Here is a 57671-nt window from a genome sequence, read left to right as displayed (position 1 = left end):
CCTGCGCTTGGCGCAGGGCCGCCTGGGCCGACGCCACGGTGGGACTGTGGCTCAGCGCCGTGTTCACCCGGCGGGTCAGCTCGGCATTCCCGAACGTCGTCCACCAGCGCGCCGGCACGTCGCGGCCTTGCAGAAAACGCTGGGCGTCGCCGCCGGCAACCTTCGTTGCCGCGGTGCCGGCCGGCAGTGGCTGTGCCGTGAAGCGGTCCACCGATGGGGCGTCGGGGCGCCGGTAGTCGGGGCCCACCGCGCAACCGGCAAGCGCCAGACCGGCCAGCAGCGTGAAAGCGCAGCCGACGAACGAGACAGGTTTCGCATCAGACAGAAGAAGGGACAAGGGGATAGCCTGGGCAAGGGAGCACCGGGCCGGCAAAATAGCAGACTGGAGAGTTCAGATATATAGGGCGATCGTCATAAATTGCGAATTTGTCGAACGGATCGGCCCGGAGCTGGCAAGCCGGTACAGCAAACCCGCACGCTCACCCAGCCGATCGCGGCCCCAAGCACTACGCCCACGGCGGCCTCCCTGCCATCCCGATCATCGGCCGACCACGCAGCCACAACACCAGATGAAGGCTAGCCAGATGCCGTCGCGAGGGGCGTCACCCGGCCAGCAAGGCACGCGCCCGCGCCACCACGTTGGCGACCGTGAAGCCGAATTCGCGCAGCAGCACATCGGCCGGGGCGGAGGCGCCGAAGTGATCGATGCCGAGCATGTCGCCGTGCGCGCCGGTGTAGCGGTCCCAGCCTTGCGATACACCCAGCTCCACCGCCAGCCGCGCAGTCACGCCAGGCGGGAGCACTTCGTCGCGGTAGCTTTGCGGCTGCGCATCGAACAGTTCCCAGCTCGGCATCGACACGCAGCGTACGGCGATGCCATCGGCCTGCAGCTGGTCCGCGGCTTCGAGGATCAGTCCGACTTCCGAGCCGCTGGCGATCAGGATCAATGACGGCTTTCCGTCCCTCGCGTCGCTCAGCACATAGGCGCCTTTGCGCAAACCGTCGGCGCTGGCGTAACGGGTGCGGTCGAGCGTGGGCACGTCCTGCCGGGTCAGCGCCAGCAGCACTGGATGCTTGGTCGATTCCAGCGCCACCTTCCACGCCACCGCGGTCTCGTTCGCGTCGGCGGGGCGGATCACGCTGAGGTTGGGGATCGCGCGCAGGCTGGCCAGCTGTTCCACCGGCTGGTGGGTGGGGCCGTCCTCGCCCAGTGCCACGCTGTCGTGGGTGAACACGTGCACCACGTGGATGCCCATCAGCGCGGCCAGGCGGATTGCCGGGCGCATGTAGTCGGAGAAGATCAGGAAGGTCGAGCCGTACGGCACGAAGCCGCCGTGCACGGCCAGTCCGTTCGCGATCGCGCCCATCGCATGCTCGCGCACGCCGAAGTGCAGGTTGCGCCCGGCATGGCTCCAGCCGCCGCCGTCGGAGCCCTGGCTGTCTTCGCCCGGCACCAGCGGCGGATTAAAGTCGCCCAGGCCCTTCAGCGCGGTGTGGGTGGACGGATCGAGGTCGGCCGAGCCGCCGCCCAGCGCGGGCAGTTTCGGCGCGATCGCGTTCATTACCTTGCCGCCGGCGACGCGGGTGGCGAGGCCCTTGGCGTCGGCGGGGAACACCGGGATGTCCGCATCCCAACCCAGCGGCAGTTCGCCATCCAGGCGGCCTTGCAACTCGGTCGCCAGCTCGGGGAAGGTTTTCGTATAGACGTCCATACGGCTGTTCCAGGCACGCTCGGCCGCCACGCCACGATCCAGTGCCTCGCGGAAATGCGCCAGCGCCGGCGGCGGCAGCAGGAAGTCCGGTTCGACCGGCCAGCCCAGCTTCTCCTTGGTCTTCCTGACGTCCTCGACGCCCAGCGGCGAGCCGTGCGCCTTGAACGTGTCCTGCTCGGGCGAGCCGTAGCCGATATGCGTACGTACCAGGATCAGCGAGGGCCGGGTGGTGTCGGCGCGGGCCGCATCCAGCGCGGCATGGATCGCGACCAGGTCGTTGCCGTCGGCCACGTGGATGGTCTGCCAGCCATACGCCTCGAAGCGTTTCGCGCGGTCCTCGGAGAAGGTGATGTCGGTGCCGCCGGCCAGCGTCACGTAGTTGTCGTCGTACAGGCAGACCAGCTTGCCCAGCTTGAGATGGCCGGCCAGCGAGGCGGCCTCGCTGGCCACGCCTTCCATCAGGTCACCGTCGCTGACGATGGCCCAGGTGTGGTGGTCGATCACGCGGTGGCCGTCGCGGTTGTAGCGCGCGGCCAGGTGCGCCTCGCCGATCGCCATGCCCACCGCGTTCGCCAGGCCCTGGCCCAGTGGGCCGGTGGTGATCTCGACGCCTGGCGTGTGGCCGTACTCGGGGTGCCCGGGGGCCTTGCCGCCCCACTGGCGGAACTGCTTGATGTCGTCCAGGGTGAGGTCGTAGCCGGTGGCGAACAGCAGGCTGTACAGCAGCGCCGAGCCGTGGCCGGCGGACAGCACGAAGCGATCGCGGTCGGGCCAGTGCGGATTGGCGGGGTTGTGCTTCAGCTGCCGCGTCCACAGCGCGTAGGCCATCGGCGCGGCGCCCAGTGGCAGGCCGGGGTGGCCGCTATTGGCCTTCTGCACCATGTCCACCGACAGGAAGCGCAGCAGGTCGATGCATTGCTGGTCGAGGGCGTTGGACATGGCGGTATCTCCGGTGATGGATGAGGTTACGCGAGCGCGCTGTCGACGATGCCCTGGGCTTCCTTCAGCAGCGCTTGCAGGTGTTCTTCGCTCTTGAAGCTTTCGGCGTAGATCTTGTAGATCGCCTCGGTGCCGGACGGTCGCGCAGCGAACCAGCCGCTGGCGGCGATGGCCTTGATGCCGCCGATCGCCGCGCCGTTGCCGGGCGCCTTGTCCAGCACCTGCTCGATCTTCTCGCCGGCGAGCTGGTCGCTCTTCAATTGATCGGGCGACAGTTTCGCCAGCTTCGCCTTCTGCGCCGGCGTGGCGGCGGCATCGACGCGGCTGGCAAACGGCTTGCCGAGTTCGCGGGTCAGCTGCGCATACAGCTCGCCCGGGTCCTTGCCCTCGCGCGCGGTGATCTCGGCCGACAGCAACGCCGGCACCAGGCCGTCCTTGTCGGTGACCCACGCCGTGCCGTCGCGGCGCAGCAGCGAGGCGCCGGCGCTTTCCTCGCAGCCGAAGCCGAGCGAGCCGTCGAACAGGCCCGGTGCGAACCATTTGAAACCGACCGGCACCTCGTACAGCTGCCGTCCGAGCCGTTTGGCCACGCGGTCGATCAGCGCGGTGCTGACCACGGTCTTGCCCACCGCGGCATGCGCGCCCCACTGCGGCCGATGGCGGAACAGGTAGTCAATCATCACCGACAGATAATGATTCGGCTCCATCAGCCCGCTGCTGCGGGTGACGATGCCGTGGCGGTCGTGGTCGGTGTCGCAGGCGAACGCCACGTCGTACTGGTCCTTCAGCCCGATCAGCCGCTGCATCGCGTACTTCGACGACGGGTCCATGCGGATCTTGCCGTCCCAGTCCACGCTCATGAAGGCGAACTGCGGGTCGACCACCGCGCTGACCACGGTGAGGTCGAGCTGGTAGCGATCGGCGATCGGCGCCCAGTAGTGCACGCCGGCGCCACCCAGCGGATCGACGCCCATGTGCACGCCGGCACTGCGGATGAGATCGAAGTCGACGATGCTGGCGAGGTCGGCGACGTAGTTGTTGAGATAGTCGCGTTCGTGCGTGGTGGCCGCCTTGCGCGCCAGCGCGTAAGGCATGCACTTGACGTCCTTCAGGCCGCTCTCAAGCAATGCGTTCGCCCGCTGCTGCACCCAATTGGTGATGTCGCTGTCGGCCGGGCCGCCGTTGGTCGGGTTGTACTTGAAGCCGCCGTTGTCCGGCGGGTTGTGCGACGGCGTGATCACGATACCGTCGGCGAGACCGCTCGTGCGCCCCCTGTTGTAGACCAGGATCGCGTGCGATACCGCCGGCGTCGGCGTGTATTCGCCGCCGCTGGAAATCATCGTCTCGACGCCGTTGGCGGCCAGCACTTCCAGCGCGTTCTCGAACGCCGGTTGCGACAGGGCGTGGGTGTCCGCACCGATGAACAGCGGGCCGTCGATGCCTTTCGAACGCCGGTACTCGCAGATCGCCTGGCTGATCGCCAGGATGTGCGTCTCGTTGAAGCTGCGCTCGAACGAACTGCCGCGATGGCCGGAGGTGCCGAACGCCACGCGCTGTGCCGGCACCGAGGGGTCGGGCTTGAGGTCGACGTAGGCGGCCAGCAGTTTCGGCACATCGACCAGGATCGACGCTGGCGCCGGCTTGCCGGCGAGGGGGCTGATCTGCTGGGTCATGGACGTTCCGTTGTCTGGCCATCGCGCAGCTGGCGATAGCGGCGTATCAGGTGGTTGGTCGAGCTGTCGTGGGCAAGCTTCGGTTCGTCCGGCGCGGTCAGTTCGGCGATAGTGGTTTTCGCCAGCTGCTTGCCCAGCTCCACGCCCCACTGGTCGAACGAGTCGATGTCCCAGATCACACCTTGCACGAATACGCTGTGCTCATACAGCGCGATCAGTGTGCCCAGCACGTGGGGGGTCAGCTTCGCGGCGAGGATGGTGCTGCTGGGCCGGTTGCCTTCGAACGTGCGATGCGGCACCAGTGCCTCGGGCGTGCCGTCGGCACGCACCTCATCGGCGGTCTTGCCGAACGCCAGTGCCTCGCCCTGGGCGATCAGGTTCGCCATCAACAGGTCGTGCTGGTCGCCGCCGCCCTGTGCCGGCAGCGGGTTCAGGGTCTGGCCGAAGCCGATGAAATCGCATGGCACCAGCCGCGTGCCCTGGTGGATCAGCTGGTAGAACGAGTGCTGGCCATTGGTGCCCGGCTCGCCCCAGTAGATCGGCCCAGTGGCGTAATCGACCGCCGCACCGTCGAGCGTCACGTGCTTGCCGTTGCTCTCCATCGTCAGCTGCTGCAGGTAAGCCGGAAAGCGTTTCAAGTATTGCTCGTACGGCAGCACCGCCACCGTGGCTGCGTCGAGAAAATTGGTGTTCCAGATCGCCAGCAGGCCCATCAACGCGGGCAGGTTGCGTTCCAGCGGCGTGTGCCGGAAATGCTCGTCCATCGCATGGAAGCCGGCGAGCATCTCGCGGAACTGCGCCGGGCCGATCGCCAGCATGGTCGACAGGCCGATCGCCGAATCCATCGAGTAGCGTCCGCCGACCCAGTCCCAGAAGCCGAACATGTTGGCGGTGTCGATGCCGAACTTCGCCACCTCGTCGGCGTTGGTGGAGACCGCCACGAAGTGCTTCGCCACCGCGGACTCGTCGCCCAGCGCAGCGAGGCACCAGCGTCGTGCGGCGTGCGCGTTGCTCAGCGTCTCCAGCGTTGTGAAGGTCTTGGAGCACACGATGAACAGCGTTTCGGCGGCATCGAGATCGCGTGTCGCCTCGGCGAAATCGGTGCCATCCACGTTCGAGACGAATCGGAATGTCATGTCGCGCCGGCTGTAATCGCGCAACGCCTCGTACGCCATCACCGGGCCGAGGTCGGAGCCGCCGATGCCGATGCTGACCACGTTGCGGATGCGCTTGCCGCCGTGGCCCAGCCACGCGCCGCTGCGCACCTGTTCGGCAAACGCGGCCATGCGATCGAGTACCGCGTGGACGTCCGGCACCACGTCATGGCCGTCGACCAGGATCTTCTCGGTGGCCGGTGCGCGCAGCGCCACGTGCAGTACCGCGCGGTTCTCGGTGGTATTGATCCTGTCGCCGCGGAACATCGCCTCGATCCGCTGCGGCAACGCGCAGGCTGCGGCGAGCTCGCGCAGCAGCTGCAAGGTGTCGGCATCGACGCGTTGCTTGGAGTAGTCCAGGTACAGCCCGACGTCCTCGACGGTCAGCCGTTCGCCGCGCTGCGGACTGGCAGCAAACAGTTCGCGCAGATGTTTCGGACCGATCGTGGCGAAGTGCTGCTGCAGCGCCCGCCACTGCGGCAAGGTAGTGAGTTTCGGGTGGCTCATCGCAGCGCGGGTCCTTTTGACTTGTCGGCCAGCGCTGCGGCCTTGTCGGCGATCCGTTGCAGCAGCTGGTGCCACGATTTGACGAACGCGTCGGCGCCGTCCTGCTGCAGCTTGAGCGCCAGCGCATCGATGTCCACGCCGGCCTTGCTGATCTGCGCCAGCGTGTCGTCGGCGTCGCCGCCGTCAATCGCCATAACGCCATGCAGCTGACCGTGGTCGGCGAACGCATGCAGGGTTTTCTCGGGCATCGTGTCGATGGTGTCGGGCGCGGCGAACGCGCTGATGTACAGCGTGTCGGGCGCGGACGGGTCCTTGGTGCCGGTGCTGGCCCAAAGCAGGCGCTGCGGCAGCGCGCCGGCGTCGGCGAGTTTCTGCCAGCGCGACGAGGCGAGCAGTTCGCGGTAGGCGCGATAGGTCTGCTGGCCCACCGCGATGCCGAGCTTGTTGTGCAGTTCGTCCGGCAGCTGCTTGTTGGCAGCCACGTCCCAGCGACTGATGAACAGCGAGGCGACCGAACCGACTTTCGGATCGAGGCCCGCGGCGAGGCGGCGCTCGATGCCGCGCATGTACGCTTCGGCCACGGCCTGGTAGTGCGCGCACGAAAACAGCAAGGTCACGTTGATCGGGATGCCGAGGAAGATCGCCTCCTCGATCGCCGGCACACCCTCGGGGGTGCCGGGAATCTTCACGAACAAATTGTCGCGCCGACCCTGCGCGTGAATCTTCTTCGCTGCCGCGATCGAGCCGGCGGTATCGGCGGCCAGCAAGGGCGACACTTCCATCGAGACCCAGCCGTCGACCTGATGGGTGGCGTCGAATACCGGCTTGAACAGGTCGGCGGCGCGGCGCAGGTCTTCCAGCGCCAGCTCGGTGAACAGCGCCTCACCGGACAGACCGGCCAGCGTCTTGGCGTGCACGCCGGCGTCGTAGGCGTCGCCATCGCCGATTGCGGCATCGAAGATGCTCGGGTTCGAAGTCAGCCCGGTGATCGAATCTTCCGCGATGTAGCGCGCCAGCGTGCCGTCGTCGAGCAGGCTGCGGGTGATGTTGTCCAGCCACAGGCTCTGGCCGAGTTCGTGCAGTTGACGGGTCGCTTTCATGCTTGCTCCATGACTCCAGTTCGATACGGGTGGGGGTTTCAGTCTGCCGGAAGGTTGATGACGGGAGCGTCGGGCAGGAAATCGACAAGCTTACGCTCGCGCAGATCGCCGATGCACGCGATATGGATATCGGCCGCCGCACGCACATCTGCGGGTGCCTGCGCTGCATAGTGGCCCTGCTCCACGAACACCGTGGTGAGCCGGTGGCCAAGGTGTTGCTTCATCTCGGCCAGGATCTGCGGCTTGTCGTCCACCATCACGTAGTGCGCGGCCGGGTAGCGCTGCTGCATCGCCACCAGCATGCGTTGCTTGTGCAGGTAGATCAGCACCTCGCCACGCAGCGCGTCCCATAGGCCAGCGCGCTGGATCTTGCGCGGCTGGAACACCACGTCGCCGTCGGACAGGATGGCCGTGGGTCCCAACGTGCGCAGGTGCGCGACGGTGGCCAGTGCGTGCGGGTACAACCGCTCGGCGAACGGATATTCCAGCAGGTACTTCGACATCTGCAGCAACGAGGGATCGTTGTCCAGGCCGCTGCGAAAGCGCTGCAGCGTGCCCAGGTAGTCGGCATAGCCGAGCTCGTCGCGCAGCTGCGCATAGATCGCCCAGTAGCGTTCGCGCGCGGCGGCGCCGAATGCCTGCTGCAGCGTGTCGCCGAGGTCGGCGGCGAAACGGTCGTTGTCGAGCAGGGTGTTGTCGACGTCGAGCAGGAAGACCACCGACGCGGTGGCGGGGACGTCATTGCTCAGCATGGTTCGCTCGCCTCGGCTTGCGGGTCGTGCCAGCCTTCGGCACTGCTGACGATCTTCGCGGCATCGGCCGGTCCCCAGCTGCCGGGCTCGTAGAAGCTCACGCTGCCCGGGTGGTGCAATACCCGGTCGACCACCGCCCACGCGGCCTCGACGCATTCGTCGCTGGTGAACAACGCATTATCGCCGCGGATCGCGTCGGCGAGCAGCCGTTCGTACGGCGGTTTCTCCGGCTCTGAATGGTGGCGTGCCACCAGCTCCACCGGCTCGCCCTGCATCGTCTCGCCGGGCCGCTTGACGCGCATGCCTTCGGCAATGATCACCTCGGGGCTGAGCCGGAAGCGGAAGTAATTCGATTGCGGTGGCGTGATCTCGTCGAATACCGACAACGGCGGCGTCTTCATGTCCACCATCACCTCGGTGGTGGTGAGCGGAAGGTTCTTGCCGGCGCGGATGTAGAACGGCACCCCGGCCCAGCGCCAGGTGTCGATGTGCAGACACAGCGCCACGAAGGTCTCCACGTTGGAATCCGGCGCCACGCCCTCGACCCCGCGATAGCCGTTGAACTGGCCGCGCACCACTTCGGCCGGATCGAGTGGGCGCATCGCGCGGAACAGCCGCAGCTTTTCCGCATTCAGCGAGACCGGGTCGTTGCCGATCGGCGCATCCATCGCCAGCAACGAAGTCACCTGCAGCAGGTGGTTCTGCAGCACGTCGCGGATCGCGCCGACGCCCTCATAGAAACTGCCGCGGCCATCCACGCCGAACTGCTCGGCCATGGTGATCTGCACGCTGTCGACATAACGGTTGTTCCACACCGGTTCCAGCACGGTGTTGGCGAAGCGGAAGTACAGCAGGTTCTGCACCGGCTCCTTGCCCAGGTAGTGGTCGATGCGGAAGATCGCCGACTCCGGAAACACCCGGTGCAACGTGCGGTTGAGCGCCTGCGCCGAGGCCAGGTCGCGGCCAAAGGGCTTCTCCACCACTACCCGCGCGTTGTCCGCACAGCCGGCCTGCTGCAGGTTCTTCACCACCACGCCGAACAGGCTCGGTGGTATCGCCAGGTAATGCAGCGGCGCACTGGCGCTGCCCAGCACCTGCTTCAACTGCGTGAACGTGGCCGGATCGTTGTAGTCGCCATCGACGTACTGCAGGCGTGCCGAGAACTTCGCAAACGCGGCCTCGTCGACGTCGCCGCCCCGATGCTTCGCCGCCTGCGCCAGGCTGTCATGCGCGCGCTGGCGTAGCTTCTCCACGTTCCAGCCGGAATGCGCCACGCCAATGATCGGCACGTCCAGCCCGTCGCGCAGCATCATCGCCTGCAGCGCGGGGAAGATCTGCTTGTAGGCCAGGTCGCCAGTGGCGCCGAAAAAAACCAAGGCATCCGAGCGTTGTGTCGGCATAGCGGGCGTTCTCTCCATGAGGGCAAGGCCGGTAGCGCTGTTGATTCGGCGCCCGAGCCACACGATGCGGCATGTCGGATGTTGCCTCAACCATGCCGCATCTCGGGTTTACCTTCCAGCCTGCATGTCGGCAGGTTAAACCGATGCATAAGTCCAACCATGACGAGGTCGACGCGAGCGGCGCAGGAAACTGCGCGGGTAGTGGAGCAGCATGGCTCGTTATCGCTTTGCAGGGCGCCCACCGGTGTCGGGATCGGTAGGCGATGCCGGGACAGGATCGTTCAATTCTCCGGGAGACCCACAAACGCACGTGAGGCGCACCGATGTTGCGGCCTGGATGATTCTCTATGTGCCACTACTGCCGCAGCACGAGCCGTCCTGTTGCATCGGCGGGCATTTGACGCTGCCAAATGAACAGTAGACGCAGCAGTTACCCGGTAGCGGCATCAACAGTGCATGGCACGCAGCGCACTCCCTGAAGATGCCTGTGCAGGCGTCAGGCGACCCGGCTTTTGCTGCGCGGCCTTCGAATGAGCCCGAACCAGAACCCGAGTTCCAGCAGCAGGCCGATGCCCACAAGAACTACGGCGCCGGTTGCGCTGCCTGCGATATAGAACGCCGCCGCAGCCAGAAGTAAAACCATGAGCACAAGCGCGTGTTTCATTTGCTTCTCCAAGGGTGGGTATCACCGGCCTATGCCGAGCGACCGTCGTGGTTCTGCACTGGAATAGTCGCAAGGTCGACGCCTTCGAGACAACGGATATTGATAGCCGTCATCGCGTTGCCTTTCGGATCGGTGCCCTCGCTGTACGGCTGCATGCCGCAATCGGGGCAGAAACGGCGCTTGATGACGTGCTTGTTGAAGGTGTACGTACTGGCCGCATTCTCGGGCGTGAGCAGATGGAATTTTTCCTGCGGCACGAACCAGAGCAGCGAACCCTTTCTCTGGCAGATTGAACAGTTGCAGGCCAATGCCCCGTCGATCTGGCCTTCGACTTCGAACGAGATCCTGCCGCAGTGGCAGCTGCCCTTGTAGTTCATGCGTACTCTCCTTGCCTGCTGCACGATGAGGCCCTACGCCGGAGTCAAGTGCAGTCTAATCCCGCCGCCTGATCTTGCAGTGTTGCATGGGACGAAAGGCGGCGCGGCCTCTCGCCTCACCGACGATGTGGATCACGCAGTGCGCGGATGGTTGAGCTCGACGCTGTGCTCGGTCCCGTCATCGACCAGCGGAATACAGCCATCCGCCTGCACCGCGCCATCCAGCCATACGGTGCTCAGCGTGCCGGGCTCGCTCTGGCGCAGGTTGATGCGGTATTGCGTGTCGCGATAACGATAGTCCAGCGAGAAACCTTCCCACTGCGCCGGCAGCACCGGCGTGAAGCGTAGCTTGCCGGCTTCCAGGCGCAGGCCGAGTAGCGACTCGATGATCAGCCGGTACATCCAGCCGGCGGAGCCGGTGTACCAGCTCCAGCCGCCGCGGCCGACGTGCGGTTCGACCGCGTAGACGTCGGCGCTGACCACGTACGGCTCGACCTTGTAGACGTCCATTTGCGCGTCGCCGATGCCATGGCTGACCGGGTTGATCATGCGCAGCAGTTCCCACGCGCGGGCGCTGTCGCCCAGTTCGGCGAATGCCATCGTGGCCCAGATCGCGGCATGCGTGTACTGGCCGCCGTTCTCGCGCACGCCGGGGACGTAGCCCTTGATATAGCCGGGGTCGAGTTTGGACTTGTCGAACGGCGGATCGAGCAGCTGCACCAGGCCGGCATCGCGGCGCACCAGATGCTGGTCCAGCGAGTTCATCGCCTGCAGCCGGCGCTCGGGCGAGGCGATGCCGGACAGTACCGACCAGCTCTGCGCGATCGAGTCGATGCGGCATTCGTCGTTGCTGCTGGAACCCAGCGGGGTGCCGTCGTCGAAGTATGCGCGGCGGTACCAGGCGCCATCCCACGCGTGCTGCTCCAGCGCCACGCGCAGCTGGCTCACCTCGCCTTCGCAGCGCAGTGCAAAGGCCTCGTCGCCATGCAGGCGGGCCACTTCGGCGAAGCGCGAAAGCACCTCGCAGGCGAAGAAACCCAGCCACACGCTTTCGCCGCGGCCGGCTTCGCCGACCCGATTCATGCCGTCGTTCCAGTCGCCGGCGCCGATCAGTGGCAGGCCGTGCGCGCCGCGCGGCCGGCTGTGCTCGATCGCGCGCACGCAGTGCTGGTACAGCGTCTCGTTGAGGCCCGATGGCTGCGGCAGGTCGTAGTAGGACTCCTCGCCCGGATGCAGCGGCCGCCCTTCGATATAGCCCACGCGCTGTTCCAGCACGCCGGTATCGGCCGTGGCCAGCACGTAGCGGCTGGTGGCCAGCGGCAGCCACAGGTAGTCGTCGGAACAGGCGGTGCGCACGCCGCGGTCCAGCGGCGGGTGCCACCAGTGCTGCACGTCGCCTTCGGGAAACTGATGCGCCGCACACAGCAGCAATTGCGCGCGCGACAGTTCTGGGGCGGCGTGCAGGGTCGCCATCGAATCCTGCAGTTGATCACGGAAACCGAATGCGCCGCCGGACTGGTAGTAACCGCTGCGCGCCCAGATCCGGCAGGCAATGGTCTGATACAGCAACCAGCCGTTGGCCAGCACGTCGAGCGCCGGCTCGGGCGTGCGAACCTGCACGGCACCCAGCGTGCGGGCCCAGTGCGCGCGAACTTTCTCCAGCGCCTGCGCGGCGGTGCCGCTGCCGCGGAAGCGCTGCACCAGCGCGCTGGCGTCGGCGGCATCGCGGCCCAGGCCGAGCCGGAAGATCACCTGGCGCTGCTCGCCGTCGTCCAGCGCCACGCTCATCTGCAAGGTCGCGCAGGGGTCCAGCCCTGCGCCGAGGCGGCCGGACAGATGCGCGCGGGCCAACCCGGCGGGCGCCGCGGTGCTGCCGTTGCGGCCGATAAATTCGCGGCGGTCGCCGTCGATGCCGCGGGCGGGGTCGTCCACGTCGAAGAACGCCACGCGGTTCGGGAACTCGGTGTTGTAGGCATTGCGGGCGAACAGCGCGCCGCTGGCCGGATCCGACTCGGTGACCACGTGCATCGACGTGCGCTCGCGCAGATCGCCGAGCAGCCATTCGACGTAGCCGGTGACGCTGAGCTGGCGCGGCTGGCCAGAGGCGTTGCGCAGTTTCAGCACCGAGAATTTCACCGAGGCATCCAGCGCCACGTAGATCCACAGTTCGGAGTGGATGCCGTCCTCGACGTGCTCGAACACGCTGTAGCCGAAGCCGTGGCGGGTGATGTAGTCGCCGCTGCCGCGCGCGGGCAGCGGCGTGGGCGACCAGACCTGGCCGGTTTCCTCATCACGCAGATACAGCGCCTCGCCGCTGCCGTCGCTGACCGGGTCGTTGTGCCACGGCGTGAGCCGGAACTCGTGCGCGTTCTCGCCCCAGGTGTATGCACTGCCGCTCTCGGAGATCACCGTGCCGAAGTGCGGGTTGGCCAGCACGTTGGCCCATGGCGCCGGCGTGGCATCGCCCGGCGCCAGCGTGATCACATACTCGCGGCCGTCCGCGCTGAAGCCGCCATGCGGGTTGGCCAGCTGCAGCGCCGATGGCGCCGAGGGTGGCATCGGCGACACCGACGGGATGCGTCGCGGCTTGCTCGGTTCGAAGCGCGGCGCATGTGTTTCCGCGCGGCGTCGGCTGATCTGTTCGGCCAGGTTGCCGCGATTGTCGGCCAGGATGATGCGCGCACTGGCCTGCATCACCATGCGGTCTTCGCCGGACAGCTGCTGCGCCGGGCGCACGAAGATGCCGCCGGGGTGATCGAGCAGGCTCGCCTCGCTGCCCGAGGCGATCAGGCCCATGATCTGGTCCTGCAGCTCCTGCCGATAGCCGGCGCGGTCCTCGTTCCAGATCACCAGATCCACCGCCAGCCCTTTCAGCCGCCAGTACGCGTGCGCCTGCACCAGCTGGCGCACCAGTTCGATGCGCGCCGGGTCGGCAATCTGCAGCAGCACGATCGGCAGGTCGCCGGAGATCGACTGCCCCCACAGGCCCGACTGCCCGCGCCGGTTGCCGCGCAGGATGCCGGACTCGGCGCGCAGGTTCGCGTTTGGGTAGATGATCGAGGTGGCCATGTGTTCGTACAGCTGTGCATCGGCGAGGCTGGCGTTGAGCTGGCGCAGCAGCACCTGGCTGTGCGTCCAGGCCAGGTCGAACACGCGGTCGGCAAGGTGGCGATCGCGGTACTTGCCGATCAGCCGCAGGCAGCCGTCGCGGTGCTCGGCCATGCCGGTGACAAAGTCGATCGTGGCCGATTGTTCCGGTTCCAGCGTGATGCGGCAGCGGATCGCCACGATCGGATCGAGCACCGAACCATCGCTGTTGGACAGTTGCGCCTGCTCGCGATCGAGCATCTGCGGTTGCGCCACGTTGCGGCCGCGGCCGATGAAACGTGCGCGGTCGGTCTCGTACGAGATCGCGTCGATGTGGGCGTCGTGCACGGCCAGCAGGTGGCACATCCACGGCACGTGTTCGTCGGCCGCGCGCGGCCGGCGCGTGCACACGATCGCCTGCAGCTCGGGCACCAGCTCGGTCTGCACGAACAGCTTGCTGAAGGCCGGATGCAGCGCATCGGCGAGCGATGGTGCCAGCACCACCTCGGCATAGCTGGTCAGCTCGATCGTGCGCCGCGTGCGGCTGCGGTTGGTGATGCGGGTGCGGCGCAGCTCGATGTCGTCTTCGGGCGACACCACGATCTCGGTGTGCGCGTCGAACTCGCGCTCGCGCACGCGGAACTCGGCGCGCGCGTCGGAGAAGATCGCCTCGAACTGCTCGGTCTTCTTCAGCGTGGGCTGGTACGCAGTGGACCAGTACTCGCCGCTGGCCACGTCGCGCAGGTAGCAGAACATGCCCCAGTGATCGCGCGTGCTGTCCTCGCGCCAGCGGGTCAGCGCCAGCTCGCCGCAACGGCTGTAGCCGCCGCCGGCGCTGCTGATCATCGCGTGGTAGCGGCCGTTCGACAGCAGCTGAACCGCTGGTCGCGCGCGATCCGGATCGGCGAACACGCGCAGCCGCGCTTCGGCCACGCGCGGGTTGCCGTCCAGTTCCGGGAAGCCGGACGCATGCAGGTATTCCGCCGCGGTCTTGGGCACGCGTTCCTGCAGCAGCAGGCTGGTGGCCTGGAACTGCGGATCGGATTCGAAGCGCCGCTGCATCGGCCGGTCCAGTAGTGCATAGGCCAGCGCCAGCAGGCTCATGCCCTGGTGGTGCGCCATGAACGACTGCACCAGCGCGGAGGCCTGCCCCAGCGGCAGCCGGGCCGGGGTGTAGTCGATCGCCTCGTACAGGCCGAAGCGTCCCGCGGCACCGGCGTCGGCCAGCCGCTGCAGGTTCTTGGTGGCTGCCGCCGGCGCAACCATCATGGCCAGCGCGGTAGCGTATGGCGCGATCACCACATCGTCGCCGAGCCCGCGCTTGAGGCCGAGGCCGGGTACGCCGAACGCGCGGTACTGATAGGTGAAGTGCGCGTCCATCGTGTTGTAGCCGGATTCGGAAACGCCCCACGGCACACCGAGCTGGCTGCCGTATTCGATCTGGCGCGCCACCGCGGCGCGGCAGGTCTGCTCGAGCAAGGTGCCTTCGTAGCTCGGCATCACCAGCGTCGGCATCAGGTATTCGAACATCGAGCCGGTCCACGACAGCAGCACCGGTTCACCGCCACTGGTGGTCAGCAGGCGGCCCAGCGAGAACCAGTTGTCCTGCGGCAGCTGGCCCTGCGCGATGCCGACGAAACTGGCCAGCCGCGCCTCCGAGGCGAGCAGGTCGTAGTAACCCGCGTCGAGCCGACGCTCGTCCACGTTGTAGCCGATGGCCAGCAGGTCGCGCGCGCTGTCATACAGGAATCGATAGTCCATCAGCGCCAGTTCGCCGGCCTGCTGCGCCAGCCGCTCGATCGCCACAATGCGTTCGCGCGCCCGTTCGCGCATGCCCTCGGCGCCGGCGCCGGATGGCCAGCACAGCGGCTCGGCCCGCGCCAGCTGCAGCAGGGTGGGAATGCCGCTGAAGCCGGCGTCGTCGTCGGGCGGTGGATCGAGGTTGAAGAGGGTGGCCTCGTCGCACAGGTCGCTGCATTGCTCCAGCAACGCGCTGAGCCAGAACTCGGCGTCGCTGCCGGGTTCGGGCGCCAGTGTCTGCGCCAGTGCGTGGGCATGATCCAGTTGCCGTTGCAGCAGGGTCAGCGCCGCGCCGGTGGTGGTCGGCGGCACGAGCAGTGCGGCCTGCAGTTCCTGCCGCATCGGATCCAGTGCGCGGCTGCCATTGCTGTCGAGCGTGTCATCCAGCACATGCACGGTGTCGAGCAGGCCCTGCAGCACGCGCGACTGGAACACCGGCTCGCCGATCACGGCCAGCAGGCCCGGCCGCAAGGTCAGCAGGTGGCCGGCGAGGTTGCCGCTATCCACCGCCGAGATGTACAGCGGCGCCAGTGGCTGCAGGCTCTGCGTGTCGTACCAGTTGTAGAAATGGCCGCGATGGCGCGGCAGCTGCTGCATGGTCGCCAGCGTGTCGTTCGTGCGATCGAGCAGGCGGCAGGCGCTGAGAAAGCCGAAGTCGAAGCCGGCCAGGTTCGCCAGCAACGTCATGCCAATGTTGGTCGGCGAGGTGCGGTGGGCGATCACCGGCCCGGGGCGTTCCTGCAGGTTGTCCGGCGGCAGCCAGTGGTCGGCCGGGCCGACATGGGTATCGAAGAACGCCCAGGTGCGGCGCGCCAGCACGCGCAGAAAGCGCGTTTGTGCCGGCGTTGGCGCAAACGCGTCGGGCTTGCGCGGCTGGCTGATCCACCACGCCAGCGCCGGCGACAGTAGCCAAAGCAGCAGCAACGGCGCGGCCAGCAGCAAGACCATCGGGCGCTGCAGGGTCAGTGCCACGCCCAGCAGCAGTGCCAGCAGCGGACCGATCCACATCAGCCGCCACAGCGTCGCCGGTGTGTTGCTGCTGCGTCGCTCGACCTCGCTGGAAGTCTGCCACTGCAACAGGTGGCGACCGCTGATCGTCACCCGCCACAACGTGCGCACGATCGCGTCGAGTTGATACAGCACCTCGTGCGGCAGCCACGCCAGCGCCAGCGCCATCCGCGCAAAATGCAGCATGCCGGCGTTGAATCCGGCCCGCAGATGCTGGTCGATCTGCACTTCGCGCGGCTTCTGCACCAGCTCCAGCAGGGCCGACAGCAACGGCGGCACCAGCACCATAGACAGCACCGCCAGCGTCCACGAGAACACCGGCGAGATCGCCAGCCAGCCGGTCACCAGCAACACCAGCAACGATGTCGGCACCAGGCTGCGGCGCAGGTTGTCGAGGATCTTCCAGCGCGACAACGCGGTCAGCGCGTTGCGGCGCCAGCCGTCGTGCGCGGTCGGCGCCCACGGCAGCAGCCACGGCAGCAGTTGCCAGTCGCCGCGAATCCAGCGGTGGCGGCGCTTGATGTCGGCGCCGTAGCGCGCCGGGTACTCCTCGAACAGCTGCACGTCGCTGAGCAGGCCCGCGCGAGCGTGGCAGCCCTCGACCAGATCGTGGCTGAGGATGCGGTTTTCCGGGAAGCGGCCGTCCAGGCTCAGCTCGAACGCGTCGATCGCGTAGATGCCCTTGCCGATGAACGAGCCTTCGTGGAACACGTCCTGATAGACGTCCGAAACCATCTGCGTATACGGATCGATGCCGGCATCGCTGCCGTACAGCTGTGCATAGCGCGAGCGCGCGGTGCTGGGCAGGCTGATGCCCACGCGCGGCTGCAGGATGCCGTAGCCGGACACCACGCGCCGCTGCCGCGGGTCGTACACCGCGCGATTGAGCGGGTGGTCGATGGTGCCGACGAATGCCTGCGCCGAGTCGCGCGGCAGTTCGGTGTCGGTGTCCAGCGTGATCACATATTGCACCGCTGGCAGCGCCGCGATGTCGCCCACGACCAGCATGAAACGGTCGTGCGCGTTGCCGCGCAGCAGCGCGTTGAGATCGGCCAGCTTGCCGCGCTTGCGCTCGTGGCCCATCCAGCATCGTTCTGCGGCGTTCCAGCGACGCGGGCGATGGAACAGGAAGAAGCGATCGGCCTCGACGCTGGCGTAGTGCTCGTTGAGCGCCTCGATGCGCCGCTGCGCCAGCCGCAGCAGCGCATCGTCGCTGGGCAGGGTTTCGCTGTCCGCATCGGCGAAATCGGTGAGCAGGGCGAAGTGCAGGTGTTCGTCGCGGTTGCCGAGGAAGCGCACTTCCAGCGCCTCGACCAGGTCCTCGACGTCCTGCACGCTGGCGAACAGGCTGGGTATCGCCACCAGCGTGCGTGCGCTGGCCGGGATGCCTTCGGAATAGTCCATCCGCGGCAGCAGCTGTGGCGCCACCGCCAGCGTGGCCATCCAGTTGAGCAGGCTCAAGCCCAGCTGGCTGGCCAGCAGGGTGGCCGGTATGGCAATCGCGATTAGCGCCCACAGCGGCAGGCCATCGTGCGCGGCAGCCAGCACCAGCGGCTGTGCAAACGCAAACGTCAGCAATGCCAGCAGGCCCAGGTAGACCGGCAGCGGCGCGCGGTCGAAGCCGCGGCGCAGGCTCTCGACCAGTCGCGGCCGGATGCCGAGGTGGCGCTCCAGCCGGCGCCGGCCGCGGTCGATCAGGTACAGGCCCACATGTTGCGGCAACGAGGTAGTGGTGTCGGTCGGGGCGGCGGGCTGGCACAGCGCAACGGCAGCCTCGGCCACCTCCAGCTCGGTCAGCCGATGGCGACGGGCGAGCGCTTCCACCACGTGGCGATAGCGGTCACGGGTGGCGAAATCCATCGCCGCATAGACGCCGGCGGGGTCTTGCCGCAGCAGCTGCTCCACCGCACTGCTGCGCTCGACGAATTCGCGCCAGTCGATCGCCGAGAGCGCGCGCAGGCCGCCGATGCTGTTGCTGATGGTGACCTGGTTGGCGGCCTGCTGCTGTGCCTCCGACTGCACCAGATGCTCGATGCTCTGGCCCGATTCGGCCAGGCGCTGCTCGATCCAGCTCAACGGCAACGCCAGCGCCGGACTCTGGCCCTGCAGCCGGCGCGCCATCTCGGCCACGAACGGTCCGGTCATCGGCGGGTTCGAGCGCGCCATGTCGGCGACCACCAGCACCACGCTCTTGGGATCGCGTTCGGCGGTCGCCGTCATGCTGTCGGCCCAGCGCACGGCCTTGCCGCGATAGCGCCAGTCCGCCATCACCCGCGCGGCGACGCGACGCAGGTTTTCGATCAGCGCCAGCCGCAGCATGATCGGGATCGCCCACAGCTCGCCCAGCTTGAGCGGGGTTACGCTCTGGTAGGCGCCGATGAAGCGCTGCAGGCTGCTGGTGTCGACCCGGCCATCGCCGTGCGAAATGATTTCCAGCGCGATGTCGTACACGCGCGGCAGGCCTGCCGAGGGGCCGCTGTCCAGGCGCGGCAGTTCGCGGCTGTAACCCTTCGGCAGATGCCGGCGGGCGATCCGGATCTGTTCCTCGATCAGGTAGAAATTGTCCAGCAGCCACTCGCCGGCCGGAGTCACTCGCCGCTTGCGCCGGGTCGCGTTGGTCAACCGTTCGCAGGTGTGGGTCAGCACCGCCTCGTTGTCGGCCAGCCGGGTCAGCAGCAGGTCGGCACTGGAGCGCGCGCTCACCCGGTGCTGGCCGGCCAGCGCCTGACCGTGCCGTTCCATCTGCTCGGCACTGAACAGCTCCGAGCGCAGCGCCGGCTCCTGCTCGGGGCGCGCGTGCGCGGCCGCGCGTCGACGGCGGAACGCGCGCAGACGCCGCAGCTTGAGCAGATCGAGGAGACTGCCGATATTCAAGTACGCTTTTCCTTGGGGTTCATGGCCTGGCGCTGTCCACAACGAGCTGCCGCGGCCGCCGGCTTCCGCTCGGACGCTACGCCCCTGCGTGTGAAGAGCGCGCACGCTACGATGCGCCCTCGTCCCATTGCCGGAGTCATGCCGTGTCGTTGTCGATTCGCGCCGCCCGCCTCACCGACCTGCCCGAACTCGTCGCATGGAATGCGGCAATGGCATGGGAAACCGAACACCGGCAACTGGACCGCGACACCCTGCAGCGCGGCGTCGCCGGTGTGTTCGAACAGCCGCGACGCGGCTTCTACCTGGTGGCGGAACGCGATGGCGTGGCAGTGGGCAGTCTGCTGGTGACGTACGAATGGAGCGACTGGCGCGATGGCGATTTCTGGTGGATCCAGAGCGTGTACGTGAGCCCCGACGCGCGCCGCGGCGGGGTGTTCCGCGCGCTGTATGCGGCGGTGGCGCAGCGTGCGGCGGCGGCTGGCGCGGTGGGCGTGCGACTGTACGTGGAAACCGAGAATCAGCGTGCGCAGGCGACCTACGAAGGCCTAGGCATGCAGCGCTGCCACTACGCGATGTACGAAGCCGCTCTGGCCGGCACTGGCGGCAGCGCGGATTGAGCGGGCTCAGTCGGTGCTGAGCAACTGCTGCTGGAATTCCGCGGCCGGCATCGGTGCGCCATACAGGAAGCCCTGCAGTTGCGAACAGCCGGCGTGGCGCAGGAACGCGCCCTGCTCGCGCGTCTCCACGCCTTCGGCGATCACCAGCTTGTTGAGGCTACGTGCCATCGCGATGATCGAGCTGGTGATCGTGGCGGTGTCACGGTCGCTGATGAGGTCGCGCACGAACACGCGGTCGATCTTCAGCGCGTCGATCGGAAAATGCTTGAGGTAGGACAGGCTGCAGTAGCCGGTACCGAAATCATCCAGCGACAACCGCACGCCGCGCCGCTTGATCCGCTGCAGCAGGCAGGTGGTGGCGTCGCCGCCGGACATCACCATGCGCTCGGTCAGCTCCAGTTCGAGCAGGTTGGCGTCGAGCCCGGTCTCGTTCAAGACGTCGTCGAGCCAGCTGTAGAAATCGGCATGCTGGAACTGCAGCGGCGACACATTCACCGACACCGCAATGGCCCGGTCGCGCAGTTGCCACAGCTGTGCCTGCTTGCAGGCCTGGCGCAGCACCCAGGCACCGATCGGCAGGATCAGCCCGGTGTCTTCGGCCACCGGGATGAACTGGTCCGGCTCGTACAGCTCGCGCCCGTTCGCATGCCAGCGCAGAAGCGCCTCGGCGCCGACGATGCGCCCGCTCTCGGCATCCACCTTCGGCTGGTAATACAGGCTCAGCTCATGGCGCGGCAGCGCCTGGCGCAGCGCCGTCTCGATCCGCCGCAACGCGCGCGTGCGCTCGTTCATCGAGGCGGTGAAGAAGCGGTAGCTGTGCAGGCCTTGCGCCTTCACCGCGACCAGCGCGGTCTCCGCGTGTTGCAGCAGGCTTTCCGGCTCCAGCGCATCATCCGGATACACGCTGATGCCGATGCTGACGTGCAGCAGCAGGTCGGCCAGGCCGTCGATGCGGATCTGCTCGACCTGGTTGATCAGGGTCTGGCACAGGCTGGCCACCTCGCCGACGCTTTCCAGGTGCGGCAGCACCACCACAAATTCGTCGCCGCCATAGCGGCCGAGAAATTCGTCGCCGGGCAGGCAGCGATGCAATTGCTCGGCGAGCGCGCACAGCACGCGGTCGCCGGCCGCGTGGCCGTGGAGTTCGTTGACCTGCTTGAAATGGTCGATGTCCAGGTGGATCAGTGCGGCGCGCTGCTGGCGCCGGCTGGCCGTGGCCAGCGCCTGTCCGATGTGGCCGTGCAGCTGGCTGCGGTTGGGCAGCCCGGTGAGCGTGTCGTGCTGGGTCAGGTGAATCATCTTCAAGGCCAGCGCGCGGGTCTCGCTGATGTCATGGAACACCAGCACGCCGCCGACGACATTGCCAGCGTGGTCGTGGATCGGCGCGGAGGAGTCCTCCACCGGCGTGTCGAAGCCGTGGCGGTGGCGCAGCAGCGTCTTGCCGGTCAGGTCGACGATGGTGTTGCGGCCGATCGCGGCGCGCAGCGGATTGGCCACCGGATGGCCGTGTCCGGCGTCGAACAGCTGGAAGATCTCCTCGATCGGGCGGCCTTGCGCCTCGTCGCTGGTCCAGCCGGTCATCGCCTCGGCGATCGGGTTGAGCGAGGTCACGCCCAGCTGTGGATCGGTGGTGATCACCGCGTCGCCGATCGAGCGCAAGGTGACCTCGGCCAGCTCGCGCTCGCGATGCAGCGCATCCTCGAACGCCTTGCGCTGGCTGATGTTCTGCGCCTGCGAGACGAAGTACAGCGGCGCACCGTGATCGTCGCGCACCAGTGAGATGGCGAGCAGGATATGCACGACGTGGCCGTCCTTGTGGAAATTGCGTTTCTCCAGCTGGTACGACTCGCGTTGGCCGGCCAGCAGCTCGGCCATCAAGGCCACATCGGCGGCGAGGTCATCCGGGTGGGTAAGCCTGGCGATGTCCAGCGCCAGCAGTTCTTCCTCGCGATAGCCCAGCATCTGGCACACCGCGGCATTGACGCGCAGGAAATGGCCGTCCGGATGGGTCAGTGCCATGCCGATTGCGGCATGCTGGAACGCGCCGAAAAAGCGTTGCTCGCTTTCGTGCAGTTTCAGCTCCAGGGTGTGCCGCTCGGTAATGTCGATCAGTGCGGTGAACACGCCGCGCACACGACCGTCGGTGTCGAAATCCGGCTGGAAGTTGCCATGCGCGTAGCGGCGCTCGCTGCCGTTGTACAGCTCGCCTTCGAAGCTGGCCATCTGGCCGGCGTACGCTTTTTCCAGCGCGGGGGCCGCGCTCTGGTAGTTGCGATGGCCGGCCACATCGACCAGGCGTCGGCCCAGCATCGCCTGCGGATCGAGGCCGAGCCAGTCGCGATGGAGTTCGTTGGCGTAGCGAAACCGTTGCTCGGCGTCGAGGTAGGCAAGCAGCACCGGGGCGCCGCGCAAGATTCGCGCTGGCCAGTCCGGCCCGTGAGGAAGTGATGGCAATACCTCGGCAGACTTGTGCGGCCGCATGGTCTTTCCGTCAGCTGGAGCGCGCCCCCTGTCGGCGCTGCTGCATCATGCGCCGAGTTTCCTGCGCGATACAAATATCGCGGTCCACGGCCGGGACGGACTCAGTGCAGCGTGTTCGCCGGCGCACCCAGCTGGCCGTGCTCGTCCAGCACGACCCGGCCCAGCGCATGCAGGTCGGCGGCGATGCCGTGACGGTCCGCCAGCAGCGCCAGCAACGGGCCCAGCGCGCTCGGCCGCAACGGATAGCCATGGGCCAGCACACGGACGCCGCCACCGCCGCGTTGCGCCACGGTGATGGCGATGACACCGAGACCGGCCGCCTCGTGCGCGAACAAAGTCGGTGGTTCATGGCCGGGCCCGGCGGCGGCGAGGGTTTCCAGCAGATAACCGGCGTCCGCCTCGACCGGCCCGCCGACATCCGCCTGCAGCAGCAGCGGCAACTGGTGCGCGGCGAGCAAGGCAGCGTACTGGCGCAACTCGAACACGATGCCGGCCAGAGCATGCGCCCGTTCCGAGGCGTCACCGGTTTGTGCGGCCAGCCATTGCGATGGCGACTGCGCCAGCACATTGCCGTGCTCGTAGCGCAGGGTCAGTCCGCGCGCACTCATGGTCGATTCGGCGCGCTCGGGGGTCAGCAGCGCCGTTTCCAGCAGCGTCCACAACGGCGCCAGGTTGACGTGCTCGTACTGTACGCAGGTCAGTGCCAGCAGGTCGTTGCGGCTGAGGTAACGCACGTGCTCCAGCCGGATGCCCAGCGTGCGCATCAACCAATCGGCGGTCGGCGCACTGGCTTCGCCGCGACCGACCAGCTGGATCTCCAGTTGCTCGGACAATTCCTCGGCCAGCGCCACAGGCGCCAGCAGGCTCATCGGCAGCAGCCGCATCGGGCCATCGGCAAAGATGGGCGACGGCTCCAGCGGCTGCGCCGGCATGTGACCGTCGTGGCTGCCGAAGGCAACCACGTTGTCCAGTTGGCCGCGCGGCACGCGCCGGGCCAGTTCGTCCAGCGTCGTCCACACCGGAAAGCCCGGCCGCAGCAGTTCGACCTGATCGAACAGCGCACCGGCCAGCGCCAGCCGCGCGGCGTCGACCTGTGGCACCAACGTATGCAGATCGGCGGCAACCCGTTCCGCCAGCTCCGCGGCCTCGTCGCGGCTCAGGGTCATTCGCGCCGGCGGCTCGCCGGCCACCGGCTCCAATGCCAGCACGATGGGCAGGGCGAGCAGCGTTTGTGTTTCCACAGTCGGTAATCCGAAGGGCAAAGGGTACCGATTCTACCATTCAGCGTTTTGGGCTTTCGCCGCGCGGCAGCGCGGGTTAGCCTTGACCGACTTGAGTGGTGGACAGTTTCGAGCATGGAAAAGACGCAAAGACGCGTTGGAGTGATCGGCGGCGTACGCATTCCGTTCTGCCGCAACAACACGGCCTATGCCGACGTCGGCAACTTCGGCATGTCGGTCAAGGTACTCGGCGCGTTGGTGGAACGGTTCGGATTGCACGGCGTGGAGCTGGGCGAAGTGGTGATGGGTGCGGTGATCAAGCATTCATCGGACTGGAATCTGGCGCGCGAGGCGCTGCTCAGTTCCGGACTGGCACCGACCACGCCGGGCATCACCACGGCGCGCGCCTGCGGCACCTCGCTGGACAACGCGATCATCGTGGCGAACAAGATTGCCGTCGGCCAGATCGATGCCGGCATCGCCGGCGGCTCGGACACCACCAGCGACGTGCCGATCGTTTACGGCACTCGCCTGCGCAAGCGGCTGCTGGCGATGAACCGGGCGAAGACGCCGCTGGACAAGTTGAAGGTGGCGCTGCGCGGATTCTCCTTCGGCGAGTTGAAGCCCTCGTTTCCCGGCGTGGCCGAGCCGCGCACCGGCAAGTCGATGGGCGACCATTGCGAGCAGATGGCGAAGGAGTGGCAGATCGGCCGCGAGGCGCAGGATCAGCTGGCGCTGGACAGCCATCACAAGCTGGCCGCCGCGTATGACGCCGGTTTCTTCGACGATCTGCTGGTGCCGTTCCGTGGTCTCAAGCGCGATGGTTTCCTGCGCCCCGATTCGACACTGGAGAAGCTGGCCACATTGAAGCCTGCGTTCGACAAGGCGTCCGGCCGCGGCACCTTGACCGCGGGCAATTCCACCGGGCTGTCCGATGGCGCGGCTGCCGTGCTGCTGGCCAGCGACGAGTGGGCCGCGCAGCGCGGCCTGAAAATCCAGGCGTACTTGCGCGACGCCGAGGTGGCCGCGGTGGATTTCGTCCACGGCGAGGGCCTGCTGATGGCGCCGACCATCGCGGTGCCGCGCATGCTGGCGCGCAACGGCCTCAGCCTGCAGGACTTCGACTATTACGAGATCCACGAGGCGTTCGCGGCGCAGGTGCTGTGCACGCTGCGCGCGTGGGAGTCGGCCGACTATTGCAAGAACCGGCTCCGCCTGGATGCGCCGTTCGGTTCGATCGACCCGGCCAAACTCAACGTGCACGGTTCCAGCCTCGCGGTCGGCCATCCATTTGCCGCGACCGGCGCGCGGATCATCGCCACGCTGGCAAAGTTGCTGGAGCAGAAAGGTTCCGGCCGCGGGCTGATCTCGATCTGCACCGCCGGCGGCATGGGCGTCACCGCGATCCTCGAACGGCCGTGAACACGACACCGACATGCTGCGTCTGCGCACCACGACCGGCCTGAGCGTGCTGGCGCTGGCGATCGGCATCGCCGGCACCGGCTGGCTCAGCACGCTGACGGTCGGCTGGCGAGGCCCGACGCCACGTCTCGCGTCGGCTCAGCAAGGGTCATCCGCGCGCCGTCATGCCCTGCCCTCGCCGCGGCACCGACAGGGTCCGGTCAGTGTGGTGCGGGTCCATCGCGCAAAGGCCGATCGTGCTGCCAGCGACATGGGCGAAGCGCAGGCCGCCGTGCTTGCTCCGGCATCGGAACTGGTGCCGCTGGCGATGCCAGGTGACACCTCGCAGTCATGGGATGAGTTGCGCGGCCATCTGGATGGCCGGGTGGTGTTGCACGTCGGCATCGACGGCAACGGTCGTGTCGGTGCGACCAGCCTGGTCGAATCCAGCGGCGATCCGATTCTCGACGAACATGCCTTGCGCAGCGTGCGCGGCTGGCGCTTCGCCGTGCCGGCAGAGCACCCCGATGGCTTCGGCGGTGACCTGCCGATGCGCTTCTCCTCGCATGGCGACGGCATCGCGCGAGTGCCGTAACTGCTGCGGTTTTGTGGGAGCGGCTTCAGTCGCGATGTTTTTGTCTTCAGGCCAGAGCGTCGCGGCTGAAGCCGCTCCCACAGACACGGAGAGCCTCACAGCACGCCCTTGGCGCCGACGCCGAAAGCGGTGAACAGTCGTGTGATGATCAGCTTCGGCGACAGAGCCACATCGGGGAAATCGCCGACCGGTGCGTAGCAGGCGAAGAAGCCCGGATCGGTGGCGCGCATCGGCTGGCAACCGGGTTTGAGGTCGTAGCTGGTGGCGTAGCGGAATGGCCACAGGTCGAATAGCGGCAATTGTTCGGAGACGCTGCCGATCGCCTGGTTGATGTCGCTGAGCACCGGAATCACCGCCTGCCGTGGCGCGATCACCCAGGCGTTCTCCGGCTGGGTATCGCGCAGGATGCTGCGGCGCAGCTGGTCGGCGAACGTGCGGTCGTAGACGATCACGCCCGCCTCGGTGTTGTAGTGATCCGAGCGCGGGTCGAAGTTGTGCGAGCCGACCATCGCGAACGCATCGTCGATCACGATCGACTTGGCGTGCAGGCCGAAGCGACGGCCTTCACTGAGCAGCGGTGCCGGCCGGTTGTTGCTGCCGCGGCTGCCGAGCAGGTGAAAGCGGGCCACCGAGGCGCTGGCCGGGCTGGCGGTTTCCGATGGCAGCTCCGGGGTGTCCATGCCGAGATTGGCCAGCTGGTTGTCCACCGCGGGGCCGGGTGCATGCGGCTTCAGTTCGTGGATCTCGAAGCCGAACTTCTTGAGGTAGCGCTTGCGGTGCTTGTACGACATCGCATACACGGCGAATGCGTCGGTCGAGGCCAGCGAATTGGTCGACACGATCACCCGCGGCGGCTCGGCGCGCCGGTGCAATCGCCTGAAGATGCCCTGGGCGCGCTTGCTCATCACCAGGTACGGCGTCTGCAACAGCACTTCGCGCCTGGCGTCGGCGATCATGCGCATGATGTGGTGGGTGAAATCCAGCGCGCGGCGCTTGTCCGGCTTGGCGGTCTTGGCCGGCATGTCGCTGAAATAGTCGACCTTGCCGGTCTGCAGCGTGGGCTCGACCAGCCACGCCTGCAGCCAGGCCGGATCCTCGGCCACCTGTTGCAGGCGGGCCACCCGCAACGGTCGACGGTAATGCGGCGGTTGCCAGACCGGCGGCGCGGCATCGGACAGGATGCGCTGGTTGACGTCGCGCAGGTGAGTCAGCGGTTCGGCGCGCTTGTGCTGCCAGAACAACTCGAAGCTGGTGGCCATCTGCCTGGCGGCAGGGCCGCCGACCATCACGTCGCGGTCGACGTAGTCGAAATCGTCGTCCCAGTTGAAATAGCGATCCTGGTAGTTGCGCCCGCCGGTGATGCCGATGCTGTCGTCCACCAGCAGCAGCTTGTTGTGCATGCGCTGGTTGAAATGCATGAAGCAGCACAGCACACCGGCGGCGAATTCCAGCGGCTGGGTGTGCGCCTTGTGGAAGGTGGGGTTGTACAGCCGCACCTGCAGGTTCGCGCTGACCCGCGACAGCCGGTCGAGCAGATCCATGTTGTCCAGCGAGAACAGCTGGTCGGCCAGGATGCGCACCTGCACGCCGCGGCGGGCCGCCTGCACCAGCTCGTCCAGTACCAGTTGGCCGGCATCGTCCTGGTCCCAGATGAAGGTCTGCACGTCGATCGATTGTTGCGCTGCGCGAATCAGGTTGATGCGTGCGGCCAGCGCCGGCTCGCTGTCGTCCAGCAGGGTCACCACGTGTACTGGCTGTTGTGCGGTGGACGCGGCCAGCGCCTGGAGGGCCGCGTCGCGCAGGGGCGAAGGTACGGCGCAATGGTCGGGTCGGGCGCAGGTGGTGCTGTGGTCGACGGTAGCCGCGACTACCGCATCGGCGCGCCGGATCTGCGTACGGGACAGCGTGCAGCCCTGCAGCAGCAGGGCGCCGAGCAGGAGTGGGAAGGTGAAGCGGCACAGTGAGCGAGGCATGCGAGGATGATACGAAAGATGCATGCGGCATCCGTGACGACGAGCCGGGCGGGTGTCGTTCAATCGCGCTGGGCGTCGCGCGCGATCGGCGGCAGCGTGATCGTGTGTCTCGCTAGGGCGACCAGAACGCATCCAGTCGGGCGTTGCCCGGTTCCAGTGGGCCATTCAGATGCAGCACAGCCAGCGCACCCGGCGGCATGCCGCGGAATTCGTCGGAGCGTCCTTCGACCAGCAGGGCGACCAGCCGCTCGATCCCCGGGTTGTGCCCGACCAGCATCACCGTGCAGGCGTCGTCGTGCTGGTCAAGCAGGGCCAGCAGTTCGCCGGGAGAGGCATCGTAGATTTCGCCGAGCATCTGAGGAATCGGCGCTGAGTCGATGGCGGCCAGTGCCAGTCGGGTGGTCTCGTCGGTGCGCCGGGTCGGCGAGCACAGCACGCGTTCGGGCCGCACGCCGTGCGCGGCCAGCCACAGCCCGGCCGCCTGCGCTTCCTGCTCGCCACGTGCGCTCAACGGGCGTTGCTGGTCATCGCCAGCGGTTTCTATCGGGACGGCTTCGGCGTGTCGCAACAAAATCAGTTCTTGCATGGAGGACTCCGAGGGTAGGTCGCGCGGCGCGCGCGATGACGGCATCAAGAGGGTCTCGCTTCAATGCTGACGTTTGATCCAGCGCAGCAGCGCCTTCCAGTCCTGCTGGTGGTTGCGCACCTGCTCGGACTGGTAATCGAAGATGCCCTTGCCCAGCGCGCTGAGCAGCACGTAGGCCTGGCTGTCGCGCAGCCGCGAGACGATCGGAAACGGGGATTGTTCGGCGAGCTGGGCGATCGCGTCCTGGCTGGCGTGGGTCCACGGCTTGAGCCGGTTGGCGACCAGCCCCACCGGCAGCTTGCCGCGGCGGATCCGGTTGATCGACTGCAGCTCATCGATGAAGCCGAGCGTGGCGTGCAGGTCGAACGAGGACGGCAGCACCGGCACCAGCAGCACGTCGGCCTGTTCCAGATACGGTTCCAGTTCGCGCTCGCCGGAGCCGGCGGCGGTGTCGATCAGCAGCTGCTGGGTATCCGGCGGCAGCTTCTGTAGCGAGCGGCGACCGCCTTCGAGCCCCAGTACGCCGGGTACGTTGTCCGGTCTCAGCGCGGCCCAGCGGAAGCTGGAACCTTGCCGGTCGGCGTCGACGATGGCGGTGTGCTGCCCTGCCTGTGCCCAGTGCGAGGCCAGCTGGGTCACCAGCGTGCTCTTGCCGCAACCGCCCTTGCTGCTTGCCACCAGCGTCGTAAGCATCGATTCACCCTTGCCGCGGAAGGTGTCTCAAGCCTACACGGCTGCGGATGCGGCGCAAAGCGGCGTGGCGGAGAAGCGTCAGCCCGGCTGGCGCGGCTGCCAGTTGGCTGGCGCGTCGATCGGGATGTTGTTGTCGCGCAGGGCGGCCAGCAGCAGACTCATCTCGGTGCCGCCGTTGCGCGCCAGTGCCAGCAGATGCTGGGCCAGCGACGGATCGTCCTGGGCCCGGGCCAGCAGCTGGCTGAAGCTCTGCACTTGCCAGATCAGATTGCGGCGGGCGTCCTTCGCCTCCTGCTGCTGGGCCGGCTCACCCGCCAGCACCTCGCGCAGATGCAGGCCGAGCGAGCGGGCCAGCGGGCTGGAACCCCATTCGAGGGTCTTGCCCAGCTTCAGGCAATCGACCTTGATCGAGGCATCCTCGGCGGCGTTCTCGCACAGCTTGGCGATGACCTGCAGGGTCGGTTGTGGCTGCGTGCTGGCGATGCCATACACCAGCATCGCCTGCATACCCACTGCGCCGGCCTTCGAGGCGGGATCGAACGTGTCGGCCGCTGGCGGCAGCACGCCGATCGAGCTGGCCAGCGCCTTCAGGCTGGCGCCGGTGTAGTCGTCGTACAGCTTGGCATTGGCGGCCTTGCCCAGATCCTCGCGGGCATCGTCCTGTTTCATGTTGCGGGCATCGGCGCCGAGCTTGAGCAGCCATACCGCGGCGTTATCCGGCGCCTGCGCGAGCAACTGGTCCAGCGCGGCGGTATTCGGGCAGGCGTCGGCCTTGGCGTCGCAATCGGCGAGGCGCACCCAGCTGATGGCGGCGTCGGCGCCGTCGGCCTGCGCGGCGCGGCCGATCAGCACATGAAAGCTGTTGCTGGGAGGCTGGTTGAACAGCGGCCGTGCGAGCAGGGCGGCGCCAAGCAGCGGCAACGCGTCGGCGCGTGGCGCGAGCACGCTGACCAGATCGCGCTGGAAGGCCAGTTGGGCCTTGTCGCGGGCTTTGGCGGTCTTGCTCGGTTCGTTGTGCTCCATGCCGGCAGCGGCTTTGGCGGCGAATGCCGGCGTGACCAGCAATGACAGGACGCAGGTCAGGGCGAAACAGCGCAATCCACGCATCATGGGCTCGGGTCCGCAATTAAAGCGTTCAGCATACCTCGGGCAGATTAAGCCCGGCTGATCCGGCTGGCACCGGAAACAGGCAGGCGCGGCAAGGCTTGTTAGGATGGCCGTTTCGGCGCATGGCCGCGCCCCTCATGACCGGGAGACGCTTAGTGGATCATTTGTCGACATTTGCCGATGGCGCCCCGTGGTTCGTCGGCTGGGGCACGCTGGCGCTGATCAATGCCGCGCTGGCGCAGGGCAAGAACCGCAGCGGTTTGCTGTGGTTCCTGCTGTCATTGCTGGTGGGGCCGATCGCCACGCTGCTGCTGGTGTTGCTGCCCAAGGTGCGCAACACGCTGTTCTGAAGGAACTGGGGAACGGAAGCCGGCACACGGTCCGCACACGGCCGTTTCCCCTTTCCCCTTTCCCGTTACTCGCCCAGCGCCTCGCGCATGAATTCCGGTTGCGCCAGCGCACCCTTGTGGATGTCGGCGTTGTAGTAGCGGGTCGGGAAATTCTTGCTGATCGCGCCGCGCTCGCGGAAGCCGGACAGGTCGCCGCCCTTGCGCGCCATCGTGCAGCTCCACCAGCCGGTCGGGTAGCACGGCTGTGGGAACGGCAGCGTCTTCACCGCGCTGAAGCCGGTGGTGCGCATCGCCGAGCGCATCGACTTGATCAGATCCAGGTGCGCCAGCGGCGACTCGCTCTGCTGCACCAGCAGGCCGCCATGGCGCAGCGCCTTGTAGCAGCTGGCGTAGAACGCGGCGTTGAACAGGCCTTCGGCCGGGCCGACCGGATCGGTCGAGTCGACGATCACCAGATCCAGCGACTCCGGTTCGGCTTCGGCCATGTACTTGATGCCGTCGATGAACAGCAGCTCGGCGCGCGGGTCATTGTTCGATTCGCACAGCTCGGGGAAATATTCCTCGGCCAGCCGGGTCACGCGCTCGTCGATCTCCACCTGCACCGCAGACTCGACTTCCTCGTGCTTGAGCACCTCGCGCAGCGTGCCGCAGTCGCCGCCGCCGATGACCACCACGCGCTTGGCGCGCGCATGGGTGAACAGCGCCGGGTGGGTCATCATCTCGTGATAGAAGAAGTTGTCGCGGGTGGTCAGCATCACGCAGCCATCGATCACCATCAGGTTGCCCCAGTCGGTGGTCTTGTAGATCTCGATGGTCTGGAACGGGGTCTTCTCCGCGTGCAGCAGTTGCTCGGTACGGAAACCGATGGAGGAGCCGGAAGCCTGGTGGGCTTCGGTGAACCAGCTGAGCTGCTGCGACATGGCGGGTGTTCCTGGCGAACCGGATGGAAGGACAAAGACCGCCAATTGTAGCGACAACCGCGGTGAACGTCCCGGCGGCGTGACGCGGCCGCTTGCGCATATCGTCACAGGCGGCCATTACAATGTCGCCCTGGCACGGCCGGCGCAGCGCGTCGGCGGCCGACAAGTCCGATCGGCCCCGCGGCGTGCGAGGCTTCCGGTCGCTCGGGCTCGTGCTCTCCAGGAGCAGTACCGTCAAGGCTCGCCGCTGCGACTGCATCATCCGTTGGTAAAAGGAGCAACGCTGATGGCGAACCATTGGAATACCGACTCTGCCCGCCACACCTATGCCGTGCCGCATTGGAGCGACGGCTACGTGGATGTGAACGCCGCCGGTGAGATCGTGATGCGCCCGCGTGGCGCGAGCGGCCCGGCCCTCTCGTTGCCGCAGATCGTCGAGCGCGCCCGTGCCGACGGCCTGCGCCTGCCGCTGCTGGTGCGCTTTCCCGACATCCTCGCCGATCGTCTGGAGCGGTTGCAGGACGCATTCGCCAAGGCGATTGCCGACCATGGCTATGCAGGCGGCTATACGGCCATCTATCCGATCAAGGTGAACCAGCAGCGTGGCGTCGCCGGTGAGCTGGTCGCCGCCGGCACGCACGGCTTCGGTCTCGAAGCCGGCTCCAAGCCTGAACTGATGGCCGTGCTGGCGATGGCGCGGCCCGGTTCGATCGTGATCTGCAACGGCTACAAGGATCGCGAATACATCCGTCTCGCGCTGATCGGCCTGAAGCTCGGGCTGCGCGTGCATATCGTGATCGAGAAACTGTCCGAACTGGATCATGTGTTCAGCGAGGCAAGGGCGCTGAACGTCGAGCCGCTGCTCGGCGTGCGCGTGCGGCTGGCCTCGATCGGTGCGGGCAAGTGGCAGAACACCGGCGGCGACAAGGGCAAATTCGGGCTGTCGCCAAACCAGGTGCTGACCCTGATCGAACGGCTCGACGCGGCGGGCCTCAAGCACACGCTGAAGCTGCAGCATTTCCACATGGGCTCGCAGATTTCCAACGTGCGCGACATCGCCAACGGCATGCGAGAGGCCACCCGCTACTTCGTCGAGCTGAAGCGGATGGGCGTGCCGCTGGAGATCGTCGATGTCGGCGGCGGTCTGGGCGTGGACTATGAAGGCACGCGCTCGCGCAGCCACAACTCGATCAATTACTCGATCGAGCAGTACGCCGCCACCATCGTGCAGTCGCTGGCCGAGGCGGTGGTCGCCGAAGGCCTGCCCGCGCCGCACATCCTCACCGAGGCCGGCCGTGCGATGACCGCGCACCACGCGGTGATGGTGGTCAACGTGACCGAGGTCGAGCCGGTGCCGGCCGGTGCGATTCCGCCCTTGCGCGCGGACGAGCCTGCGGTGCTGCGCCGGCTGCGCGAAACCTGGGACGAACTGGATCGGCGCCCCGCGCTGGAGCTGTTCCATGAAGCCCAGCATCATCTGCAGGAAGGCCAGACGCTGTACGCGCTGGGTCAGCTGGCGCTGGCCGACCGTGCGCGGCTGGACGAGATGTACTACGCGATCGCCGGTGCCGTGCGCACGCGCCTGTTGCCGGCCGAGCGCTCACACCGGCAGGCGCTGGACGAGCTGGACGAGAAGCTGGTCGACAAGTACTTCGTCAATTTCTCGGTGTTCGAGTCGATCCCGGACGTGTGGGCGATCGGCCAGATCTTCCCGATCGCGCCGATCGCGCGGCTGGACGAGGAACCGACGCGGCGCGGCGTGATCGTCGACCTCACCTGTGACTCCGACGGCCGTATCGACCATTACGTCGATGCCGAAGGCGTCGACGTCAGCCTGCCACTGCATGCGTTGAAGGAAGGCGAAAGCTACCGGCTCGGCATCTTCATGGTCGGCGCGTACCAGGAAACACTGGGCGACATCCACAACCTGTTCGGCGATACCGACGCGGTCAACGTGCGCGTCGACGGCGACAGCTACACGTTTGCGCATGTGCGTCGCGGCGACACCACCGACCTGATGCTCGATTACGTCGGCTACGATCTCGAAGTGCTGCGCCAGAGCTACCGCGAGCGCATCGCCAGTGCAGGCGTGATCGGTGATGAGGCAGGACAGTTGTACGACGTGCTCAATGGCGGGCTCACCGCGTACACCTATCTGGCCGAAGATTCGCGTTGATTGAAAGCCCCTCTACCGATGGCGACCGAAGGGAGTCCCCCTGCGGGTGAGAGGGATGAGGGTTCGGCCGGAGCGGAATGTTCCGCAATCCCGAACCCTCATCCGTCGCTTCGCGCCACCTTCTCCCGAAGGGAGAAGGAAACCCCAGCCCTCTGGATCCTTGAAGGAGCAGTCATGACAAGTCTCAACGGCAAGGTCGCCCTGATCACCGGCGCGGCCAGCGGCCTCGGCAAGGCAATTGCCGAGCTGTACGCGAAGAATGGCGCCAGCGTGGCGATCGCCGACATCAACCAGCAGGCGGCGGATGCGGTCGCGGCAGAGATCAATGCGGCGGGCGGCAAGGCGATCGGCATCGCGATGGACGTCACCAGCGAGGATGCGGTCAACGCTGGCACCGACAAGGTGGTCGCCGCGTTTGGCCATCTCGACGTCCTGATCTCCAACGCCGGAGTGCAGATCATCAACCCGATCGAGCAGTTCGCGTTCGCCGACTGGAAGAAGATGCTGGCGATTCACCTGGACGGCGGCTTCCTCACCACCAAGGCCGCGCTGAAGCACATGTACAAGAGCGATGGCACCGGCAAGAGCCGCGGCGGCATCGTGATCTACATGGGTTCGGTGCATTCGCACGAAGCGTCGAAGCTGAAATCCGCCTACGTCACCGCCAAACATGGCTTGCTCGGGCTGGCCCGCACGCTGGCCAAGGAAGGCGCGCCGAACAATGTGCGTTCGCATGTGATCTGCCCCGGCTTCGTGCGCACGCCACTGGTGGAGAAGCAGATCCCCGAGCAGGCGAAAGAGCTCGGCATCACGGAAGACGAAGTGATCAGGAACGTGATGCTGAAGGACACCGTCGACGGTGTGTTCACCACCGTCGAAGACATCGCGCAGACCGCGCTGTACCTGGCCACCTTCCCGTCCGCCGCGCTGACCGGTCAGTCGATCGTGGTCAGCCACGGCTGGTTCATGCAGTGAACAGGGCCGGATGGCTCAGTCGCGGTGCACCTGCAAACCGGCCGCCGACTGGCTGACCGGCATCACCTCGATGCGGTTGATGTTCAGGTGCGGCGGCAGGTTGGCGATCCACCAGATCGTGTCGGCAATGTCGCTGGCCGTGATCGGATGGACGCCGGCGTAGAGCTGGTCCGAGGCGACCCGGTCGCCGCCGGTACGCACCAGGGTGAACTCGGTCTCGGCCATGCCCGGCTCCATCGAGGTCACGCGCACGCCGCTGCCGGGCAGGTCGCTGCGCAGGTTCTGCGAGAACTGGGTGACGAAGGCCTTGGTGCCGCCGTACACGTTGCCGCCGCGGTAGGCGTAGCTGCCTGCGATCGAGCTGATGTTGACGATCGCGCCGCGGCGCTCGATCAGTTGCGGCAGCAGCAGGTGGGTCAGCGTCACCAGGGCGGTGACGTTGACGTCGATCATCTGCTTCCACTGCGCCAGGTCTGCCTGCTGCGCCGGCGCGGTGCCCAGCGCCAGGCCGGCGTTGTTGACCAGCAGGTCGATGCCGGCGAACGCGGGTGGCAGGTTCGCGTGCGCTGCGCGCATCGCCGTTTCGTTACGGACATCGAACGCCGTGGCATGCACGCACTCGGCACCATGCTGCGCCACCAGCTGCTGCAGCCGTTCGGCGCGACGGCCGCTGGCGATCACCCGCCAGCCTCCGGCCACGAAGCGCTCCACGGTGGCGGCGCCGAATCCGGAGGTCGCGCCGGTGATCCATGCGGTCTTGGTTGTCATGTGGAAAGTCTCGCTCGGCGGATCGGTGTTGTTGCGGCCGGACAGGCCACGCCTACGCGGCCGCCGTTTCGTTGCGCGCAGGCTGCGCGCTATTTGCCTTCCTTCAGCGCAATCGCATTGATCCCCGCGCCGGCCAGCCGCCGCTTGGTCGATTCCAGTTCGGTTGCCGAACGGAATGGGCCCAGACGCACGCGGTTGTAGCTCTGCCCGCCGATGTTGACCGATTGCACGTTGGCGACGAAGCCCTGCATGGCGAGCTTCGCCTTCAGGGTCTCGGCATCGGCAGCGTTCGGGAACGCGCCGACCTGCAGCAAATAGCCGCTGCCGGCAGCCGGTTGCGGTACGGCCGTAGCCGGAGCGGCCGCAATGTTCTCGCTGACCGCGGCCGGCGTGTTGGCCGGCGGTGCTGCCGCCACCTGCTGGGCAGCGGCCTGTTGCTGGGCCTGCAACTGCGCGGCCTGCTGCTTCTGCTGTTGCTCGGCGCGCGCCTGCGCGCTGATCTCGGCGTCGGGGATGCGTACTTCCTTCTCGGACAGCACCGAATAAAAATCGAATTGCGGTTTCTTCGGTGCGCTGTCGCCGGTCGCCGGTTCAACCACGCCAGGCTCGCTGCCGCGTTCGGCGGTGGCCTGCGGGTTGGCTTGCGGACCGCTGGGTTTGTTCATGCTGGTCAGCAGGCTGCCGCGCATCATCACCGCCATCAGGATGGCGCCGATCACCACGCCGATGACGGCGTAGCCCCAACCCGGAAAACCGTTGCTGCCATTGCGCACGGCCTGCCGGCCCTTGCCCTTGCGTGATGCCATTACATCTTCTCCGGGGCGCTCAGGCCCAACAATTGCAGGCCATTTTTCAACACTTGCCGGGTCGCCACCACCAGCGCCAGGCGCGCGTTGCGCAGCGCGGCGTCCTCGACCAGGAACTGATGCGAGTTGTAGTAGGTGTGGAACGCATTGGCCAGTTCACGCAGCCACGCGGCAACCAGGTGCGGCTCCAGGTTCGCCGCGGCGGCATCGACCAGTTCCGGATACTTCGACAGTTCGGTCAGCAGGATCTGCTCGTGCTCGTTGTCCAGCCGCGCAAGGTTGGCGAGGCCGTCCTGCAGGTCGAACGAGAAGCCCTTCTCCGGTGCCTGACGCAACACGCTGCAGACGCGAGCATGCGCGTACTGGATGTAGTAGACCGGGTTGTCGTTGCTCTGCGAACGGGCCAGGTCGATGTCGAACACCAGTTGCGAATCGGACTTGCGTGCAATCAGGAAGTAGCGCGTGGCGTCGCGGCCGACTTCGTCGATCAGGTCGCGCAGGGTGACGTAGCTGCCGGCGCGCTTGGAGATCTTCACTTCCTCGCCGCCGCGCATCACCGTCACCATCTGATGCAGCACGTATTCCGGCCAGCCCTTGGGGATGCCGCAATCCAGCGCCTGCAGACCAGCTTTCACGCGGGCCAGCGAGCCATGGTGATCCGAACCCAGTTCGGTGATCGCACGCTGGTAACCGCGCTGCCACTTGCTCAGGTGATAAGCCACGTCAGGTAGGAAATAGGTGTAGGTGCCATCGGACTTGCGCATCACGCGGTCCTTGTCGTCACCAAAGTCGGTGCTGCGCAGCCACAGCGCGCCGCCTTCCTCAAAGGTGTGGCCGTGGGCAATCAGCTCGCGCACGGTCTCTTCCACCTTGCCGTCGCTGTATAGCGACGATTCCAGGAAATAGGTGTCAAAGGCGACGCCGAAGGCCTGCAGGTCGAGATCCTGTTCGCGGCGCAGGCTGGCCACGGCGAAGTGGCGGATCGCGTCGAGGTCGTCGACATCGCCGGCGCCGGTCACCGTCTCGCCATCGGCTACCACGGATTCGCGATCGAGGTAGGCGCGTGCCACGTCGGCGATGTAGTCGCCACGGTAGCCGCTGTCCGGCCAGCTGCTGTCGTCCGGGGTGATGCCGCGGGCGCGCGCCTGCACCGAGATGGCCAGGTTCGCGATCTGCACGCCGGCATCGTTGTAGTAGTACTCGCGCTTGACGTTCCAGCCGGTGGCATCGAGCAGGCGGCTGAGGCAGTCGCCGATTGCGGCGGCGCGACCATGGCCCACGTGCAGCGGGCCGGTCGGATTGGCCGAGACAAATTCCACGCCGATGGTCTTGCCCGCTCCGCTTTCGTTGCGACCGTAAGCATCACCCTGCACCATGATGCGGCGGACTTCGCCGTGATAGGCACCGGCGGCCAGGTGAAAGTTGATGAAGCCGGGGCCGGCGATTTCCACTTTTTCCACCAGCCCGTTGGCCGGCAGCGCAGCGACCAGCTTCTCGGCCAGCTCGCGTGGCTTGGCACGTGCCGGCTTGGCCAGCAGCATCGCCACGTTGCAGGCAAAATCACCGTGCTCGCGACTGCGTGCGCGTTCGATCACGAACCCGGGCAGGGTCAGGTCGGCAGGCAGGGTGGCATCGTCTTGCAGGGCCTGGATCGCTTGCAGCACCAGTTCGCGCAGCTGTTCTTTCACGGATGGGATCGGTTTCGTGATGGAACCGCCAATCCTAACAGACCGCCATGCGGGCGAGATGCGCCGGGCGCGGCAGCCCCGGCTCCATTCGGTGCGGCGGGTAGGGATCACGAATCCTGATGCATCGGCGTGGCGTGCCTTGTGGATAAGTCTGTGGGGAAAGCTGCAGCTGACGGTTCGAGCTCCGCCTCGGAAGGTAAAAAATCAACTTGTCACAATAATATATCCATACATATCATATAATTGCAGTTACAACTTATGGTCAAAGGCACGATAGGCCCGGCAAGTGCCGGTATCTTCATTTTGTGCATAAGTATCGGCGACTTGGCGGCACTTCATGCGAACTCCACATGTCATCGGTTCGTCATGCGGCGCTGCGACACTGGCGAGGCCTGGACATGACTCCCCTCCATGAAACGGCACCGGAGACGCCGCTCTCTCCCCCTCCCAAATCGGCCCTGCGGCGTGGATCATTCCACGCCGTTTTTTTGTGGCCGCGGTTGGCACTCAGAGCAGGCCGCGAGCCGCCATCGATACAGGCTCGCCGCTGCCGATCACCATATGGTCGAGCACACGCACCCCGACCAGCTGCAGCGCATCGCGCAGCTCGTGGGTGATCGCGCGGTCGGCCGCGCTCGGCTCGGCCACGCCGGAAGGGTGGTTGTGGGCGAAGATCACGGCGCAGGCATTGTGCTGCAGACAAGCCCGCACCACCTCGCGCGGATGCACGCTGGCGCCGTCGACGGTGCCGCGGAACAGTTCCTCGAATGCCAGCACGCGGTGGCGGTTGTCCAGATACAGACAACCGAACACCTCGTACGGCAGGTGCCGCAGTCGGGCGCGCAGGTAATCGCCGCTGTCGCGCGGGTTACCCAGGCTGGGCTTTGCCAGCAATTGCTCGGCCAGGCTGCGTCGAGCCAGCTCCAGCGCGGCGGCGATCCGCGCGCGCTTGGCCGGACCCAGCCCACCGGCACGGATCTGCTGCTCGGGGCAGGCCAATAGCGCGCCCAGGCTGCCAGCGTTGGCGATCAATTCTCGTCCCAGCGCAATGGCGTCCTTGCCACGGCTGCCGCTACCCAGCAGTACCGCCAGCAACTCGGCGTCGGACAGCGAGGCGCTGCCGCGTGCCAGCAGTTTTTCGCGGGGGCGTTCCCCTTCAGGCCAGTCGCGGATACTCATGATCGCAACTTGCCGGAGCGCGTCCCCGCAAGGCAGCGGCGAGGGTGAATGAATCCGGTAAGCTACGGCTCTGCCCGATTGTCAGGCCCGTCTTACATGAGTCTTGCCCAACGCCGCATTCTGCTGGGAGTGTCCGGCGGCATCGCCGCCTACAAGTCCTGCGAACTGGTTCGACGCCTGCGTGACCTCGATGCCGAAGTGCGCGTGGTGATGACCGAGGGCGCCACCCATTTTGTCAGCCCGACCACGTTCCAGGCGCTATCCGGCCAGGACGTGCGGGTGAGCCTGTGGGATGCACAGGCCGAGGCGGCGATGGGTCATATCGAACTGGCGCGCTGGGCCGAACGCATTGTGGTTGCGCCGGCCAGTGCGGACCTGCTGGCGCGGCTGGCGCACGGTCTGGCCGACGACCTGCTGACCACGCTGTGTCTGGCCAGCGCCGCGCCGCTGTATCTGGCGCCCGCGATGAACCAGCAGATGTGGGCGCATCCATCGGTGCAGGCCAACGTCGACACCCTGCGTCAGCGCGGCGCCCACCTGCTGGGGCCAGCCGTTGGCGACCAGGCCTGCGGTGATGTCGGCAGCGGGCGCATGCTGGAACCGCATGAATTGCGCGATGCGCTGCTGGCTTCATTCGGCAACGGCGTCCTGGCCGGCCTGAATGTGCTGATCAGTGCCGGGCCGACCTACGAGGACATCGACCCCGTGCGTTTCATCGGCAACCGCAGTTCCGGGCGGATGGGTTTTGCGGCGGCCGCGGCGGCCGCGGCCGCCGGCGCCACGGTGACCTTGGTGGCCGGACCGGTGAGCCTGGCTACGCCTTCGGGTATAACGCGGCGCATCGACGTGCGCAGTGCGGCGCAGATGCATGCGGCGGTGCTTGAGGCCGCGGCGCAGGCAGACATCTATATCGGTGCGGCGGCCGTGGGCGATTACCGCCCGCAGGATGTCTCCGCGACCAAGCTGAAGAAGCATGATGGCGCCAGCCTGACGCTGCGGCTCAGCGAGAATCCCGACATTCTCGCCAGCCTGTCGGCGCAAATCGCGCACCCGTTCCTGGTCGGATTCGCCGCGGAGACCCATGATGTGGCCAGCTATGCGCAAGGCAAGCTGCAGCACAAGGGGCTGGACATGATTGCGGCCAATCAGGTGGGGAGCGGACTCGGCTTCGAGGCCGCCGACAATGCGTTGACGTTGTACTGGGCCGACGGTGCGGTAGAGCTGCCACGAGCGGCCAAGCCGGAGCTGGCACGGCAGTTGATTGCCCACGTGGCCGAACGCTACCGGGCGACGCGTCGATGAGCGGCCGGCAGACCCTCGACATCGAACTGAAGATTCTCGATCCGCGACTCGGCGACAGCATTCCGTTGCCGCAGGCTGCCACGATCGGCAGCGCAGGCATGGACCTGCGTGCTGCACTGGCGACGCCGCTGACGCTGGCGCCGGGCGAAAGTGCGTTGGTGCCCAGTGGCATCGCGATCCATATCGGCGACCCCGGCTGGTGCGCGTTGATCGTGCCGCGTTCGGGACTGGGCCACAAGCACGGCCTGGTGATGGGCAACCTGGTCGGGGTGATCGACGCCGACTACCAGGGACCGTTGATGATTTCATGCTGGAATCGCGGCACGCAGTCGTACACCATCGCAGTGGGCGACCGGATCGCCCAGTTGTTACTGGTGCCGGTGGCGCAGGCGCGGCTGAGTGTCGTGACCGATTTTGCGCCGAGCGAACGCGGCAGCGGCGGGTTTGGCTCGACCGGTATCCAATGAACAGGCGCGGGTCCGAAACCAGTCGGGCTCGCGCGCAGGCACAGCCGTGGGGACGGGTATGGCGTTGAACATCGCGAAAGAACGGCTGCGCAACGTGCAGGTCGACTGGCATGCGCTGTTGCCGCTGGCTGGCGGCACTGCCCTGCTCCTGCTGGGGTTGTTCTGCGTGTGGCAGACCTGGCTGATCGCCGATGAAGGCAGTGCCATCGAGCGGGTCCATGTCGCCCAGGGCCAAGCCGTGCAGGCGATGTCCGACGAGGTTGCCAGGCAGCGCGGCACGGTCGAAAAAGTACTGGGCACCCTGGATCCGTCCACCCTGATGAGTGACCCGGTGCAATCTGCCGCGGCGCTGCGCCAGCAGTTGCCCCAGGCAATAAAGCTGGAGTTGTACAGCGGCGATCTGAACGAGGTGCTAAAGGCCAATTACCGCGAGTTCGGCTACGCCAAGGCGGCCCAGTTGATGGCCGCGCAAAGCGCCGAGGGCGTACCGCTGGTGCAGAGCGTTTCCTATGGCGGCGATCGCCGGCTGAGCCTGGTGATGCCACTGGGGCCACCACAGCAGGCCCAGGCATGGGCGTGGATCGAGCTGCCCTTCGCGCCACTGCGGCAACGTTTCGACGCGATCTCGCCGGCCGGTGGCCGCCTGGATCTGCGCCAGGGCGATGAGCACGGCAACGTACAGCTGTTTTCCCACGGCGCCGCATCGGCCGAAGCCGAAGCGACCAGCAAGCCGGTCGCCGGCAGTATGTTCAGTGTCGGCGCCGGTCTGCCAAGCGCCTTCATCGTGTTGCCGCGGGTGTGGCCCCTGACGGCGTTGCTGGCTCTGTTGGGGTTGGGTGCCGGTGGCTTCCTGTTGCGTCTGCGGCTGCGTTTGCGTGAGACACCGGCAGACGAACCCCAGGAAGTGGCATTGCCTGCGAGAATCGAGAATATCCCGGGATTGACCAAACCAGCGACGCCATCAGCTGCCCCGCCACCGGTGACCCCGGTCAATCCGACGATCAATGTGGATCCGAGCATCTTCCGTGCGTACGACGTGCGCGGCGTGGTCGGCAAGACCTTGAACAAGGAAGTTGCGTACGCACTTGGCCAGTCGATCGGCACGTTGATGGGCGAGAAAGGCCTGCGCGAAATCGTCGTGGGCCGCGATGGCCGCCTGTCCGGACCGGAGCTGGCCGGTGCGCTGGCTGATGGCTTGCGCGCGGCCGGCATTGACGTGATCGACATCGGCGCGGTGCCCACGCCGGTGGTCTATTACGCCGCCTATCGCTTCAACACCGGCTGCGGTGTGGCCGTCACCGGCAGCCACAACCCGCCGGACTACAACGGTTTCAAGATCGTGGTCGGGGGTGAGACCTTGTCCGAGGGCGCGATCCAGGACCTGTACCAACGCATCGCCAGCGGTGCGCTGGAAAGCGGTGGCCAGGGCGGCCTGCGCCAAGTCGACGTGGCGCCCGACTACATCGAGAAAATCGTTTCCGATGTGCTGGCCGAGCGCCGCCTGAAGATCGTGGTCGACTGCGGCAACGGCATTCCCGGTGCGATTGCGCCACAGGTGCTGGAGGGCGTCGGTTGCGAGGTGATCCCGCTGTACTGCGACGTCGACGGCAGTTTTCCGAATCACCATCCGGATCCATCGGACCCGCATAACCTGGAGGACCTGATCCTGTCGGTGAAGCAGACCGGTGCCGACCTGGGCATCGCCTTCGACGGTGACGGCGATCGCCTGGGCGTGGTGACGCAGTCCGGCGAGATCATCTATCCGGATCGCCTGCTGATGTTGTTCGCGCGTGACGTGCTGTCGCGCCAGCCCGGCGCCACCGTGATCTATGACGTCAAGTGCACCAGCCATCTGAAGGGCCAGATCCTCGATGCCGGCGGCAGCCCGTTGATGTGGCGCACCGGTCATTCGCTGATCAAGGCAAAGATGCGCGAGACCGGTGCCGAACTGGCCGGCGAGATGAGCGGGCATTTCTTCTTCAAGGAGCGCTGGTATGGCTTCGACGATGGCATCTATGCCGCCGCGCGATTGCTGGAGATACTTGCCGGCGATCTGCAGGGGCGCAGCCCGGAAGAGATCTTCGCGACGTTGCCGACCAGCGTGTCCACCCCCGAGCTGAAGGTCGAGCTGGAAGAGGGCGAGCACTATCGCTTCATGGACAAGTTGCGGCAGCAGGCGAACTTCGACGATGCCACCCTGATCACCATCGACGGGTTGCGCGCAGACTGGCCGGATGGCTGGGGTCTGGTGCGCGCATCCAATACCACGCCGGTGCTGGTACTGCGTTTCGAGGCGGACAATGTGGCGGCGTTGAAGCGGATCCAGCAGTTCTTCCGCAAGCAGTTGCTGGCGGTGGATTTCAAACTCAAGCTGCCTTTCTGAATGCTGCGGGCTCCGACGAAGTCGAGGCCCGCTCCAGATGATTCCTCCCGCAGCGAGAAGATGTCCTCAGGGTAGGCGAGGAAGCTCCCGCCACCGCCAATCGTCCGCTCCCCGCAGAGCTGACGCCTCGCCTACTGTTGCGATTGCGCTTGTGCCGCCTTGAGTTCGCGATAGCGCACCAGCTGCTTGGCCTGCAGTTGCACGGTCTGCGCGCGCAAGGCCTGCTGACGATGCAGCGTATTGCGCTGCTCGGTGACGACGCCGCGTTGCTGGGCAATGCTGTCGGCCAGGTACTTGGGTACCGGCTGTTTGGCATTCTCCATTTCGGCTGCGCGGCCGAGCAGATCGGTCAGCGCCTTTTCCTGGCTGCGCAGGTTGATCTGGGTCGTGTGGATCTGCTGGTCGATGGTGTCCAGCGTCTGCTGTTGCGAGATCTTGTAGGACTCTTCGTCCGGATAGGCCTCCAGCATCTGCGTTTCGGCGTTGACGATTTCCTGCGCGGCGCGCTGCTTCGCGGCCTCTTCGGTGGCCAGCTTGTTGGCGGCGGCGCGTTCCTGGGCGTTCAACTGGCGCGGCACGTGCTGCACCACCAGGCCCCGGTCGTTGACCAGGTCGTAGCCGTACTTCATCGCATCGGCGGTCAGGCTGTCGCTGAAGTGCATCAGGCCCTGCCCGTCATACCATTTGTAGCGGATGTTGCCGGTGTTTTGAGCGTGCGCCGACAGGCTGGCAACCAGCATGACGACAGCAAAAACGAGCAGTGACTTGCGCATGAATTCCCCCTTGTTTCCCAGTATAGCCATCGTCATCGCGCTGCCTAGCTCTGTACCCGCGGCAACGATTGCCACTGTGATCGGGTTCGCTGGAGTTTACGGGCCTGTGGGTGAACCAATGTGCTGTACCCCGTAGCGTTCACGATAGGTAAGCAGGCGCGCGTGCTCGGCAGCCAGTCGGGGGTGCTCACCGGCATAGGCCAGCACATCGTCCAGACTGGTGATCGCAATCACCGGGATGCCATAGTCCGCGGCCACTTCTTGCGCGGCGGAGCGCTCGCCCTGGCCGCGCTCCTGCCGATCCAGCGCGATCAGCACGCCGGCCGGCTCCGCGCCGTTCGCGCGGATCAGCGCCAGTGATTCGCGCACCGCGGTGCCGGCGGTCATCACGTCGTCGACGATCAGCACGCGACCCTTGAGTGGTGCGCCGACCAGCACCCCGCCCTCGCCGTGATCCTTCGCCTCCTTGCGGTTGTACGCCCACGGCAGGTCGCGCTGGTGCTGCTCGGCCAGTGCGATGGCGGTGGCGGCGGCCAGCGCGATGCCCTTGTAGGCAGGACCGAACAACATGTCCACCGCGATGCCGGCATTCACCACGGCGGCGGCATAGGCACGGCCGAGCCGGGCCAGCGCGGCGCCCGAGTCGATCCGCCCCATGTTGAAGAAGTACGGGCTCTGACGGCCGGATTTCAGGGTGAATTCGCCGAAGCGCAGCACCTCGCGCTGCAGGGTGAGTTCGATGAAGTCGCGCTGGTATTCGTGCACGGGTCGTCTCGCAAACAATGGGAATCAGGGTAGCGGCCGCAGCAATAGGTGCCGGGGGCCAGAACGACCGCCATGGTACAGCTCGCCGCTGTCATGGAAGCCGGTGCGCAGATACAGCTGCAGGGCAGCGTGGTTGTTGCAGTTAACCGTCAATGCCAGCTGGCGTGCGTCGGGGTGGCGCCGGGCGAGGTCGACGAGCATCGCCTGCAATGCCTGTTTGCCCAGCCCTCGGCCTTGCCAGGTGGCATCGATGAAGAACCCGCGCAGGCCCAGCGACGGCAATTCGAAATCGCGTCCGGCCACGCTGCGAGCCGTGGGTTCGATGCAGTAGTAGCCGATCGGCGTGTCGCCCTTCAGTATCGCCATCGGTTCGTTGCCGGGGCACAGCGCGACATCGGCGAGCAGGTCGGCGATCGCGCCGACCCAATCACGCTGTACCGGCAGCACGCGCAGGCCGAGCAACGAGGGATGCAGTTTGGCGTCGACCTGGATGACGCAGAGGGTGGGATGTTCGTGCATATTCGTTTCCACCGGCGATCGCAGGGTAGCCCGGTTGTTATGATCACGCATCACGAGATCGGGAGAGCCCATGCGCATCATCAGCCTCAACGCCAACGGCATCCGTTCAGCCGCGAACAAGGGTGTGTTCGAGTGGTTGCGCAAGCAGGAGGCCGACGTGGTCTGCCTGCAGGAGACCAAGGCGCAGGAGCACCAGCTTGCCGACGCCATGTTTCGCCCCGACGGCCACCACTGCTTCTACCGCGATGCCAGCAGCAAGAAGGGTTACAGCGGCGTGGCGATCTACGCGAAGCGCGAGCCCGACCAGGTGCTGACCGAACTGGGCTGGGACGAGTTCGACAACGAGGGTCGCTACATCGAGGCGCGCTTTGGCAACCTCAGCGTGGTCTCGCTGTATTTCCCGTCCGGCTCCTCCGGCGACGAGCGCCAGCGATTCAAGTTCAAGGCGATGGAGTGGATCACGCCGATCTTCGACAAGTGGCTGGCGAGCGGCCGCGACTACGTCATTTGCGGCGACTGGAACATCGTGCACACGAAGAACGACATCAAGAACTGGTCGTCCAACCAGAAGAACTCCGGCTGCCTGCCGGAAGAACGCGCATGGCTGGACCTGTTGTTCCAGCAGCGCGGTTGGGTCGACAGTTTCCGCGCGATCAAGCCGGACGCGGTTGAATACACCTGGTGGTCGAATCGAGGCCAGGCGCGCGCGAACAACGTGGGTTGGCGCATCGATTACCAGGTCTGCACGCCGTTGCTGCGCGATCGACTGAAGGATTGTTCGGTCTACCGCGGCGAGCGCTTCTCCGACCACGCGCCCTACACCGTCGACTATGCCGACTGAGCCGCTGGCGCCCAGGCCGGTGAAGCCGTCGGTGTGGCGAGCGTTCGCCCAGCCGGCGGCGTGGACGATGTTCCTGTTCGGCTTCTCCTCCGGGTTGCCGTTTCTGCTGGTGGCCGGCACGCTGGCATACTGGCTGAAGGAAAACGGCATCGTGCTGAAGGACATCACGATGATCGCCAGCGCCGGCATGGCGTACGCGCTCAAGTTCGTGTGGGCACCGTTGCTCGATCACTGGCGGATCCCCGGTTTCGCCCGGCTAGGACAGCGCCGCGGGTGGCTGCTGTTCGCGCAGTTGGGCGTAGTTGCCGGCCTGCTGGCGATGGCCTTGTTGACGCCGGCGCTGCTGGTGCCGTTCGTGATTGCCACGCTGTTGGTGGCGTTGTTCGGCGCAACCCAGGACATTGCGGTGGACGCCTATCGCATCGAGATTGCACCGATCGAGGCACAGGGTGCGCTGGTCGCTACCTATTCGCTGGGCTACCGGATCGGCTTGCTGCTGGCCGGTGCGGTGGCGCTGATCCTGGCCGACCATGTGTCATGGCGGCTGGTATATGCGGCAATGGCAGTGGTGATGGTGGTGCCGGTGGCGACCACGCTGATGGCGCGCGAGCCGGACGTATTGCGCAGTCGGCCCGCGCGCTGGCGCGACGCGATGCGTGAGAGCGTGATCGATCCGTTCGCCGACTTTTTCCACCGTTACGGCTGGGTGCTGGCCGGCGTCATCCTGCTGTTCCTTCTGCTGTTCAAGATGCCCGAGCAGGCCACCATCGGCGGCATCATGAGCCCGTTCTACCGTGACATGGGCTTTTCGAAGACCGAGATCGGCGCGGTCACCAAAATCTACGGAATCTGGATCGGCATCGTCGGCGTGTTCATCGGCGGCGCCGCAGTGGCCCGGTGGGGGGCGTGGCGCCCACTTGGAGTCACCATCGTGCTATGCGGTTGCAGCAACTTGCTGTACCTGTTGCTGATCGCGCATCCGGCCAATCTGGTGGTGCTGACCCTGGTGATCTCGGGCGAGAACCTCACTCTCGGCATGCTGGGTCCGCCGACCGTGGCGTTCCTCTCTTCGCTGGTCAACCGTCGGCATACCGCCACGCAATATGCCTTGCTGAGTTCGCTGGTCAACCTGCCGGGCAAACTGCTGGGTTTCTTTGCCGGCGGTATCGCCACGGCAACCGGCTACGGCGGCTATTTCATCATCACGGTGCTGGCGGTGCTGCCTGCCATGTTGCTGTTTGCCTGCCTGTGGCCACGCTTCCGCAGCTTCGAACGCGAGCGCGCGAGCGCCGAGGCGGCGAGTTAGCCCTTCGGCATATCCGCATTGCGTCGGTGCAAGGCCGGCGTGGCGGTGTTCACAGTGCAACTGCCAAGTCGTCCACGAAATCGTGGTCGCGACGCTTGGTTGCGCCGTGGCTGTGCAACCATCCGGTGCTACAGGGGCATGTGCAACATGGAGTGACGCTTGTGCCGGACATGATCTTGCAACACGTCGACAGCCTGCTGGCCGAGCGCGTCAAGGCGCTGGCGAGAGATAGGCAGTGGTCGATCAATGATGTCTTGCTGTATGCCTTGCGCAATGGCCTGGGTATGTCGGCCGCGCAACAGTTCAGCGAAACTCTGTGCGATCCGCAGGCGCTGACCCAGCTGGGTGGGCATTGGGAGGCGGCGGAACAAGGCGTATTCCAGGAAGCGCTGCATGCCTTGGCGCAGACCCACCCGACTCAGCTGGCGCCGGAAAGTATCCGGTTTGGTGAGTCTGGAGCGGGTGCGGAGTAGATTGCCCCCAATACCCGTGGCCCAACCGCCCCGGTCACCGCCGGCAGGTTGCCGGGTAGGCCGAGCAGGCGCCGTCGCGCCAGCCACGCAAAAGCGGTGGCTTCGAGGAAATCCGGATCGATGCCGTAGCGCGACGTGCTGAGCACGATGCGCGGAGCCAGCAGTTCGCCCAGTCGCCGCATCAACGCAACGTTGTGCACGCCACCGCCGCAGACCAGGATCTCTTCTGCCGTCGGCGCCTGTTGGGTGATCGCGGTGACCACGCTGCGAGCGGTAAGCTCCAGCAACGTTGCTTGCACATCGGCCGGTGTCAGTGCAGCCAGCTGCGCATGGGTGGCGAGCCAATCCAGATGGAAGTGTTCACGTCCGGTACTCTTCGGTGGCGGCAACGCGAAATAGGAGTCGGTCAGCATCGCATCGAGCAGGCCGGGGCTGACATGGCCGCTCGACGCAAACGCGCCGTCGCGGTCGAACGGTTCGCCTCGATGACGCTGGCACCAGGCATCGAGCAGGCCGTTGGCCGGACCCGTGTCGAAGCCGCGCACGCTGCCATCGCTGCCGAGTACTGTGATATTGGCAATGCCGCCGAGATTGAGCACCACTCGCGCGAAGCCCGGTCGGCCCAGCAGCATCGCGTGCAGCGCAGGCAGCAGCGGCGCACCCTGCCCGCCAGCGGCGATGTCGGCGCGGCGGAAATCCGCCACCACATCAATGCGGCAACGCTCGGCAATGACGCTGGGATCGCCCAGTTGCAGCGTGAACGGGTAGGCGCCGGTGGGGCGGTGGCGCAAGGTCTGGCCGTGCGAACCGATCGCCCGCACGTCTTGCGCCGCGGTACCGCTTTGCTCAAGCAACTGCAGGGCGGCGTCGGCGAAGCAGCATCCGATTTCGACGTCCAGCCGTCCAAACGCATCCACATCCAGCGCTGCTTCGCCTTGTGCCAGCGCGAGCATGCGGTCGCGCAAGGTCGGTGGCCATGGAAGGGCGTGACTGGCCAGCAACTGCGGCACGCTGCGACTGAAACTGACCAGCACCGCATCGATGCTGTCGGCGCTGGTGCCGGAGATCAGCCCGAGATAGGGCGCCGAGGCGTCATTCACGCGTGCGTTGCGCTCAGTTGTCGTTGTTGGCGGGAGCGTTCGTGCGGGCCAGCTTGATGCGGGCATCAAGCTCGGTCAGCCGCGCCAGCTGAGGCCCTACCACCTGCGCCTTGAACCGCGCCAGCTGGGCGGTCGGCAGGGGCTCGGGTTGCGGCAACGTCACCGTCTGCGGGTTGCGTTGCGCACCGTTGACGCGGAATTCGTAATGCAGATGCGGGCCAGTGGCCAGACCGGTCATGCCGACGTAGCCGATGACCTCGCCTTGCCGTACGTGCTCGCCGACGTGCTGACCCTTCACGAAGCGCGACATGTGTCCGTAGGCGGTGCTGATCGTGTTGCTGTGCTGGACCACCACGAAGTTGCCGTAGCCGCGCTCCCAGCCGTGGTACTTGATCACGCCATCGCCCGCGGCATGGATCGGCGTGCCGCTGGGCGCCGCGTAATCAACACCCTTGTGCGCGCGCATGCGACCCAGGATCGGATGCAGGCGTGCCACGCTGAAGGTCGAGGAGATGCGGGTAAAGTCAACCGGAATGCGCAGGAAGGACTTCTGGATCGGCCGGCCATCCTCGCTGAACCAGCCGTAGTCGCCGTCGGCCTTCTTGAAGCGATAGGCGGTGTAGCGTTTGCCCTGGTTGATGAACTCGGCGGCGATGATGTTGCCCTCGCCGTAGCGCACGCCGTCACGGTAGATGTCGTCATAGATCACCGTGAAGCTGTCGCCGAGGCGCAAGTCCTGCACGAAATCGACGTCATACTTGAACAGATCGGCAAGCTTGCCGACCATCGCCGCATCCATGCCGGCCTGGTCGCCGGCCGCATACAGGCTGCTGCGAATGACGCCATGTGCCACCTGCTCGCGCAGGTCCATGTCGCGCCGCTGGATGGAAACGATGGGCTGCGCGCCGTCGAGGCGAACGATGGCTCGGCTGGCCTGATCCTGGTCAAATCGGAAGCCATTGAGGCTACCGTCGCTGCCAATCAGGAAATCGAATTCCTGGCCTGGACGTATGTTGTGCAGCGCGGATTTTGCAGTACCGGCGGCGTCCATCACCTTCTGCAGGTCGGCCATGCCGAGGCCGCGGGCATTGAAGATATCCGACAGCGTCTGCCCCGGCTGCACCCGCACGACCTGCCAGTCGTCCACGGTGGCGGCGGTGGCGTTGATCGGTGCCACCTTTGGCAGCGCCAGCGGCAACAGAGAATGTATCTCGGGCGTCGGGGCAGGACGCATCGCGCTGGCCCACGCGGGCATGATGAAACCGGAAAGCAGGGTAATCAGAAGTGCGGTACCGGCGAGAACGAGGCGTTCGCGATGCCAGCGGATGGGTTCGATCTCGCCCGAACGGTTGAACGACCAGTGCGAGCAGCGCTCGTAGAAGTGGGAGTGCCGACGCTGTGCCTTGCGACAGATCGCCAGCTTGCGGCCAAGCCGCGCGCCCTGCTTTTCTTCAGCCATGCTATGAACGCCCCGCGGTACAAAGTAACAAACTGCGCGTACCATAGCGGTCATGTGTAAATGGCGTCAACGCCTTTTCCATCAAGGGTTTGCACGACATTCCTGGTTAACACACAATTAACGGCGACAGCACGGCCGGGTTTTCCGGCGGATGCCCGCCCCACGGTAACTTTGAGAGAAATGCATGAGCGAGCTTGAGCAGGCGCTGGCCACGATTGCGCGTGGCGCCGACGAAATCATCAAGCGGGAGGATCTGGCCGAGCGCTTGAAAAGTGGGCGCCCCTTGCGAATCAAGGCGGGCTTCGACCCGACAGCGCCGGATCTGCACCTGGGTCATACCGTCTTGCTGAACAAGATGCGCCAATTTCAGGACTTGGGCCATCAGGTGATCTTCCTGATTGGCGACTTCACCGGCATGATTGGCGATCCCACTGGCAAGAATGTCACCCGCAAGCCGCTCACCCGCGAGGATGTGCTGGCCAATGCAGAGACCTATGCCGAGCAGGTCTACAAGGTGCTGGATAAGGAGCGCACCGAGCTGCGCTTCAATTCCGAGTGGTTTGGTCAAATGTCGGCAGCGGACATGATCAAGCTTGCCGCGCAGCACACTGTGGCGCGCATGCTTGAACGCGACGATTTCACCAAACGTTACGCGGCACAGCAGCCGATCGCGATCCACGAATTCCTGTATCCGCTGGTGCAGGGTTACGACTCAGTTGCGCTGAAGGCCGACGTCGAACTCGGCGGCACCGATCAGAAATTCAACTTGCTGATGGGTCGCGCGCTGCAGGAGCACCACGGTCAAATGCCGCAGATCGTGCTGACCATGCCGTTGCTGGAAGGCCTGGATGGCGTCAACAAGATGTCCAAGTCGCTCGGCAATTACATCGGGATCAACGAACCGGCAATCGACATGGTTACCAAGACCATGAAGATCGGCGATGAGCTGATGTGGCGCTGGTTCGAGTTGCTCAGTTTCGACGTGTCGCTGGACGAGCTGGCAACCATGAAGAAGGAGATCGCCGGCGGTGCGCTCAATCCGCGCGACGCCAAGCTGCGGCTGGCGCGCGAGTTGGCTACGCGCTTCCATGGCGCCGCGGCGGCGGAACTGGCGATCGCCGGCTGGCATGCCGTGGTGCGCGGCGAGGGTGATACCTCGCTGCTTCCGCAGACCGACCTTGTCGTGCCGGCCGAGGGCATACGCCTTGCAGCATTGCTTACCGCGGCCGGCCTCACCGCGAGCAATTCCGAAGCCACTCGCAAGCTCAAGGAGCGCGCCGTTCGGATTGATGCCGAGGTCGTGGAAGACCCGCAACATATCTTCACCATTGGTTTTGAAGGCGTACTGCAGGTGGGCAAGCGCAACTTTGCACGGATAAAGCTCATTCAAGCCTGATCGATACGCCATCCGGGCAGAGAAGGTGGTCGCGGCGGCACGCAGGAAAAAGAAAATTCCGCCCCTGCTCAGCTATTTGCGCCACATCTGCAAAATACTTATCAAGTAATGCTTGCCAAAAAACCGGCAGCTCTTATTATTCGCGTCCCGCAGTCGCCCAACGTTGCTTGACGGACCGCTGGGACCTTCAAAAAAGCTTCAACGAAGGTGTTGACGGTCGTAAAAAGCGATGTAGAATGGGCGGCTCACCTAGGACGAAACGTCCTCGGGGCGATCGAGAAATCGGTGGCAAGTGATTGATCTTTGACAGTGTGCGCAGGTGAATTGTGTGGACGTCTTGCGATGGAGGGTTACGACCTGTCCATAGAAATGCAAGCGTCCAACCAAAGAAACACAGTAATGAGTTTGTTGGTTGGGACATACGCTTCGGAAAGATAGATGGCCGAGCCCGCGAGGGTGAGGTTGTCGAAAACTTAAGTGAAGAGTTTGATCCTGGNTCAACGAAGGTGTTGACGGTCGTAAAAAGCGATGTAGAATGGGCGGCTCACCTAGGACGAAACGTCCTCGGGGCGATCGAGAAATCGGTGGCAAGTGATTGATCTTTGACAGTGTGCGCAGGTGAATTGTGTGGACGTCTTGCGATGGAGGGTTACGACCTGTCCATAGAAATGCAAGCGTCCAACCAAAGAAACACAGTAATGAGTTTGTTGGTTGGGACATACGCTTCGGAAAGATAGATGGCCGAGCCCGCGAGGGTGAGGTTGTCGAAAACTTAAGTGAAGAGTTTGATCCTGGCTCAGATTGAACGCTGGCGGCATGCCTAACACATGCAAGTCGAACGGCAGCACAGCAGAGCTTGCTCTGTGGGTGGCGAGTGGCGGACGGGTGAGTAATGCATCGGGACCTACCCAGACGTGGGGGATAACGTAGGGAAACTTACGCTAATACCGCATACGTCCTACGGGAGAAAGCGGGGGACCTTCGGGCCTCGCGCGGTTGGACGGACCGATGTTCGATTAGCTAGTTGGTAGGGTAATGGCCTACCAAGGCGACGATCGATAGCTGGTCTGAGAGGATGATCAGCCACACTGGGACTGAGACACGGCCCAGACTCCTACGGGAGGCAGCAGTGGGGAATATTGGACAATGGGCGCAAGCCTGATCCAGCAATGCCGCGTGTGTGAAGAAGGCCTTCGGGTTGTAAAGCACTTTTATCAGGAACGAAATACTACTGGTTAATAACCGGTGGGGCTGACGGTACCTGAGGAATAAGCACCGGCTAACTTCGTGCCAGCAGCCGCGGTAATACGAAGGGTGCAAGCGTTAATCGGAATTACTGGGCGTAAAGGGTGCGTAGGCGGTTGTTTAAGTCTGTCGTGAAATCCCCGGGCTCAACCTGGGAATGGCGATGGATACTGGACAGCTAGAGTGTGTCAGAGGATGGTGGAATTCCCGGTGTAGCGGTGAAATGCGTAGAGATCGGGAGGAACATCAGTGGCGAAGGCGGCCATCTGGGACAACACTGACGCTGAAGCACGAAAGCGTGGGGAGCAAACAGGATTAGATACCCTGGTAGTCCACGCCCTAAACGATGCGAACTGGATGTTGGTCTCAACTCGGAGATCAGTGTCGAAGCTAACGCGTTAAGTTCGCCGCCTGGGGAGTACGGTCGCAAGACTGAAACTCAAAGGAATTGACGGGGGCCCGCACAAGCGGTGGAGTATGTGGTTTAATTCGATGCAACGCGAAGAACCTTACCTGGCCTTGACATGTCTGGAATCCTTGAGAGATCGAGGAGTGCCTTCGGGAATCAGAACACAGGTGCTGCATGGCTGTCGTCAGCTCGTGTCGTGAGATGTTGGGTTAAGTCCCGCAACGAGCGCAACCCTTGTCCTTAGTTGCCAGCACGTAATGGTGGGAACTCTAAGGAGACTGCCGGTGACAAACCGGAGGAAGGTGGGGATGACGTCAAGTCATCATGGCCCTTACGGCCAGGGCTACACACGTACTACAATGGTCGGTACAGAGGGTTGCAATACCGCGAGGTGGAGCCAATCCCAGAAAGCCGATCCCAGTCCGGATCGAAGTCTGCAACTCGACTTCGTGAAGTCGGAATCGCTAGTAATCGCGGATCAGCTATGCCGCGGTGAATACGTTCCCGGGCCTTGTACACACCGCCCGTCACACCATGGGAGTGAGTTGCTCCAGAAGCCGTTAGTCTAACCGCAAGGAGGACGACGACCACGGAGTGGTTCATGACTGGGGTGAAGTCGTAACAAGGTAGCCGTATCGGAAGGTGCGGCTGGATCACCTCCTTTCGAGAAAAGACGGTCGCGAGCTCTCCTCGCAAGACGTCCACACAAGACACCTGTACTTTACGCAAAGTCCCTTTTGCGAAGAGCAAAACCGACCATCCATGGGCCGGACTCTTCAACAAAAGCCGCTTCGGATTAGCTTCCAGGCAGGCTGGTGTAGGTTCTGGGGCTCGATCTCTGGGTCTGTAGCTCAGGTGGTTAGAGCGCACCCCTGATAAGGGTGAGGCCGGTGGTTCGAGTCCACCCAGACCCACCATTATTCCAAGGATTCCTTGGGGCCTTAGCTCAGCTGGGAGAGCACCTGCTTTGCAAGCAGGGGGTCATCGGTTCGATCCCGATAGGCTCCACCATGGTTTGGTCCGGCGCGTAAAGTATCAGCACACAAAAGATTTGAAATCATCCGGCATTGAGGCCGGCGTGATGTTCTTTGAAAACAAGTAAACGAGTGACAAGCGTCTTGGTTCGAACCGAACCGAGACAAGTGTTAAGGCACGAAAACGAAGTAACTTGGCTGCACCTGATGAGGGTGTTGGCCCCGAGGCGACTTGGGGTTATATGGTCAAGCGACTAAGCGTATACGGTGGATGCCTTGGCAGTCAGAGGCGATGAAGGACGTGGCAGCCTGCGAAAAGTGTCGGGGAGCTGGCAACAAGCTTTGATCCGGCAATGTCCGAATGGGGAAACCCACTCCGCAAGGAGTACTGCATGGTGAATACATAGCCATGCAGGGCGAACCCGGGGAACTGAAATATCTAAGTACCCGGAGGAAAAGAAATCAACCGAGATTCCCTGAGTAGCGACGAGCGAACGGGGACTAGCCCAAAAGCACATTATGTTTTAGTCAAACGGGATGGAAAGCCCGGCCATAGATGGTGATAGCCCAGTCGACGAAAAGGCATTTTGTGTGAAATTGAGTAAGGCGGGGCACGTGAAACCTTGTCTGAACATGGGGGGACCATCCTCCAAGGCTAAATACTACTGACTGACCGATAGCGAACTAGTACCGTGAGGGAAAGGCGAAAAGAACCCCGGAGAGGGGAGTGAAATAGACCCTGAAACCGTATACGTACAAGCAGTGGAAGCCCTTCATTGGGTGACTGCGTACCTTTTGTATAATGGGTCAGCGACTTACTGTCAGTGGCAAGCTTAACCGTATAGGGGAGGCGAAGAGAAATCGAGTCTGAATAGGGCGCATAGTCTCTGGCAGTAGACCCGAAACCGAGTGATCTATCCTTGGCCAGGTTGAAGGTGCGGTAACACGCACTGGAGGACCGAACCCACATCTGTTGCAATAGATGGGGATGAGCTGAGGATAGGAGTGAAAGGCTAAACAAACTCGGAGATAGCTGGTTCTCCTCGAAAGCTATTTAGGTAGCGCCTCGTGCGAATACTGTTGGGGGTAGAGCACTGTTATGGCTAGGGGGTCATCGCGACTTACCAAACCATGGCAAACTCCGAATACCAACACGTACTACACGGGAGACACACGGCGGGTGCTAACGTCCGTCGTGAAAAGGGAAACAACCCAGACCCGCAGCTAAGGTCCCAAAGTCATAGCTAAGTGGAAAACGATGTGGAAAGGCATAGACAGCCAGGAGGTTGGCTTAGAAGCAGCCACCCTTTAAAGAAAGCGTAATAGCTCACTGGTCGAGTCGGTCTGCGCGGAAGATTTAACGGGGCTAAGCTATGCACCGAAGCTCGGGGTGTGCACATTTATGTGTACGCGGTAGAGGAGCGTTCCGTAAGCCTGTGAAGGTGGATTGTAAAGTCTGCTGGAGGTATCGGAAGTGCGAATGCTGACATGAGTAACGATAATGGGGGTGAAAAGCCCCCACGCCGAAAGCCCAAGGTTTCCTCGCGCAACGTTCATCGGCGCAGGGTGAGTCGGCCCCTAAGGCGAGGCAGAAATGCGTAGTCGATGGGAAGCAGGTTAATATTCCTGCACTTTTCCATAGTGCGATGTGGGGACGGAGAAGGTTAGGTCTACCGGGCGTTGGTTGTCCCGGGGAAAGGCGGTAGGCATGGGTCTTAGGCAAATCCGGGACCCTTTATGCCGAGCACCGAGACGAGCCCTATTGGGCGAAGTGACTAACACCACGCTTCCAGGAAAAGCCACTAAGCTTCAGCTATGGAAAAACCGTACCGCAAACCGACACTGGTAGGCAGGGTGAGAATCCCAAGGCGCTTGAGAGAACTCGGGTGAAGGAACTAGGCAAAATGGCACCGTAACTTCGGGAGAAGGTGCGCCCATTGACGTGGTCACGTGCGTGACTGAGCGTCGATGGGTCGCAGTAACCTGGCCGCTGCGACTGTTTATCAAAAACACAGCACTCTGCAAACACGAAAGTGGACGTATAGGGTGTGACGCCTGCCCGGTGCTGGAAGGTTAATTGATGGGGTCAGCCGCAAGGCGAAGCTCTTGATCGAAGCCCCAGTAAACGGCGGCCGTAACTATAACGGTCCTAAGGTAGCGAAATTCCTTGTCGGGTAAGTTCCGACCTGCACGAATGGCGTAACGACAGCGGCGCTGTCTCCACCCGAGACTCAGTGAAATTGAATTCGCTGTGAAGATGCAGCGTTCCCGCGGCAAGACGGAAAGACCCCGTGAACCTTTACTATAGCTTTACACTGAACGTTGAGTTCTTCTGTGTAGGATAGGTGGGAGGCTTTGAAGCGCAGACGCCAGTTTGTGTGGAGCCAACCTTGAAATACCACCCTGAAGTGCTTGACGTTCTAACCTAGGCCCGTAATCCGGGTCAGGGACCGTGTATGGTGGGTAGTTTGACTGGGGCGGTCTCCTCCCAAAGAGTAACGGAGGAGCACGAAGGTACGCTCAGCGCGGTCGGACATCGCGCACTGTGTGCAATGGCATAAGCGTGCTTGACTGCGAGATCGACGGATCAAGCAGGTACGAAAGTAGGTCATAGTGATCCGGTGGTTCTGTATGGAAGGGCCATCGCTCAACGGATAAAAGGTACTCCGGGGATAACAGGCTGATACCGCCCAAGAGTTCATATCGACGGCGGTGTTTGGCACCTCGATGTCGGCTCATCACATCCTGGGGCTGTAGCCGGTCCCAAGGGTATGGCTGTTCGCCATTTAAAGTGGTACGCGAGCTGGGTTCAGAACGTCGTGAGACAGTTCGGTCCCTATCTGTCGTGGGCGTTGGAGATTTGAGGGGGGCTGCTCCTAGTACGAGAGGACCGGAGTGGACGTTCCGCTGGTGTTCGGGTTGTCATGCCCATGGCATTGCCCGGTAGCTACGAACGGAAGTGATAACCGCTGAAAGCATCTAAGCGGGAAGCACGCCCCAAGATGAGATCTCCCGAGAGCTTGACTCTCCTTAAGGCACCATCAAGACTAGGTGGTTGATAGGTCAGGTGTGGAAGTGCAGCAATGCATGGAGCTAACTGATACTAATGAGCCGTGAGGCTTGACCATATAACCCCAAGACGCTTCGTACGTTCCTCGAAGCTTGTCTGATTCGAATTCACCTCGACGCTTGTCACTCGTTTACACCCTTATTTCACGTGAGATCCGTCTCACGCGAGAGCAAAACCGGCCATTCGTGGCCGGACTCTCAAAGTTGCCGAGTTGGCGCTCTACAGCGCTACTCGCACCCCTTCCCTGGCGGCCATAGCGGCGTGGTACCACCTGATCCCATCCCGAACTCAGAAGTGAAACGCGCATGCGCCGATGGTAGTGTGGCTTTGCCATGCAAGAGTAGGTCACCGCCAGGGGCTTTATCCCAAAAAACCTCCACCCGAAACGGTGGGGGTTTTTTCTTGCCTGCGCGTTGCTGTGGCGACCGCAGGTCGCGACCCGCAACAGGTCACCGCCAGGGGCTTTATCCTGGAAGGCCTCCCCATCCGGGGAGGCCTTCGTCTTTGTGGCGTTTGAGAACGCTTGCTGCCGCGATCGAAGATCGCAGGCTGCAACAGGTTACCGCCAGGGGCTTATCCCAAAAACCTCCACCCGAAACGGTGGGGG

Annotated in this window: 40 protein-coding genes, 2 tRNA genes and 3 rRNA genes (1 of these 45 running past the window's edge); 18 read left to right on the top strand and 27 right to left on the bottom strand. The window is 64.9% G+C overall.

Features of this window, described 5'->3' with window-relative positions:
• The 11 genes from EAH75_RS14225 to EAH75_RS14180 form a co-directional block, all read right to left on the bottom strand.
• Positions 1-337, bottom strand: the beginning of a protein-coding gene (locus tag EAH75_RS14225) for an efflux transporter outer membrane subunit (RefSeq protein ID WP_240046202.1). Its footprint begins 1196 nt before the window's first position; only the first 337 of its 1533 coding nucleotides appear in the window; its start codon is at positions 335-337; the stop codon falls past the left edge of the window.
• Between the two features lie 265 nt (positions 338-602).
• Entirely contained in the window at positions 603-2651 is a 2049-nt protein-coding gene (gene tkt, locus EAH75_RS14220) for a transketolase (protein WP_140805935.1), read from the bottom strand.
• A gap of 26 nt (positions 2652-2677) precedes the next feature.
• Positions 2678-4324, bottom strand: a complete 1647-nt coding sequence (gene pgm, locus EAH75_RS14215; RefSeq protein WP_140805933.1) for a phosphoglucomutase (alpha-D-glucose-1,6-bisphosphate-dependent) — start codon at positions 4322-4324, stop codon at positions 2678-2680.
• Positions 4321-5985 carry a glucose-6-phosphate isomerase gene (gene pgi, locus EAH75_RS14210; RefSeq protein ID WP_140805931.1) on the bottom strand — a complete coding sequence of 555 codons (1665 nt, stop codon included), beginning with the start codon at positions 5983-5985 and terminating at the stop codon, positions 4321-4323. Before pgi ends, pgm begins: the two co-directional genes overlap by 4 nt.
• Positions 5982-7085, bottom strand: coding sequence for a transaldolase (gene tal / locus EAH75_RS14205; RefSeq protein ID WP_140805929.1), 1104 nt, complete (start codon positions 7083-7085; stop codon positions 5982-5984). The genes pgi and tal overlap by 4 nt, the downstream gene beginning before the upstream one ends.
• A 38-nt stretch (positions 7086-7123) precedes the next feature.
• Positions 7124-7837 (bottom strand): HAD family hydrolase, encoded by a 714-nt coding sequence (locus EAH75_RS14200; RefSeq protein WP_140651459.1) that lies wholly within the window; start codon positions 7835-7837, stop codon positions 7124-7126.
• Entirely contained in the window at positions 7831-9237 is a 1407-nt protein-coding gene (gene zwf, locus EAH75_RS14195) for a glucose-6-phosphate dehydrogenase (protein WP_140651456.1), read from the bottom strand. Before zwf ends, EAH75_RS14200 begins: the two co-directional genes overlap by 7 nt.
• Positions 9238-9582: 345 nt before the next feature.
• On the bottom strand, positions 9583-9684 hold the full coding sequence (locus tag EAH75_RS20060; RefSeq protein WP_275669866.1) for a GDCCVxC domain-containing (seleno)protein: 102 nt from the start codon (positions 9682-9684) through the stop codon (positions 9583-9585).
• 49 nt (positions 9685-9733) lie between these two features.
• On the bottom strand, positions 9734-9901 hold the full coding sequence (locus EAH75_RS19640; protein ID WP_161596199.1) for a hypothetical protein: 168 nt from the start codon (positions 9899-9901) through the stop codon (positions 9734-9736).
• Positions 9902-9930: 29 nt separating this feature from the next.
• On the bottom strand, positions 9931-10278 hold the full coding sequence (locus EAH75_RS14185) for a GFA family protein (RefSeq protein WP_140651451.1): 348 nt from the start codon (positions 10276-10278) through the stop codon (positions 9931-9933).
• Positions 10279-10410: 132 nt separating this feature from the next.
• Positions 10411-19047, bottom strand: a complete 8637-nt coding sequence (locus EAH75_RS14180; protein WP_140805927.1) for a glycoside hydrolase family 94 protein — start codon at positions 19045-19047, stop codon at positions 10411-10413.
• 143 nt (positions 19048-19190) lie between these two features.
• Here EAH75_RS14180 and EAH75_RS14175 point away from each other — a divergent pair, with 143 nt between their 5' ends.
• Complete coding sequence (locus EAH75_RS14175; RefSeq protein ID WP_140805925.1) at positions 19191-19664, top strand: GNAT family N-acetyltransferase; 474 nt, start codon at positions 19191-19193, stop codon at positions 19662-19664.
• Between the two features lie 6 nt (positions 19665-19670).
• Here EAH75_RS14175 and EAH75_RS14170 read toward each other — a convergent pair whose 3' ends face one another.
• Together EAH75_RS14170 and EAH75_RS14165 are read right to left on the bottom strand one after the other, a co-directional pair.
• Positions 19671-22145: a sensor domain-containing protein gene (locus EAH75_RS14170; protein ID WP_140805923.1), complete on the bottom strand. Its 2475-nt coding sequence runs from the start codon at positions 22143-22145 to the stop codon at positions 19671-19673.
• A gap of 101 nt (positions 22146-22246) precedes the next feature.
• The gene (locus EAH75_RS14165; RefSeq protein WP_140651443.1) at positions 22247-23386 is read right to left on the bottom strand and encodes a hypothetical protein; all 1140 of its coding nucleotides are present in this window, start codon (positions 23384-23386) and stop codon (positions 22247-22249) included.
• Between the two features lie 114 nt (positions 23387-23500).
• Between EAH75_RS14165 and EAH75_RS14160 the strand changes: the two genes are divergently transcribed.
• Positions 23501-24787, top strand: a complete 1287-nt coding sequence (locus EAH75_RS14160; RefSeq protein ID WP_140651441.1) for an acetyl-CoA C-acetyltransferase — start codon at positions 23501-23503, stop codon at positions 24785-24787.
• A gap of 13 nt (positions 24788-24800) precedes the next feature.
• A complete protein-coding gene (locus tag EAH75_RS14155) occupies positions 24801-25361 on the top strand; it encodes an energy transducer TonB (protein ID WP_140805921.1) in 561 nt (186 codons plus the stop codon).
• Positions 25362-25456: 95 nt separating this feature from the next.
• On the opposite strand, the gene EAH75_RS14150 is transcribed toward EAH75_RS14155, so the two are convergent.
• From EAH75_RS14150 to EAH75_RS14135, 4 genes are all read right to left on the bottom strand, one after another.
• Positions 25457-27334, bottom strand: a complete 1878-nt coding sequence (locus EAH75_RS14150; RefSeq protein ID WP_140805919.1) for a phospholipase D-like domain-containing protein — start codon at positions 27332-27334, stop codon at positions 25457-25459.
• Positions 27335-27446: 112 nt separating this feature from the next.
• Entirely contained in the window at positions 27447-27920 is a 474-nt protein-coding gene (locus EAH75_RS14145; RefSeq protein ID WP_140651435.1) for a SixA phosphatase family protein, read from the bottom strand.
• Between the two features lie 60 nt (positions 27921-27980).
• Positions 27981-28613: a ParA family protein gene (locus tag EAH75_RS14140; protein WP_140805917.1), complete on the bottom strand. Its 633-nt coding sequence runs from the start codon at positions 28611-28613 to the stop codon at positions 27981-27983.
• A 78-nt stretch (positions 28614-28691) separates the two neighbouring features.
• Entirely contained in the window at positions 28692-29723 is a 1032-nt protein-coding gene (locus EAH75_RS14135) for a hypothetical protein (protein ID WP_140805915.1), read from the bottom strand.
• Between the two features lie 152 nt (positions 29724-29875).
• On the opposite strand from EAH75_RS14135, the gene EAH75_RS14130 reads away from it, so the two are divergent.
• Positions 29876-30070, top strand: a complete 195-nt coding sequence (locus tag EAH75_RS14130; RefSeq protein WP_140651428.1) for an antitermination protein NusB — start codon at positions 29876-29878, stop codon at positions 30068-30070.
• Between the two features lie 65 nt (positions 30071-30135).
• On the opposite strand, the gene speE is transcribed toward EAH75_RS14130, so the two are convergent.
• Positions 30136-30990: a polyamine aminopropyltransferase gene (speE, locus tag EAH75_RS14125; RefSeq protein WP_140651426.1), complete on the bottom strand. Its 855-nt coding sequence runs from the start codon at positions 30988-30990 to the stop codon at positions 30136-30138.
• A 286-nt stretch (positions 30991-31276) separates the two neighbouring features.
• Between speE and speA the strand changes: the two genes are divergently transcribed.
• Positions 31277-33166, top strand: a complete 1890-nt coding sequence (gene speA, locus EAH75_RS14120) for a biosynthetic arginine decarboxylase (protein ID WP_140651423.1) — start codon at positions 31277-31279, stop codon at positions 33164-33166.
• 174 nt (positions 33167-33340) lie between these two features.
• The gene (locus EAH75_RS14115; RefSeq protein ID WP_140651421.1) at positions 33341-34141 is read left to right on the top strand and encodes a 3-hydroxybutyrate dehydrogenase; all 801 of its coding nucleotides are present in this window, start codon (positions 33341-33343) and stop codon (positions 34139-34141) included.
• A 15-nt stretch (positions 34142-34156) separates the two neighbouring features.
• Here EAH75_RS14115 and EAH75_RS14110 read toward each other — a convergent pair whose 3' ends face one another.
• The 4 genes from EAH75_RS14110 to radC form a co-directional block, all read right to left on the bottom strand.
• Positions 34157-34909, bottom strand: coding sequence for an SDR family NAD(P)-dependent oxidoreductase (locus EAH75_RS14110; protein ID WP_140651418.1), 753 nt, complete (start codon positions 34907-34909; stop codon positions 34157-34159).
• 89 nt (positions 34910-34998) lie between these two features.
• Positions 34999-35715, bottom strand: coding sequence for an SPOR domain-containing protein (locus EAH75_RS14105; RefSeq protein ID WP_140651416.1), 717 nt, complete (start codon positions 35713-35715; stop codon positions 34999-35001).
• On the bottom strand, positions 35715-37403 hold the full coding sequence (gene argS, locus EAH75_RS14100) for an arginine--tRNA ligase (protein WP_140651414.1): 1689 nt from the start codon (positions 37401-37403) through the stop codon (positions 35715-35717). The genes EAH75_RS14105 and argS overlap by 1 nt, the downstream gene beginning before the upstream one ends.
• A 507-nt stretch (positions 37404-37910) precedes the next feature.
• Positions 37911-38582, bottom strand: coding sequence for a RadC family protein (gene radC / locus EAH75_RS14095; protein WP_140805913.1), 672 nt, complete (start codon positions 38580-38582; stop codon positions 37911-37913).
• Between the two features lie 96 nt (positions 38583-38678).
• Here radC and coaBC point away from each other — a divergent pair, with 96 nt between their 5' ends.
• Genes coaBC through EAH75_RS19965 form a run of 3 tightly spaced genes read left to right on the top strand, consistent with a single transcriptional unit; the run spans position 38679 to position 42734 of the window.
• Positions 38679-39884, top strand: a complete 1206-nt coding sequence (coaBC, locus tag EAH75_RS14090) for a bifunctional phosphopantothenoylcysteine decarboxylase/phosphopantothenate--cysteine ligase CoaBC (RefSeq protein ID WP_140651410.1) — start codon at positions 38679-38681, stop codon at positions 39882-39884.
• The gene (gene dut, locus EAH75_RS14085) at positions 39881-40351 is read left to right on the top strand and encodes a dUTP diphosphatase (protein WP_140651408.1); all 471 of its coding nucleotides are present in this window, start codon (positions 39881-39883) and stop codon (positions 40349-40351) included. The genes coaBC and dut overlap by 4 nt, the downstream gene beginning before the upstream one ends.
• 58 nt (positions 40352-40409) lie before the next feature.
• Positions 40410-42734, top strand: a complete 2325-nt coding sequence (locus EAH75_RS19965; protein ID WP_140805911.1) for a phosphomannomutase/phosphoglucomutase — start codon at positions 40410-40412, stop codon at positions 42732-42734.
• A 131-nt stretch (positions 42735-42865) separates the two neighbouring features.
• Here the strand turns inward: EAH75_RS19965 and EAH75_RS14075 are convergent, their stop codons facing one another.
• The 3 genes from EAH75_RS14075 to EAH75_RS14065 all read right to left on the bottom strand — a co-directional run bounded on the left by EAH75_RS14075 (position 42866) and on the right by EAH75_RS14065 (position 44791).
• On the bottom strand, positions 42866-43507 hold the full coding sequence (locus EAH75_RS14075; protein ID WP_140651404.1) for a DUF4124 domain-containing protein: 642 nt from the start codon (positions 43505-43507) through the stop codon (positions 42866-42868).
• A 96-nt stretch (positions 43508-43603) separates the two neighbouring features.
• Positions 43604-44272, bottom strand: a complete 669-nt coding sequence (pyrE, locus tag EAH75_RS14070; protein WP_140651402.1) for an orotate phosphoribosyltransferase — start codon at positions 44270-44272, stop codon at positions 43604-43606.
• A gap of 24 nt (positions 44273-44296) precedes the next feature.
• Positions 44297-44791 (bottom strand): GNAT family N-acetyltransferase, encoded by a 495-nt coding sequence (locus EAH75_RS14065; RefSeq protein WP_240046201.1) that lies wholly within the window; start codon positions 44789-44791, stop codon positions 44297-44299.
• 70 nt (positions 44792-44861) lie between these two features.
• On the opposite strand from EAH75_RS14065, the gene EAH75_RS14060 reads away from it, so the two are divergent.
• The 3 genes from EAH75_RS14060 (at position 44862) to EAH75_RS14050 (ending at position 47411) form a co-directional block, all read left to right on the top strand.
• Positions 44862-45632, top strand: coding sequence for an exodeoxyribonuclease III (locus EAH75_RS14060; protein WP_140651400.1), 771 nt, complete (start codon positions 44862-44864; stop codon positions 45630-45632).
• A 31-nt stretch (positions 45633-45663) separates the two neighbouring features.
• Positions 45664-46938 carry an AmpG family muropeptide MFS transporter gene (locus EAH75_RS14055; RefSeq protein WP_428993515.1) on the top strand — a complete coding sequence of 425 codons (1275 nt, stop codon included), beginning with the start codon at positions 45664-45666 and terminating at the stop codon, positions 46936-46938.
• Between the two features lie 170 nt (positions 46939-47108).
• On the top strand, positions 47109-47411 hold the full coding sequence (locus EAH75_RS14050) for a hypothetical protein (RefSeq protein ID WP_240046200.1): 303 nt from the start codon (positions 47109-47111) through the stop codon (positions 47409-47411).
• Here the strand turns inward: EAH75_RS14050 and EAH75_RS14045 are convergent.
• Together EAH75_RS14045 and EAH75_RS14040 are read right to left on the bottom strand one after the other, a co-directional pair.
• Positions 47357-48511, bottom strand: coding sequence for an anhydro-N-acetylmuramic acid kinase (locus EAH75_RS14045; protein WP_140651396.1), 1155 nt, complete (start codon positions 48509-48511; stop codon positions 47357-47359). The two genes, EAH75_RS14050 and EAH75_RS14045, sit on opposite strands and share 55 nt — an antisense overlap.
• A gap of 13 nt (positions 48512-48524) precedes the next feature.
• Positions 48525-49970 carry an OapA family protein gene (locus EAH75_RS14040; protein WP_140651394.1) on the bottom strand — a complete coding sequence of 482 codons (1446 nt, stop codon included), beginning with the start codon at positions 49968-49970 and terminating at the stop codon, positions 48525-48527.
• Between the two features lie 184 nt (positions 49971-50154).
• On the opposite strand from EAH75_RS14040, the gene tyrS reads away from it, so the two are divergent.
• The 6 genes from tyrS to rrf all read left to right on the top strand — a co-directional run bounded on the left by tyrS (position 50155) and on the right by rrf (position 57421).
• Positions 50155-51366, top strand: coding sequence for a tyrosine--tRNA ligase (tyrS, locus tag EAH75_RS14035; protein ID WP_140651392.1), 1212 nt, complete (start codon positions 50155-50157; stop codon positions 51364-51366).
• Between the two features lie 773 nt (positions 51367-52139).
• Positions 52140-53684, top strand: a 16S ribosomal RNA gene (locus EAH75_RS14030).
• A 176-nt stretch (positions 53685-53860) separates the two neighbouring features.
• Positions 53861-53937 (top strand) — tRNA-Ile (locus EAH75_RS14025).
• Between the two features lie 18 nt (positions 53938-53955).
• Positions 53956-54031: transfer RNA gene (locus tag EAH75_RS14020), tRNA-Ala, on the top strand.
• Between the two features lie 207 nt (positions 54032-54238).
• A 23S ribosomal RNA gene (locus EAH75_RS14015) occupies positions 54239-57122 on the top strand.
• 185 nt (positions 57123-57307) lie between these two features.
• A 5S ribosomal RNA gene (rrf, locus tag EAH75_RS14010) occupies positions 57308-57421 on the top strand.
• The 16S, 23S and 5S rRNA genes sit together here with 2 tRNA genes alongside, the layout of an rRNA operon.
• Positions 57422-57671 lie beyond the last annotated feature (250 nt).

It is taken from the genome of Rhodanobacter glycinis, from assembly GCF_006438785.1.
GTDB classification, from domain to species: Bacteria; Pseudomonadota; Gammaproteobacteria; order Xanthomonadales; family Rhodanobacteraceae; genus Rhodanobacter; species Rhodanobacter glycinis_A.
Note: the sequence above shows the minus strand (reverse complement) of the source record. Positions and strands in the feature narration are given on the sequence as shown.

Bases quoted from the DNA above. Each gene is read 5' to 3' on its own strand.
- tkt (WP_140805935.1), bottom strand. From the start codon at position 2,651: ATGTCCAACGCCCTCGACCAGCAATGCATCGACCTGCTGCGCTTCCTG.
- pgm (WP_140805933.1), bottom strand. From the start codon at position 4,324: ATGACCCAGCAGATCAGCCCCCTCGCCGGCAAGCCGGCGCCAGCGTCG.
- pgi (WP_140805931.1), bottom strand. From the start codon at position 5,985: ATGAGCCACCCGAAACTCACTACCTTGCCGCAGTGGCGGGCGCTGCAG.
- tal (WP_140805929.1), bottom strand. From the start codon at position 7,085: ATGAAAGCGACCCGTCAACTGCACGAACTCGGCCAGAGCCTGTGGCTG.
- EAH75_RS14200 (WP_140651459.1), bottom strand. From the start codon at position 7,837: ATGCTGAGCAATGACGTCCCCGCCACCGCGTCGGTGGTCTTCCTGCTC.
- zwf (WP_140651456.1), bottom strand. From the start codon at position 9,237: ATGCCGACACAACGCTCGGATGCCTTGGTTTTTTTCGGCGCCACTGGC.
- EAH75_RS20060 (WP_275669866.1), bottom strand. From the start codon at position 9,684: ATGCCGCTACCGGGTAACTGCTGCGTCTACTGTTCATTTGGCAGCGTC.
- EAH75_RS19640 (WP_161596199.1), bottom strand. From the start codon at position 9,901: ATGAAACACGCGCTTGTGCTCATGGTTTTACTTCTGGCTGCGGCGGCG.
- EAH75_RS14185 (WP_140651451.1), bottom strand. From the start codon at position 10,278: ATGAACTACAAGGGCAGCTGCCACTGCGGCAGGATCTCGTTCGAAGTC.
- EAH75_RS14170 (WP_140805923.1), bottom strand. From the start codon at position 22,145: ATGCGGCCGCACAAGTCTGCCGAGGTATTGCCATCACTTCCTCACGGG.
- EAH75_RS14160 (WP_140651441.1), top strand. From the start codon at position 23,501: ATGGAAAAGACGCAAAGACGCGTTGGAGTGATCGGCGGCGTACGCATT.
- EAH75_RS14155 (WP_140805921.1), top strand. From the start codon at position 24,801: ATGCTGCGTCTGCGCACCACGACCGGCCTGAGCGTGCTGGCGCTGGCG.
- EAH75_RS14150 (WP_140805919.1), bottom strand. From the start codon at position 27,334: ATGCCTCGCTCACTGTGCCGCTTCACCTTCCCACTCCTGCTCGGCGCC.
- EAH75_RS14145 (WP_140651435.1), bottom strand. From the start codon at position 27,920: ATGCAAGAACTGATTTTGTTGCGACACGCCGAAGCCGTCCCGATAGAA.
- EAH75_RS14140 (WP_140805917.1), bottom strand. From the start codon at position 28,613: ATGCTTACGACGCTGGTGGCAAGCAGCAAGGGCGGTTGCGGCAAGAGC.
- EAH75_RS14135 (WP_140805915.1), bottom strand. From the start codon at position 29,723: ATGATGCGTGGATTGCGCTGTTTCGCCCTGACCTGCGTCCTGTCATTG.
- speE (WP_140651426.1), bottom strand. From the start codon at position 30,990: ATGTCGCAGCAGCTCAGCTGGTTCACCGAAGCCCACCAGGCTTCCGGC.
- speA (WP_140651423.1), top strand. From the start codon at position 31,277: ATGGCGAACCATTGGAATACCGACTCTGCCCGCCACACCTATGCCGTG.
- EAH75_RS14115 (WP_140651421.1), top strand. From the start codon at position 33,341: ATGACAAGTCTCAACGGCAAGGTCGCCCTGATCACCGGCGCGGCCAGC.
- EAH75_RS14110 (WP_140651418.1), bottom strand. From the start codon at position 34,909: ATGACAACCAAGACCGCATGGATCACCGGCGCGACCTCCGGATTCGGC.
- EAH75_RS14105 (WP_140651416.1), bottom strand. From the start codon at position 35,715: ATGGCATCACGCAAGGGCAAGGGCCGGCAGGCCGTGCGCAATGGCAGC.
- radC (WP_140805913.1), bottom strand. From the start codon at position 38,582: ATGAGTATCCGCGACTGGCCTGAAGGGGAACGCCCCCGCGAAAAACTG.
- coaBC (WP_140651410.1), top strand. From the start codon at position 38,679: ATGAGTCTTGCCCAACGCCGCATTCTGCTGGGAGTGTCCGGCGGCATC.
- dut (WP_140651408.1), top strand. From the start codon at position 39,881: ATGAGCGGCCGGCAGACCCTCGACATCGAACTGAAGATTCTCGATCCG.
- EAH75_RS19965 (WP_140805911.1), top strand. From the start codon at position 40,410: ATGGCGTTGAACATCGCGAAAGAACGGCTGCGCAACGTGCAGGTCGAC.
- EAH75_RS14075 (WP_140651404.1), bottom strand. From the start codon at position 43,507: ATGCGCAAGTCACTGCTCGTTTTTGCTGTCGTCATGCTGGTTGCCAGC.
- EAH75_RS14065 (WP_240046201.1), bottom strand. From the start codon at position 44,791: ATGCACGAACATCCCACCCTCTGCGTCATCCAGGTCGACGCCAAACTG.
- EAH75_RS14060 (WP_140651400.1), top strand. From the start codon at position 44,862: ATGCGCATCATCAGCCTCAACGCCAACGGCATCCGTTCAGCCGCGAAC.
- EAH75_RS14050 (WP_240046200.1), top strand. From the start codon at position 47,109: ATGATCTTGCAACACGTCGACAGCCTGCTGGCCGAGCGCGTCAAGGCG.
- EAH75_RS14040 (WP_140651394.1), bottom strand. From the start codon at position 49,970: ATGGCTGAAGAAAAGCAGGGCGCGCGGCTTGGCCGCAAGCTGGCGATC.
- tyrS (WP_140651392.1), top strand. From the start codon at position 50,155: ATGAGCGAGCTTGAGCAGGCGCTGGCCACGATTGCGCGTGGCGCCGAC.